This window comes from Mycobacterium sp. IS-1556, assembly GCF_001499985.1.
GTDB lineage: Bacteria > Actinomycetota > Actinomycetes > Mycobacteriales > Mycobacteriaceae > Mycobacterium.
Genome location: NZ_LQIM01000014.1, coordinates 1 through 54,551, shown reverse-complemented (window position 1 = coordinate 54,551; position 54,551 = coordinate 1). Strand labels below are relative to the sequence as shown.

46 protein-coding genes and 3 pseudogenes are annotated in these 54,551 nt (G+C 63.3%); 6 read left to right on the top strand and 43 right to left on the bottom strand.

Going from position 1 to position 54,551, the window contains the following annotated elements:
• Window positions 1–430 precede the first annotated feature (430 nt).
• Window positions 431–1,639: a hypothetical protein gene (locus AU187_RS25790; protein WP_059166803.1), complete on the top strand. Its 1,209-nt coding sequence runs from the start codon at window positions 431–433 to the stop codon at window positions 1,637–1,639.
• 255 nt (window positions 1,640–1,894) lie between these two features.
• On the opposite strand, the gene AU187_RS12725 is transcribed toward AU187_RS25790, so the two are convergent.
• From AU187_RS12725 to AU187_RS12655, 15 genes are all read right to left on the bottom strand, one after another.
• The gene (locus tag AU187_RS12725; RefSeq protein ID WP_156442351.1) at window positions 1,895–2,602 is read right to left on the bottom strand and encodes a hypothetical protein; all 708 of its coding nucleotides are present in this window, start codon (window positions 2,600–2,602) and stop codon (window positions 1,895–1,897) included.
• Between the two features lie 37 nt (window positions 2,603–2,639).
• Window positions 2,640–3,299 carry a hypothetical protein gene (locus tag AU187_RS12720; RefSeq protein WP_059166801.1) on the bottom strand — a complete coding sequence of 220 codons (660 nt, stop codon included), beginning with the start codon at window positions 3,297–3,299 and terminating at the stop codon, window positions 2,640–2,642.
• Between the two features lie 82 nt (window positions 3,300–3,381).
• Entirely contained in the window at window positions 3,382–3,873 is a 492-nt protein-coding gene (locus AU187_RS12715; RefSeq protein WP_059166800.1) for a hypothetical protein, read from the bottom strand.
• 1,532 nt (window positions 3,874–5,405) lie between these two features.
• On the bottom strand, window positions 5,406–6,530 hold the full coding sequence (locus AU187_RS12710) for an LLM class flavin-dependent oxidoreductase (protein WP_059101087.1): 1,125 nt from the start codon (window positions 6,528–6,530) through the stop codon (window positions 5,406–5,408).
• A 135-nt stretch (window positions 6,531–6,665) separates the two neighbouring features.
• Window positions 6,666–7,496, bottom strand: a complete 831-nt coding sequence (locus AU187_RS12705) for a hypothetical protein (RefSeq protein ID WP_059101088.1) — start codon at window positions 7,494–7,496, stop codon at window positions 6,666–6,668.
• 643 nt (window positions 7,497–8,139) lie between these two features.
• Window positions 8,140–8,826: an Rv1363c family protein gene (locus AU187_RS12700; protein WP_059101089.1), complete on the bottom strand. Its 687-nt coding sequence runs from the start codon at window positions 8,824–8,826 to the stop codon at window positions 8,140–8,142.
• A gap of 63 nt (window positions 8,827–8,889) precedes the next feature.
• Window positions 8,890–9,630 (bottom strand): Rv1363c family protein, encoded by a 741-nt coding sequence (locus tag AU187_RS12695; RefSeq protein WP_059101090.1) that lies wholly within the window; start codon window positions 9,628–9,630, stop codon window positions 8,890–8,892.
• Window positions 9,594–11,084 (bottom strand): MCE family protein, encoded by a 1,491-nt coding sequence (locus AU187_RS12690; RefSeq protein WP_059101091.1) that lies wholly within the window; start codon window positions 11,082–11,084, stop codon window positions 9,594–9,596. The genes AU187_RS12695 and AU187_RS12690 overlap by 37 nt, the downstream gene beginning before the upstream one ends.
• 1 nt (window position 11,085) lies before the next feature.
• A complete protein-coding gene (locus AU187_RS12685) occupies window positions 11,086–12,240 on the bottom strand; it encodes an MCE family protein (protein ID WP_059101092.1) in 1,155 nt (384 codons plus the stop codon).
• Window positions 12,237–13,604: an MCE family protein gene (locus AU187_RS12680; RefSeq protein ID WP_082683948.1), complete on the bottom strand. Its 1,368-nt coding sequence runs from the start codon at window positions 13,602–13,604 to the stop codon at window positions 12,237–12,239. The genes AU187_RS12685 and AU187_RS12680 overlap by 4 nt, the downstream gene beginning before the upstream one ends.
• Before the next feature lie 29 nt (window positions 13,605–13,633).
• Window positions 13,634–14,923 (bottom strand): MCE family protein, encoded by a 1,290-nt coding sequence (locus AU187_RS12675; RefSeq protein WP_059101158.1) that lies wholly within the window; start codon window positions 14,921–14,923, stop codon window positions 13,634–13,636.
• Window positions 14,920–15,951 (bottom strand): virulence factor Mce family protein, encoded by a 1,032-nt coding sequence (locus AU187_RS12670; protein ID WP_059101093.1) that lies wholly within the window; start codon window positions 15,949–15,951, stop codon window positions 14,920–14,922. The genes AU187_RS12675 and AU187_RS12670 overlap by 4 nt, the downstream gene beginning before the upstream one ends.
• A 28-nt stretch (window positions 15,952–15,979) precedes the next feature.
• Complete coding sequence (locus AU187_RS12665; protein WP_059101094.1) at window positions 15,980–17,467, bottom strand: MCE family protein; 1,488 nt, start codon at window positions 17,465–17,467, stop codon at window positions 15,980–15,982.
• A 5-nt stretch (window positions 17,468–17,472) separates the two neighbouring features.
• Window positions 17,473–18,312, bottom strand: a complete 840-nt coding sequence (locus AU187_RS12660; protein ID WP_059101095.1) for an ABC transporter permease — start codon at window positions 18,310–18,312, stop codon at window positions 17,473–17,475.
• Entirely contained in the window at window positions 18,309–19,079 is a 771-nt protein-coding gene (locus AU187_RS12655; protein ID WP_059101096.1) for an MlaE family ABC transporter permease, read from the bottom strand. Before AU187_RS12655 ends, AU187_RS12660 begins: the two co-directional genes overlap by 4 nt.
• Before the next feature lie 309 nt (window positions 19,080–19,388).
• Here AU187_RS12655 and AU187_RS12650 point away from each other — a divergent pair, with 309 nt between their 5' ends.
• The gene (locus AU187_RS12650; protein WP_059101097.1) at window positions 19,389–20,213 is read left to right on the top strand and encodes a crotonase/enoyl-CoA hydratase family protein; all 825 of its coding nucleotides are present in this window, start codon (window positions 19,389–19,391) and stop codon (window positions 20,211–20,213) included.
• Window positions 20,214–20,709: 496 nt separating this feature from the next.
• On the opposite strand, the gene AU187_RS25005 is transcribed toward AU187_RS12650, so the two are convergent.
• A complete protein-coding gene (locus tag AU187_RS25005; protein ID WP_172800245.1) occupies window positions 20,710–21,552 on the bottom strand; it encodes an acyl-CoA thioesterase in 843 nt (280 codons plus the stop codon).
• A 183-nt stretch (window positions 21,553–21,735) separates the two neighbouring features.
• Here AU187_RS25005 and AU187_RS12640 point away from each other — a divergent pair, with 183 nt between their 5' ends.
• Entirely contained in the window at window positions 21,736–22,644 is a 909-nt protein-coding gene (locus AU187_RS12640) for a MaoC family dehydratase (RefSeq protein ID WP_059101099.1), read from the top strand.
• 829 nt (window positions 22,645–23,473) lie between these two features.
• On the opposite strand, the gene AU187_RS12635 is transcribed toward AU187_RS12640, so the two are convergent.
• The 16 genes and pseudogenes from AU187_RS12635 to AU187_RS25000 form a co-directional block, all read right to left on the bottom strand.
• Window positions 23,474–23,833, bottom strand: a complete 360-nt coding sequence (locus tag AU187_RS12635; protein ID WP_059156988.1) for a hypothetical protein — start codon at window positions 23,831–23,833, stop codon at window positions 23,474–23,476.
• Complete coding sequence (locus AU187_RS12630) at window positions 23,788–24,612, bottom strand: enoyl-CoA hydratase/isomerase family protein (protein ID WP_059156987.1); 825 nt, start codon at window positions 24,610–24,612, stop codon at window positions 23,788–23,790. Before AU187_RS12630 ends, AU187_RS12635 begins: the two co-directional genes overlap by 46 nt.
• 3 nt (window positions 24,613–24,615) lie before the next feature.
• Complete coding sequence (locus tag AU187_RS12625; protein WP_082683928.1) at window positions 24,616–25,731, bottom strand: CaiB/BaiF CoA transferase family protein; 1,116 nt, start codon at window positions 25,729–25,731, stop codon at window positions 24,616–24,618.
• Window positions 25,728–26,933, bottom strand: a complete 1,206-nt coding sequence (locus tag AU187_RS12620; RefSeq protein ID WP_059101103.1) for an acyl-CoA dehydrogenase family protein — start codon at window positions 26,931–26,933, stop codon at window positions 25,728–25,730. The genes AU187_RS12625 and AU187_RS12620 overlap by 4 nt, the downstream gene beginning before the upstream one ends.
• A 48-nt stretch (window positions 26,934–26,981) precedes the next feature.
• A complete protein-coding gene (locus AU187_RS12615) occupies window positions 26,982–27,737 on the bottom strand; it encodes a crotonase/enoyl-CoA hydratase family protein (RefSeq protein WP_059101104.1) in 756 nt (251 codons plus the stop codon).
• 22 nt (window positions 27,738–27,759) lie between these two features.
• A complete protein-coding gene (locus AU187_RS12610) occupies window positions 27,760–28,527 on the bottom strand; it encodes an SDR family NAD(P)-dependent oxidoreductase (protein WP_059101105.1) in 768 nt (255 codons plus the stop codon).
• 2 nt (window positions 28,528–28,529) lie between these two features.
• Window positions 28,530–29,726 (bottom strand): annotated as a pseudogene (locus AU187_RS12605) (thiolase family protein).
• Complete coding sequence (locus tag AU187_RS12600) at window positions 29,723–31,429, bottom strand: AMP-binding protein (protein WP_082683927.1); 1,707 nt, start codon at window positions 31,427–31,429, stop codon at window positions 29,723–29,725. Before AU187_RS12600 ends, AU187_RS12605 begins: the two are co-directional and overlap by 4 nt.
• A 215-nt stretch (window positions 31,430–31,644) precedes the next feature.
• On the bottom strand, window positions 31,645–32,628 hold the full coding sequence (locus tag AU187_RS12595) for a Rieske 2Fe-2S domain-containing protein (protein WP_172800244.1): 984 nt from the start codon (window positions 32,626–32,628) through the stop codon (window positions 31,645–31,647).
• 687 nt (window positions 32,629–33,315) lie between these two features.
• Window positions 33,316–34,071, bottom strand: coding sequence for an enoyl-CoA hydratase-related protein (locus AU187_RS12590; RefSeq protein WP_231740394.1), 756 nt, complete (start codon window positions 34,069–34,071; stop codon window positions 33,316–33,318).
• Window positions 34,072–34,106: 35 nt separating this feature from the next.
• The gene (locus AU187_RS12585; RefSeq protein ID WP_059101108.1) at window positions 34,107–35,114 is read right to left on the bottom strand and encodes an acyl-CoA dehydrogenase family protein; all 1,008 of its coding nucleotides are present in this window, start codon (window positions 35,112–35,114) and stop codon (window positions 34,107–34,109) included.
• Window positions 35,107–36,336 carry an acyl-CoA dehydrogenase family protein gene (locus AU187_RS12580; RefSeq protein WP_231740395.1) on the bottom strand — a complete coding sequence of 410 codons (1,230 nt, stop codon included), beginning with the start codon at window positions 36,334–36,336 and terminating at the stop codon, window positions 35,107–35,109. The genes AU187_RS12585 and AU187_RS12580 overlap by 8 nt, the downstream gene beginning before the upstream one ends.
• Window positions 36,337–37,206: 870 nt before the next feature.
• Window positions 37,207–37,965: a TetR/AcrR family transcriptional regulator gene (locus AU187_RS12575; RefSeq protein ID WP_082683924.1), complete on the bottom strand. Its 759-nt coding sequence runs from the start codon at window positions 37,963–37,965 to the stop codon at window positions 37,207–37,209.
• Window positions 37,966–38,193: 228 nt separating this feature from the next.
• Window positions 38,194–39,033: an enoyl-CoA hydratase/isomerase family protein gene (locus AU187_RS12570; RefSeq protein WP_059101110.1), complete on the bottom strand. Its 840-nt coding sequence runs from the start codon at window positions 39,031–39,033 to the stop codon at window positions 38,194–38,196.
• 29 nt (window positions 39,034–39,062) lie between these two features.
• Window positions 39,063–40,217: a thiolase family protein gene (locus tag AU187_RS12565; protein ID WP_059101111.1), complete on the bottom strand. Its 1,155-nt coding sequence runs from the start codon at window positions 40,215–40,217 to the stop codon at window positions 39,063–39,065.
• 167 nt (window positions 40,218–40,384) lie between these two features.
• The gene (locus AU187_RS25000) at window positions 40,385–40,837 is read right to left on the bottom strand and encodes a pyridoxamine 5'-phosphate oxidase family protein (RefSeq protein ID WP_172800243.1); all 453 of its coding nucleotides are present in this window, start codon (window positions 40,835–40,837) and stop codon (window positions 40,385–40,387) included.
• 196 nt (window positions 40,838–41,033) lie between these two features.
• On the opposite strand from AU187_RS25000, the gene AU187_RS12555 reads away from it, so the two are divergent.
• A complete protein-coding gene (locus AU187_RS12555; protein WP_172800242.1) occupies window positions 41,034–42,065 on the top strand; it encodes an NAD(P)H-dependent flavin oxidoreductase in 1,032 nt (343 codons plus the stop codon).
• 78 nt (window positions 42,066–42,143) lie between these two features.
• Here AU187_RS12555 and AU187_RS12550 read toward each other — a convergent pair whose 3' ends face one another.
• The 7 genes and pseudogenes from AU187_RS12550 to AU187_RS26140 all read right to left on the bottom strand — a co-directional run.
• Entirely contained in the window at window positions 42,144–42,347 is a 204-nt protein-coding gene (locus AU187_RS12550; RefSeq protein ID WP_353612195.1) for a ferredoxin, read from the bottom strand.
• A 562-nt stretch (window positions 42,348–42,909) separates the two neighbouring features.
• Entirely contained in the window at window positions 42,910–43,695 is a 786-nt protein-coding gene (locus tag AU187_RS12545; RefSeq protein WP_059101113.1) for a coniferyl-alcohol dehydrogenase, read from the bottom strand.
• Window positions 43,696–43,707: 12 nt separating this feature from the next.
• A complete protein-coding gene (locus AU187_RS12540; protein WP_059101114.1) occupies window positions 43,708–44,967 on the bottom strand; it encodes a cytochrome P450 in 1,260 nt (419 codons plus the stop codon).
• Window positions 44,964–46,505, bottom strand: coding sequence for an acyl-CoA synthetase (locus AU187_RS12535; protein WP_059101115.1), 1,542 nt, complete (start codon window positions 46,503–46,505; stop codon window positions 44,964–44,966). The genes AU187_RS12540 and AU187_RS12535 overlap by 4 nt, the downstream gene beginning before the upstream one ends.
• 5 nt (window positions 46,506–46,510) lie before the next feature.
• Window positions 46,511–46,915 (bottom strand): SCP2 sterol-binding domain-containing protein, encoded by a 405-nt coding sequence (locus tag AU187_RS12530; protein WP_059101116.1) that lies wholly within the window; start codon window positions 46,913–46,915, stop codon window positions 46,511–46,513.
• A 277-nt stretch (window positions 46,916–47,192) separates the two neighbouring features.
• Window positions 47,193–48,127, bottom strand: a pseudogene (locus AU187_RS26145) (IS3 family transposase).
• Window positions 48,128–48,190: 63 nt separating this feature from the next.
• A pseudogene (locus AU187_RS26140) lies at window positions 48,191–48,412 on the bottom strand (transposase); the annotation flags it as partial.
• An 862-nt stretch (window positions 48,413–49,274) separates the two neighbouring features.
• Here AU187_RS26140 and AU187_RS12515 point away from each other — a divergent pair.
• Together AU187_RS12515 and cei are read left to right on the top strand one after the other, a co-directional pair.
• Window positions 49,275–50,432, top strand: a complete 1,158-nt coding sequence (locus tag AU187_RS12515; RefSeq protein ID WP_059101117.1) for an acyl-CoA dehydrogenase family protein — start codon at window positions 49,275–49,277, stop codon at window positions 50,430–50,432.
• Between the two features lie 233 nt (window positions 50,433–50,665).
• Window positions 50,666–51,358 (top strand): envelope integrity protein Cei, encoded by a 693-nt coding sequence (gene cei, locus AU187_RS12510; protein ID WP_059101118.1) that lies wholly within the window; start codon window positions 50,666–50,668, stop codon window positions 51,356–51,358.
• Window positions 51,359–51,434: 76 nt separating this feature from the next.
• On the opposite strand, the gene AU187_RS12505 is transcribed toward cei, so the two are convergent.
• The 4 genes from AU187_RS12505 to AU187_RS26135 form a co-directional block, all read right to left on the bottom strand.
• On the bottom strand, window positions 51,435–52,424 hold the full coding sequence (locus AU187_RS12505) for an acyl-CoA dehydrogenase family protein (protein ID WP_059166799.1): 990 nt from the start codon (window positions 52,422–52,424) through the stop codon (window positions 51,435–51,437).
• A 17-nt stretch (window positions 52,425–52,441) separates the two neighbouring features.
• Window positions 52,442–53,005: an acyl-CoA dehydrogenase family protein gene (locus tag AU187_RS12500; RefSeq protein ID WP_172800241.1), complete on the bottom strand. Its 564-nt coding sequence runs from the start codon at window positions 53,003–53,005 to the stop codon at window positions 52,442–52,444.
• Between the two features lie 244 nt (window positions 53,006–53,249).
• Window positions 53,250–53,609 (bottom strand): acyl-CoA dehydrogenase family protein, encoded by a 360-nt coding sequence (locus AU187_RS12495; protein WP_059100805.1) that lies wholly within the window; start codon window positions 53,607–53,609, stop codon window positions 53,250–53,252.
• Window positions 53,610–53,961: 352 nt separating this feature from the next.
• Window positions 53,962–54,342, bottom strand: coding sequence for an acyl-CoA thioesterase (locus AU187_RS26135; protein WP_353612194.1), 381 nt, complete (start codon window positions 54,340–54,342; stop codon window positions 53,962–53,964).
• Between the last annotated feature and the right edge of the window lie 209 nt (window positions 54,343–54,551).

Below are 54,551 nucleotides of genomic sequence, written 5' to 3'. Positions count from 1 at the left end.
CCCGCCCTTCTCGGCGGAGCCACACGGGTGGGGAATTTCGATGAGCGTCAGTGGGGAATTTCAGCGAGCGCGGTCAAGGTCACCGGTTTCAGCGAAACCTTTCACCACCAGCCCAGTCACGCCGACGGTTTCGCGGATCGCAGGCTCACCGGCGGCGCCCCGGCGTCTCACTTCCTCTCAGGCGGCGAACGTTTGCAAGCGCTTTCGGCAGGCGTCCGCTTCCGGGCAGGACCAGTCGGCGATCAACCAGCTGTATTCCGAATGTGCACACCAATACGGGGTTTCGCAAGAAACGCTGCGCGCTGTCGTAGCGGAAGACTTGAACCGCCACCGCAGCGCGTACGTGGCCAAGCGAAAATCCTCCAAGCGCGCGGCCGAGGTCAGTCGCCCTCGCCCGCGAACCGGCAGCCTTCATCCGGAGGTAGACGCTGTGAACACCGAGGGCGTCGTCGACCTCATCGTGAACATCGATGCAAGCCAAGACGATCCGGACGAAGTCAGAGCCTCGGTGCAGGACTTCATCCCAAACGATGCCGGACGCTACGGCTATCTCGCATGGCGCTACTCCGCGGCGCACCGCCGCATGTACCCGGGCTTGTCGTCAAGAACAGCTCATCACAGCCTCGCGGTCATGGCGCACGTAGTCGACACTGAAAAACAGCTCGTCGACCACATCATCCTCGCCCATGGTCCCGTTCTTGAACAGCCGGGCCTGGCAAAGCGTGTGCTCGAAGCTAAATTTAGCGACCTCACCGACGTCGACGACATCGGACGCTCAGCAGCCGATGAGCGGCGCCGCGTGCGGGCCCGGACTGACTTTCTGCAACTTGCTCTCGTTCTCGCCATCGCGAGCCCGGACTGCGACCAGCGCCTGTGGGACATCCTCGACAGGATTCGGCCGCCAGCACCAAACCAACTCGTGGAGACAAGCGCAGCGCTGGAGTTCGCCATTGCGCGGCTCAACGAGCTCATCGCGGACGTCGAAACGCTTTTGACCGCCGACGAAGCACCGCTCAGCCAATTCCTCCGCCAAGCGCATACAGAACTGGTCGCCCTGCACGCGGGACGGTATGACTTCCTTCGGCAATTCCGAGACATCGCCTCCACCGTGAAGACTCCACGCCGGACGGACTACGGACTGCCCTTCGCGGTGCTGCCCCGCGGTGAGCAGCTGCGAAGGTTTCTCGACGGCGTGCGGTCCTCTGGGCGCTATCGCGGCCGCCAGGTCGACGAACAGCGGGTCACGGTCTTGGAGGACATCGAGAAGCACTTCGGCGCCGACCGGTGCGAGTGGCATGAACGGGCCGCCTCGTCCAGCGGTTTCGACAACCACTATGTGGTCTTGAGTATCAAGTCCGCCAACGATTCTGGGGATCATGCTGTCGCGATCAGTCCGCTGGCCGGCGAACATGCCACCTATGTCGTGCGCAGCGACTGCGCGCAGGCGAGCTGGATGACTGTCTTAGCACAGTCGAAGCCCGATGCGCGTGAGCTAGGTGCACTCACATTTCACTTCACCGGTACCGATCCGTATAGCCTGATGTGCGCCAAGGTGGTCGAAGCCCTGGAGTGTCCGCCGCAGGAATTTCTGAAACGGACTGCCGCAGCGCGGAATTCCCGCCAGGAACGCCAGTCCTGAGGACTGCGTATCGATGGTCTACTGTCGCGCCGGAGTTATTCTCGGCTGCGTCAACCCGGATAGCGACAGGATGCGTCACGGATCGGGCATACACAGGAACCGGGCAAGGCTGTTGACATCCACGCTCACCGTACGTGTCTTCCGGGTCGTCACGGGGGACACCTACCGTCACTACATGGCGCTGGGTGAGCCGCTGACGTGTGCGCAGTTACGAGCCACTGTTCAGAAGCGTTCTGCTGGGCGGGGCGGGGCTGGTCAATCCAGGTCGACGGACACCCGGAAGGTCTCTTGCCGGATGACGCTCAGCGCCGCTCGGGCGTCTTCGAGGTAGCGGTAGGCGGTGGCTCGGCCGGCGAACCGGGGGCGTCCGGGTATACAAGTGCAGCCGACCTGGGGCCAGTGTGGATCGACACGATCCGCGGCGAATAGGCCACGGTGACGCTCTTTCGGGGAGATCGCGGGGAGGGTGTGCATGGCCACAACGCCTGTTGTCGTGGGAAGCATGGCGTAGGCGACCTCTGCGACCGCCCACGGTCTAAGCCGGTCGTGGTGCTGCAGAGCCGCATCGAGCTCGGCGTGCAAGATCAGCAGCACTGTTCCGATCGGCATACCGCCGGTGAACTCGTCATCCTCGTCAAGTCCATCGGCAAGCCAGGCGTCGTCGAAAAGCTCGGCGAAAGCGGCCGCGACGGGGCCGTATAGGTGAAGCACGTCCGCGACCGGTTGCTCACCGAGGCGCAGCACAAGGAAGTCGACGTATCCGGCGATGACGTTAGGTGCGTTCCCGCGTGCGTCGAGCGGTGAGAGGTGAATTTCTCCTCGCCAGTCCAGGCAGCTCGTCACTGTGGCGGACCAGGTGTCTTGACTCTCGTAATGCATTCTCGGGACGCCGAATTCGACGGCTCCGGTGTGCCCGTCGTGTCGTAGCTGGCGGACGTAACTACCGATATCCACTGCCGTCATTGCAAATCTCCGTCTCGCCCGTGGCGGGTTCGCGGGCTCACCAGTACTCGGGGAGTCGCTGCATATATGCCTGTGCGTTCTGCTGCAGAGTGATACGGGCCGATGCTGCACCGGCTTCGTTGTCCCACGTGCTGATCCGCTCCTCGAACCACGAGCGCCAGTCCACGTCTTCGCCGCCGGCTGCCAGGGCTGCCCGGTAGGAGGCCGTGAGCTTGTCTCGCTGCATGACAAAGGTGGAGAGGGACTGGCGCGCCAGGGCGTCGTTGCGAGCGTCGAGGCTGGAGATCTGGTCCAGGGCGTCGACCACAGACGGCGCCATGGAGGTTCGGGTGGACACCGGGAGAAGTTCAGTGAGCTTTGTCAACTCGGCGTGCTGCACGAGCGTGAGTCTGCGGTGCTCTGCCAGCGCACGACGTGCCTCATCGAACCAACTGTCCGCAGCTGCCCGCCAGCCAGGTGAGCATCCGGGTTCCCAGGCGGCACGGGGCCGCTCATTGATGGCGGCTACAACAAGTGGATGCACGCTCATGGGGTCCGGGCCAGACAGCGGACTCATCGTCACAACCAACTCGCGCCAGTGCGGAACAAGCAGTCCGTCGCGTGCATTCTGCAAGACTCGTTGCAGCACTTCAATGTAGAGCAGTTGGTAGAGCAGCTGGCCGGCCTGCTCGCCGTGGTTCGGGGATGCCTGGGTCATGGTGATCCGTACCTCCGGTGCTGGGCAATAGGTTGGCGGGCCAATGCGTTTCGTCATGTGACGGTTCGGCGGGTTTCGCGTCCTACGTAGGTGGAGCGCTGCGGTGGGGGCCGAGGTAGTAGTCGTCGTAGTGGCGATCGAGGTACTGAAACAGTTCCGCGATTTCACCGCTGTCGAGGGCTACGCGCAACGCCACCTCGATGCCGGGCCAGATCGCGCTGAGCCCGATTGTCTCGCCGACAACCTGCTGGAGCTCGTCGTGGAAGGCCGCGAACGCACGCAGGCACAGATCGGAGTCGCTGCGCCAAGTCCAGGCCAGCAGACGACCCACGGTGTCGCCGGCATGCCACAGCCGGGCCTCGCGCCATTCGTAGGCGCCGGCCGATGCAGCCTCGCTCGCGGCGAAGGAGGCAATGAGCGCATGGCGCAGACCCGGATCGTCAAGAATGGGCGCCGTGGCCGGCACCAGGTGCGCCACCACGGTTGACCCTTTGACGATGTGCGTGGTGAGCCCATTCTCCGCCTCACCGACGAGAGTGCTGAACGCGTTGCGTGCGTCGGTGATCGAACGCATCCGACTGGGCCTGATATTCACCATGTCGCCATCGTAGCAGTTCCGCTAATTACAGCGCCAGATTACACGCCAGAACCAGCGCCGATAACATCCGTTATGGTTAACTAAGGGCGCGGGTATCCGGGCGCTGCCGCCTGCGCCCGCCCGATGCGTCCGTCGTTGTAGCGACCGCGCGTTCGGGGCCGTCAGCAAATGATTGTCGATCGCGATGCGACACTGAGCGAGAGCGGCCGCGTGAAGGACCGAAAAGTCTTCAAATCCGAGCCTGACGGCATTCCTCCCGCGGGGCAATTACGTCACTGTGACGGTTCCCGAGTCTCTAAACCTGTTGTGCACCAACGCTTCCGCTCCACTCATGGATAATCTCTATTATCCATGAAAAATGTCGCCGTTTTCATCTGATGAATCAATCGGCCGATGCCGCCCGCCGGTGCGACCGTCGCTTCTGTTCACCGAATGTTGCTGTTGACCAAGGCTATTCGGGTTGATTGCGGGGCGCGAAGAGCGGGTGGGTCGTAGGACCAGGTCCGCGGGGGAAATTCGCACGTTCATCGCCGAGGCACACCGTAGCGGCGGCTCCCCAGTGACAGTGCCCCGCTGCCGGGTGAACGGTTGCCGATTCGTCACCGTGACGGTTCTAGCGGTCCCAATAATGTTGTGCGCCAACTCATTCCGCTTGCTTTATGGATAGTGTGCATTATCCATGAAGACTGACTCGCCACTTCCATCAGAAGAATCAGCCAGTGTCCCCCACCTCTCAGGCTCACAGAATGGCTCGCGCCACCGAATCGATTGCGTGGGCGATGGCGACGACGGACGGACGCCGCCATCGCGGCCGTCGCTGGCGGCCACACGAGCACGGGCGGCAGTAGCATCCTTGCCAACGGCCCACCCACCCAACAAAAGTATGCGTGGTTTCGCCTCGATCGGCTAAGTCCGCTAGTACGTAGTCGATACGTCACCGTGACGGTTTACCGGTCCTAATTTTGCTGCACCACAGGCTATTCCACCCCGTACACGGATAATCACTATGATCCATGAACAACTATCCGTGTTTCACAGGCGGATCAGCGCCCTTCTTCCGGTCGTGTCGCGGCGAGCGCAATCGCTTCCCGAAAGGGCAGGACGAACAGGCGGTCGCCAGCCATAGTGTCGTGATCTGGACTGCGCTGGCTGCCTCGTCGTCGAACGTGAGAAGAGCCCGGTTCGGCGTAGCGGCGGCTCGCGCCGGTCGATGTGCGTCATGTGGTGCGACGCCAGCGAGTGCTCCTCGCGCGACATGATGCCCGTGAGGCGGTGGTCGCTGAGGACGACGGGCGCTTGCCCTGTCGGCCGTTGCATGGTTGAACTCATCGATCGCGTCATCGTTCACGTAGATCGCTGGACCGGTGGCGAATTCGTGCGGGAATGATCGAGTGCAGCTGCGAGGAACGCGGGATGTCGTGCCCGCTGGCGCTTCCTCGTCCCGGCAGGTCACAGGACCGCACCACGGCGAGCCCGTGTTTGCCGACTCGGTTCGCTCGCCTAAGAAACTAGCTAACGGTCGTCGGCGCCGCCTGGGCGAGCAGGGCGCGGACATGGCCGTAGTGTGGGAGGTTCTCTGCCGCCTGGTCGGGCGCCATCGCGAGACCGGTGGCGTCGGCGAGGATGAAGTGCTCGCAGCCAGCATCTGCGTATGGGCGCAGACGCGCAGAGACCTCTTCGGCGTTGCCGGCGAAGACGAGTTTCTCCCAGAGCTCGAACGGGATGCGGGGCGCGAGATCACGGAGCATCGACGCGTCGAATTGGTGTGGGAGCGCGTCGGCAAAGCCCTGGGCGCTTGGCCCTGTCGGATGCGCCAGACCGTGACGCTGCCACGCTGCCGCCGGAAGGAACAGCGCGGCCAGCTTCGCCGCCGGGAATTCGTCCAATGCCGCTGCGATCGATTCTCGGGAGTGTCCCAGGAAGACGAGCGGACCGAATGCGCAGGTTGGGCGTGGTCGGCCGGCTTCTGCTGCCACGGTGAGCACGTGCTCGCGGTCCAGCGCGTACTGCTCCGGAGTCACGCCTGATGTGATCCAGCCGTCGGCAAGCCGGCCGGTGATCCTACGCATTCGCGGGCCGTGCGCGGCCGCCCAAACCTGCGGCCGCCCTATCCCAGATTCAAGCGGAAGACCGATCCGTCCGACGCCGTTCGGCATGCGGCCGGTGTCGAGAAGGCACCGGATCTCGGTCAATCGCTGCTCGAAGATGCTCACGCGACGCTTGAACTCGTAGCCGAACGGCTCGAGGTTAAGCCGGATGCCGGCGCCGACGCCGAGGATGAAGCCAGGCGGGTGCGCGTGATGCACGGTTAGCAGCGCTCGCGCGAGATCGGCCGACCCTCTGCGAGTGATGTCGATGACCGCGCTGCCCATCGGAAGCGACGTCCTGCCCGCAATCGCCGTTGCCGTGCAGAAGGGGTCGAGAAATGCGTCGGGATCGGCAAGTACTGCCGAGGCCGGAAGGTCGTTCCACACGTCCGGATGTGACAGGCCGAGCAAATGGTCGATCACCCAAACGCTGTCCATGCCGATCTGCTCGTAGACGGCGGCCGCTTGGGCGTTGATCTCGAGGTTCACCATCGACCAAGCGGTGAGGCCGGTCTTCACTTGCCGCGTCGTTTCACCGACTACCATTGGTTCCTCCCTGCGGAGACTGGTTCGAGAAATTCGAAGATCGAGTATTCAAAGCTGAACCGCCCGCGGATATCCGCGCTGGGAACTCATTGAGGTGGTTCAGCTCAGCGGATCGTGTGGTTCGGCAGCATGGACTTACCGGGATGCTTCGTGAACCGCATCAGGACGTTTTTTCACGGCGATCGCCATGGCGTCATATTGCCGGACGAACTTGATCACTTCCCAGATGGCGCGAACGATCAGCAGTGCCAGTGGCAGTGTGAGGATCGCAATGATGTAACGCATCGGTTCGGCCATCGACGTGTTGAGCTGTAGGAAGGCAAGCGGCATCGCAATGCCCCAAGCGCACATGTGGCCAGCGGTCGGGGCCAGCAAGAGCACTGCGCGCCACTTGCCGTGTACGCGTGGCTCCAAGACGTAGAGGAAGAGTCCGATCGACAGGATCGCTGTCGCATTCAGCCAGGACCAGTAGAGAGGAAAGCCGAAGATCTCGAACGGTTGGTTGCCGTAATAGACGTGCACTCCGGTCGACGTGCCCGGAACTTCCATGATGAAGTCGGCGGCGGCGATGATCCCGAAGACTGCGAAGAGGCGCTTCATTGTTATTCCAGCGGCTATGAGCCGATACGCGAAGTAGCCTCCGCCCCCAACGAAAGATGAGTAGGCGAACGGGATCAGCAGCGGGACCTCGACGCCGTATGCGGTGTAAAGCGTGAGTGGCACGTTAGTTGGCCACCAGAGATGGCCGACCAAGTCGCCCATCGGCTCCACGAAGGAGCAGATGAACGCGCCTCCGGCCCACATGATCACGGGGACGCTGTCGCGGTACCTCGCAAAGCGGTAGCCTCCATAGGCGAGAAAAAGCAGTCCCAGAACGATGACCCAGGCGGTGAACAGCCATCCCGCTGTTTCTCCGACGCGGAGGTCGTCTGGCACCGGCTGAATGAAAGCGGCCGATAGCGTCATCTCGTGCTCTTCCTGTTTGTAACGATTGACGTTGTTTATGTTTGAGGTGCTGTCGCAGCCGGGGCAGTCTCGGCGACTGCGCGGGCTTTTGGCAAGCTTCGGCGATGCGATGTGCCGCTGTTGCCTGTGGCTCCGCACAGCGTGCGTGTCACGAGGATCTTCTGATATTGCTGATCGAACGTTCGATGCTCGACGTTAGCAGGCCCCACCATCTCTGGCAATAAGCTGGGTGTAGGTCCGCGCCAACTGCATGAAATTCCACAGTTGGTCGAAAGTGTTACTGGCCACGCACAACCGCGCAAGGGGCGCCAGCGGCAAGCCGGACTCGGTTCGCTGCCCGGCGTGGCACGGAACTGGCCTCAGCGTTACCCCCTTGCTGGACGCCGGGTGGAGTACCGGATTGGTCGTCCGGCCGAATCCGCGCATCGGCTTGCTGGGTATGCCAGCTCTTGGTGGGCGGCGTTCGGCCATGATCTTTGTGCGAATTGTGGAAGTCGCGCGGTCGGCAAAATTCAGAAGAGTGGACAAGTCGGTGAGACTACTCAGGGCCAGCCGGGCCGTCTGCTAGAAAATCTGCCCGGTGACCGTTACCTGGGTTCGGAAGAAGGTGCAGCCACAGTCAACCTCGCTTCGTAACGATCGCTTAGACCGGGCTGAATTTGGAGATGAGCCAGCGATCGTCGATTCTGTCCATGGTTACCCGGACGCTGGACTGAAGGTCGGTGGGTGCAGTCGTTCCCACCGTCGTGGTCTGATTCACGAACACCAGCACCACCGCGTGGCCCGGAGTTGCCGACACCGAGGCCGCCGCCGCAACGCTGGCTGTCGCTGAAATGTGTTGCTGTTTCGCACCGGGAATCACCACATCTTGAATCAGCTTCGTGTACTCGCCTCTGAAGTCGCCGGTCAATCGGTCTCGCACGCCCATGAGGTCCTGCTCGACGGTGTCAGGCCGGTAGGACAACAGCGCCACGGTAGCGTCCTTGGCGGCCTGGACGGATTCGATGCGCGCGCGGTCGGAGAGGCGCATCGACGCGTCCTGCCACTTGAAGAACGCGGCGGCCATCGCCAGTAGCAACGCCACCGCCGGCAGCATCCCGAAAACCAGCACACGAGACCAGTTGATCTGGCGCTTGCCCTTGACAGGCCCACCCGTGTCGGAGTCGTGGCCTATTTCGGCATCGTCTGCGGGGGTGCGTGGCGACCCCGTGCCGCCACCGGTGCTGTCGGACGCGGTTCCGCCCGGAACCTGCTCGGTCGTCTCCTCGGGGGTTTTCGCCTCCTGATGCTCGTTCCTAGTATCGGTTACGGTATTGGGCTTGACCGGCATAGCAGCTGGTTTCCTTTCTGCGTTGGCGGGTCGATTGTTGTGCGCTGCGCAGTTGCGGCTGGGTCATGGCACGAACGCGACGTTGGAGAGCTTCACCTCGTCGTCGCCGACCTTTTGCACCGAGATTCGCATCCGCCAGGAGCGCGGCTGCGGCTCGGGCGCATTGGGCATCGCGGTCTTGACCGACATGGCGACAAGCACCTGAGCCTCATCGTCGGACAACGATTCCAACCCGGCTTCGGTGACTGTGCCCACCGACTTGGACTGCACCTTTTTGACCACGTCGACGAAGGGCTGCGACCGCGCTGCGAAGTCGTCGTGGAAGGTACCCGTCGCCGAGTCCAGAATGCGCTGGACGTCGGCGTCGGCCTGTTGCCAGTCGATGGTCGTCAGGTTCAATGCACCCTGGCGCGCGACCTGAACAAACAGCTCACGCTGTTTCTCGGTCTGATAGGACTCGTTTGCCCGAAAGCCGAGCCATCCGGCCAGCCCTCCCAGCGCGACGACCATGACCACAGCGACGAGGGCGGCCCGCCGCAGCTGTGACATCGGCTGTCTGGCCAGCACCGCGGCTGGTGGCTCGTCTTCGTATCCCGTCGCGGCGTCGTCTTCCTCGCCGTCTACGGGGGCGGAGTCGCCGGCGTCGGGTGTGGCTGCTGAGACATCTTCGGCCTTCGGCTCGGCGATTCTCCCGTTCCGCGATTGTGGTGAACCGTTGTCGGTGTGGTCGGGCGATGTCGGCAACGTGTGTGTCTCCTCTGTGGTGTTCAGTTCCCCGGCGGAGGGGTCAGCATGTCTTGCCATGCCCGCTCCTCACCGGCGCCGGGCGCCAGGTTCTGGTGGGTGTGCACACGCCCGTCCGGCCCGACATATGTACCGGTCGCGGGGTCGTACTCCGCTGGGTAAAGCGGCAGCGGCGGCGCACCAGGTGGTGGCGGTGCAGGCAGTGGTGGCGACACCCCCGGCGGTGGTGGCGCTCCCTCCTCACCCGCGACCACGGGGATGTCTTGCCCGGACAACGTCGCATTCGGATCGCCCTTCCAGTTCCAGCCTTCGTTGAGTGGCTGGTAGACCTCGTCGCTCTCACACAGCTGCGCCGTTGGGGCGCGCTTGTCCGGCTTGGTGGCGCACGGGTAGTTCTTCGCGCCGCGCGCATTTAATGCGCTGTCTTGGGGTGTCCGGCAGAACAGGTTGCCCGTGGGACGATCCGGGTAGTCCTCGAACGCCGCCGCCCGCTGCTGCTGTACCGGCAGGTACCCGGTCGTGCAGGGCTTCGCGATATTGAGGGTCAGATTGAAGTCCAGGTAGGCGCCGTTGTAGTCCTGCTTGGTGTTGAGGTTGGCCACCTGCGGGGCTTGGATGATTTTCGCGGTTTGCGGAATCAGCACCAGGATGCCCTCGAGGTTGTCTCGGTAGGCGACCAACACCTCATTGGTGCTGACCAGATTGGCGAGCACGATCGGCAGCGTCGGTCGGAGCCGGTCGAATAGCGCGCGCGCCTCTTCAGCGGCCGGGGCAGCGTCCTGCAGCAGGCTTTGCACGGCGGCGTCGTTGTTTTGCAGCTGCGTCGTGATGGTCGCCAGGTTGGCCGCCCACGCCTGGATCGAATCCGACGACTCCGTCTGACTGTCCAGTACCGGCTTCGCTTCTTCGATCAGGGCGATCTGCGCGTCCAAAGTCCTGCGGGCGTCGGCCGCCAGTTTGGTTGTTCCGTCCACCAACCGGGACAGTTCGGGCCCCAGCCCCCCGACGGCGATATACGCCTCGTCGACGACCGTGTTGAGGTCCTCGCGCGGGATCGCGTTCAGGCCGCGATTGGTGGCCTCCAGCAGCGAGGCAATGCCCGGCGGCACATGCGTGCGGTCTTGGGGGATCAGGTCGCCGTTCTTCAGTGGCGGGCCTTGCCCGCTTTGCGGCAATAGCTGGACGAACTGCTCGCCGATCGCCGACACGCTGTGGACCTCGGCTCTCAGATCGGCGGGGATCTGGATGTCCGAGTCCAGCGCCAGCACCGCCTCCACGCCGGTGTCGGTCAGCCGAACGGCGTCCACCCGGCCGACTTCGTAGCCGCGGTAGGCGACGTTGCCGCCCTCATACAGCCCACCGTCTTCTGGCAGCTGGATGGTGACCCTGTAGCGATCAATGCCGAAGAAGTGGGTCGGAACCCTCATGTAGGCGAAGAACACGTAGGTGATCGCGGCCAAGGCGACGGTCACGAAAACCACGAACTGGATTCTGGTTTGCCTCGTCAGACGCATGTCAGGGCCCCTGGTTGAAGTGGTAGGGCGCAATCAGCGGGTTACGCGCGGTGTAGGGGCTGGGCATCTGGCCGATGGTGCGTCCCCACTGCAGCTCCAGCTCGGTCAGCTCTCCCTCCAGGAACGTGCCGGTGAGAAATGACGAGTCGAGCCGGCTCAGTGTCAGGTCGACGACAGCGGTCAGGTTCGCGTAGTCCCCTCGAAGCCATTTGGACAACGTGGGCTTGGGGAACGGGAGGGTCGCGTAGAAATCCAGCGAACGGGTCAACGCTGGTCCTGCGTCGGCCAAAGACTGCAGTACCGGGCCCAGGTCGTTGAGCTCCTTGACCAGGTTCTCCTTGGTCAGGTTGACCGAGTCGGTGGCCAGCGCGCCGAATTGACCCAGCTGATCGAGCGCCTCAGCCAGGTTTTGCCGCTGGTCCTTAAGCACCGTCAGCGCGTCGGGTAGGGTCTTCAGCGCCCTGTCGACGACGGGCTTTTGTTCGGCGAATTGGCCGACCAAGTTGTTAATGCTCTCCGTCGCGGCGATGATGTCGCCTTTCTGGTCGTTGAGGTAGGCGACGAATTGGTCCAGTTGTCCGATAAGGCTTCTGAGGTCTTGCTCGCGACCGCTCAACGCGGTGCTCAGCGCCTTGGTGATGTCCTGAATCTGACCCAGTCCGCCCCCGTTGAGCAGCAGCGAAAGCGCGGCCAGCGTCTGTTCGGTCGAGGGGAAGGTGGCCCCCGACGACAGCGGGATCAGCGCCCCGTCGTCCAGGGTGCCCTCGGGGGGGACGTCAGTGGGCGGCGCCAGTTCGACGTGCAGCGAACCCAGCAGGCTGGTCTGACCGACCGTCGCCGTCGCGTTGGCCGGCAGGTCGATGTCACCGTCGATCGTCATGGTGACCAACGCGTGCCAGCCCTGACGTTCGATCTTCTCCACGTTGCCCACGGTCACGTCGTTGACCCGGACCCGGGAGTTTCGATCCAGGTTTTGCACGTCGGGCAGCTGCGCTCGAACGGTGTAGGACCCGGGTCCGCCGCCCTCGGTGCCTGGTAGCGGAAGCGAGTTCGCGCCCCGCCAGTCGCGGAGGAATCCGCAGCCGGACAGCACGGTTACGGCCAACGCCGCCAGGAGTCCCGCGCCTACGCGGCGCCAATGCGCCGATCGGTTCACCGTCCACCTCCGGGGGGCGCCATCATCCCGGGCAGGCCGTCGGCAGGATTGGTCGGTATTGGGTTCGGCGGCTTGGCCGGTACGAACGGCGGCTGCCCGTGGTAGGGGTCGGCCGGCTCGCCGAACCGGGTGTAGATCTGGTTCGGTGGTGGGAGCGGCCCCTCGGGGGGCGGCGCCCCCGTCGCGGGCCCCCCGATCGGCGCGCCGCCGGGTGAGGCCGGCGGCGGAATGTAGTCGGGCCGTAGCCAGTCCTCGGCGTAGGTGATTTCGTTGGGACGCGCCTGGGCTCCGACGAAGGGGTTCAGCCCGAACGGTAGGAAGTTGTACTGCCGGTTCTTGACGATCGGCGCCAGATACTGCACGCACAGCTTCGCCGACTGCTCGGCGCCCAGCCGCGATGCCGCCTGTACCGCTCCGCAGAGGAACTGGATCGGGTTGGCGAAATTGTTGAGGGACAGGTTCCCGGTCAATGATAAGTGCGCGGGTTCGTAAATGTTGGTGAGGTTTTGGAGCGCTGTGGGGGCGATGTGCAGGGTTTGTTTGAGGTCTTCGCGGATTTCGGCCACGGCGGTCGACACCGACGCCAGCTTGTCCGACGTCGTGCCCAGCGTTTCTCGATTGTCGGCCACGAAGGCTGTGACATCGTCGGCCACGTCGTTGAGGGTGCGGACCGCGTTTTCGACCTCGTTGGGGTCGTTGGCCAGCAGGCCGGTGACCGCGGCCAGGTTCTGGTTCAGGTCTTTGAGCAGGCCGGTACTGTCCTGCAGCGCTGATACCAGAGTCGCCAGGTTTTGGAAGGTGCCGAACAGGTCGTCGCTGTGGTCGCCGAGCGCGTTGATCGCCTGCGACAGCTTGATGACGGTGTCACGGATGTCGGCGCCCTGGCCGCGCAGGTTGTTGGCGGCGGTGTTGACGAAGGCTCCTAAGGTGCTGACTCCGCCCGGTTGAGTGGGCTGCAGCGTGTCCGCCAGCTTCTCCAGCTGCTGTCGAAGGTCGTCGAACTCCACGGGAACCGCGGTGCGCTTCCGCGGGATCACCGCGCCCTCTCGCAGCACCGGCCCGCCGGTGTAGGCGGGTGTGAGCTCGATGGCCCTCACCGTCACCAGCGACGGCGACAGGATCACCGCCTTGGCGTCGACGGGCACCCTATATTTCTCGTCGATCCAGAACGAGATCTTGACGCGCTCGGGCTGCGGCTCGATCTTTTCGATCTTGCCGACTGCCACACCGAGGATGACCACGTTGTCGCCCTCGAAGATGCCGTTGCTGTTTTCGAAATAGGCGACGAGATTTGTTTGGTTTGCGCCGCTCGCGGCCCTCACCGCCGCGACGACGCCGCCGATCAGCACCAGCACCAGCGCCATGGCCAGAGCCACCTTCGCGTTGCGGATATTCACTGTCCGTCCCCCTCGGCTGACGTCGGGCCCGGGGGCTGGCGGGTGGGTTCCGGTGCTGGAGGTCCGGGCGGCGGTCCGCCCGCCGGCGGCGCCGGGGGTGGCTGCCGGTAGGGATAGCAACCTGGTGCTGGTCCCGGGCATGGTTGGTCACCGGGATTACCGGTGATGGCGTCCGGGAGGGTAAGGCGTGGTTCGCCGCCCTGCCCGGTCCGCGGGAAGGGCACCGGCAGCGGCGGCGTTGCCCGCTGGCCGGTCTGCGGGTCGGCGCGTTCTGTGGGCAACAGGGTGGCCGGATCGAGGCCGAGATCGGAGAAGGCAGCGTCGATGAACGGCTGCACGAACTGCCCGGGCAGCAGGTTGACGACGTAGGCGTTGAAAAACGGTCCTGACGACACCGCCTCACCCAGCGACAACACGTACGCGTTGAGCCCCTTGACGGACTCCTGTACGTCTGTCTTGCGCCTGTCGACGATCGCCAACACACCGTTGAGTTTCTCCAGCGCGGGTTTAAGCGATTCGCGGTTCTCCGCGATGAAACCCTCGATCTGCTGGGCCACTGCCGAAATGCTGTTCGAGATCTGGTCCAGGGCGCTGCTCTGGTTTTGCAGCTCGACCAACAGCGCGTTGGTGTGCACGACGAGATTGACCACGTCCTGGCTACGCTCGGCGAGCACCTTCGTCGACTTGTTCGCGTTGTCCAACAACCTTCGCAGCTCGGCATCGCGCTCGTTGAGTGTCTGCGAGAACCGCCCTACCCCCTCGACCGCCGCCCGCAAGTCGGGCGCGGTTTCGGAAAAGGTGTCGGCCAGCACGGCCAGCGAGTTCGATAGCTGGTCGGTGTTCAACCCACTGATTGTTGTGGTGAGATCGCCGAGCGCGTCAGGCAGCTGATAGGGCGATGCGGTCCGGTCGAGGGGTATTGGATTCGTCAGCTGCCCTTCTCCCCGCGTAGTGACCTCCAGGAGTTTGGCACCGAGAAGGGTCTCCACCTCTATCGCCGCTTCGGTGCGCTCGCCGAGCCGAACGGTTTCATCGACCGTGAAGGTCACCAGCACCCGCGATCCATCCAGCTCGATGCTGGACACCTTGCCGACTTCAAATCCCGAGACCCGGACCGCGTTACCCGGTTGCAGGCCGCCGGCCTGGCTGAAGTAGGCGGAGTACGTTTTGCCCGTGTCGAAGAACGGAAGTTTCTGATAGTTCAGCGACAGCACCGTGATGGCGAGAACCACGCCAAGCCCGATGACCCCGATGACAAACGGATTGCGTTCGGAGAAGCGTTTCATCGCGGCGTGCACCTCCCCGAGGTTTGGCCGACCAGCTTGACGTACACGGGTTGGCCGCCCTTGCCGTTCATCTTCAGGACGACGTCGCACAGGTAGAAGCTGAAGAAGTCCCCGTATAGCCCCTGCCGACCCAGGATTTGATAGGCGTCGGGCAGCGTGTCGAGCAGGTTGTCGACGTACTCGTGGTCGGCCACGATGATTCCCGCGGTCCGATCCAATTCGGGCACCACCTTCTGCAGCGGCGGGCGGGACTGTGCCAGCAGGTCGGCAATCGACTTCGCGGCCGCGTCGGTGTAGGCCAGCCCGTTGGCGATGTCCTGCTTGCGGTTTTCGAGGCCGTCCACGAGTTCAGACAGCGAGTCGACCGCCTCGGCGAACTGGTCACTTTGGTCTCCGAGTGAACCGAGCAAGGTGTTGAGGTTGGCGATGACCTCGCCGATCAGTTGGTCCCGGTCGGCCAGCGTGTTGGTTAGGGCCGCCGCCTGGCTCAGAAACGAGCCGATGGTCGGCCCTTGCCCCTGAAAGGCCGCGATCAGCTGACCGGTCAGCTTGTTCACCTGGTCCGGGTGCAGCGCACGAAACAGCGGCCGAAAACCGCCAATCAACGCATTCAGGTCCAGTGCGGGCTCGGTGTGGGTCAGCGGGATCGTGTCCCCGGGATCGAACCTGTCGACTCCCCCCGCACCCTCCTCGAGCGCCAGGTATCTGCCGCCGATCAGATCTTGGTAGCGGATGACCGCCCGGCTGCCCTCGGTGAGCACCACCGAGGCGTCCGCGGAGAACTCGACGCGCACCGTGCCGTCGTCGTTGATCGCGATGTTTTGCACCTTGCCGACCTCGACACCCGCGACGGTGACGAGGTTTCCGCTCTCCAGCCCGGACACTTTCGCGAACTCGGCGCTGTATGTCGTTGTCTGCTGGAAGAAGCGCAGCTGACCGAAGACGGCGAAGAGCAGAACGAGCATGACCGCGCAGGCGACGGCGTAGGCGCTAAAGCGCAAGGACGCACCTACCAGATTCTCTCGCATCTGTGCCTTTCTCTATCGCGTTCCGCGGTCAGGGTGTTGGGGCGTGCATCGGTGGTGGCGGCGAAGGTGGCAACGACGATGGCGGTATCGGGGTCGGCTGCACCTGTGCCGGATTGGGCGGCGCAGGGGGTACCGGGTCCGAGCCCGCCGGCGGCGGACCGGGTTCGGCCGGCCTGCCCGGCGGCGGCGCCGGCGGCAAACCCGGATAGAGCGGCGTTCCGTCCGGTGCGTACCGCGGCGCCCCGTAGGGCGGTGCGCCCGGGTATGGGATGGGTCCGGGCGCCGGGCCCTCGCGATTGTTGAAGGTCGGCGGTTCGGGTTCCGCCCGGGTGACGGGAAAGTAGTTCGCGTACCCGGGGAAGCCGATACCGGGGTTGGGCCGGATGTCGACGCCGGTGCCCCAACCGGAGTTGGTCACCAGGTACCGCACCGGGAGGTTCTTGGTGACATCGGGCAACTCGCCGCAGCTCGGCGCTCCCCCCGGGCCGCCCTTGATGCCGTTGATGGGCAGGTGGTCGGGGTACCGGTACGGGTCGTCGCCGAGCAGAAGGGCGGTGTCTAGTATCGCCGAGTATCCGTTGCGACCGCCGGCTACGTCAGCGAAGCCCATGTCCAGCACGGTCTTTCCGCCGACGAGGGTGCAGGTGAGTATGGGGTTGTATTTCATCAGCAGCCGCGTTGTCGACTCGAGCATGTTGACCCCGCTAACCAGGTTGTCCTTGTTCGGGCCGATCAACTCGATGCCGCTGCGCGACAGACCGATCACGTCGACCAGCAGTGCGTCCAAGGCCTGCGCATTGCCGGTGATGGTGGCGCTGGTCGTGCTGGCGGCGTCCAGCACCGTCAGGACGTCCTGCGCAGCCGCGGCGAAGGTGTTGCTGAAATCGCGGAGCCCGCGAAAATCCTGGCGGATGGTTTCGCTGCGCGGATTGAGCTCACTGAGCACCTGATTGAGATCGGTCACGGTCTGACCGAGCTCGTCACCCTTGCCGCGAACACCGTCGGCCACCGCGGACAGCACCGCGTTCAGTTTGGTCACGTCCACCTGGTTCAACACTCCGACCAGGTTGTCGAACACCGTGTTGACCTCGACAGTCACATCGCTCGACCGCAGCACCGCCCCCGCCGCCAGCCGCTTCGGACTCGGATCGCTGGGGGTGCGCAGCTCGACGAACTTTCCACCAAACGCCGTGGGGGCCGTGATCTGAGCTCCGACGTTGGCAGGGATGTACTTGAGCTGGTCGGGGTAGAGCTCCAATTCAAGTTTGACGGGATCCTTCCCACCGCCCGTGTGAATCGACGCCACCCGGCCGACCGGAACGCCGCGAAGTTGCACCTCCGCGTAGGGCTCGGTCAACAGACCCGCCCGGCCCGACAGGAGGGTCACCCTGGCGTATGACTGGAAGTCGCGGTTAAACGCAATAGGGGTAATCACGATTACCACCAGGGCCATCACGGCGACTATGAGTGTCCACCATGCGGGATGCAGGCCAAGCTCGCGGCGTTTCGGTGTCATCGTCGCTATCCCGTGAGGTTGAAGCCACCGGATCGGCCATAGAGGATCATGCCCACGATCATCGTGACGGTCGTCGCCGCGACCAGTGCGGCGCGTACCGCGCGACCGGTCGCCTCACCGACGCCAGCGGGTCCCCCCGTTGCGTTAAACCCGTAATAGGTGCACACCAGCATGATGACGGTCCCCTGCACCGTCACCTGTACCAATGCCCAGATCACATCGGTGGGCCGCAGGAATGTGTTGAAGTAGTGCTCGTAAACACCGACTGACTGACCGAAGGACACTAGGACGACCATCTGGGTCGTCACTATTCCGGCTATTAACGAGACACAGAACAGTGGGATGACCACGATCACACCGGCGATCACCCGGGTTGATGCCAAGTAGGCGATCGCGCGGATGCCCATCACCTCAAGGGCATCCATCTCCTCGTTGATCCGCATGGCCCCGAGCTGAGCGGTGGCGCCGGCCCCAATGGTGATGGCCAAACCGATAGCGGCGATCAACGGACTGACGAGGCGCGGGTTGACGTAGGCGGAGAAGAACCCTATTAGCGCCTCTAAGCTCAGGTTGCTGAATTGGCTGTACCCCACAATGGCGACGACCGAGCTGGCGCCCATCACGACGAAGGACACGACAACCACGGCCCCGCCGACCAACGCAAGCGCGCCGACGCCCAGGCCCATCTGGGCGATGAGCCGCGTCAATTCGACCCTGTATTTGCGCACGGCTTCCGTGGATTCGCCCAGAGTCTTGGCGTAGAACGCGGTCTGTTCGCCTATGCGATTCCATTCCCCGGCCGAGGCCCGCACAAAGCGCTCCAACCGCTGTCTTGTCGCGCTCATCGCAGAACCACCGACACGGTCGCAGCGGTCACAACCGTATTGACGACAAACAAGATCATGATCGTGTACACAACCGTCTCATTGACGGCGTTGCCCACCCCCTGCGGACCGCCGCCGACAGTGAGACCCTTGTAGCAAGCGACCAGGCCCGCGACCAGGCCGAAAATGAGGGCCTTGCAGGTGGAGATGACCAGGTCGGGAAGCCCGATGAGAAACGTCAGGCTGGCCGCGAAGGAGCCTGGAGTGACGTTCAGGACGTAGACACTAAAGAAGAAACACCCCGCCAGGGCGCCGACGACCGACAGTCCGAACAGCAACACCGTGTTCAGGATGATTGCGGCGATCCTCGGCACCACCAGCCGTTGGATCGGGTCGACGCCCGTCACTTCCATAGCGTCGATCTCTTCGCGGATGGTGCGCGCCCCGAGGTCAGCACACATCGCCGTGGCGGCGGCGCCACCGACGATCAGGATCACCATAAACGGCCCGCTCTGCGAGACCGCGGCCAGAGCTGCGCCGCCGCCCCCGAGGTCCTGAGCGCCAATCTCGGCGAACAGCACGCTCAGGACGAACGTGACCAGCACATGGAAGGGAATCGTCAACATGATGGCGGGCAGCGCCGACACTCGAGCCGTGAACCAAGCCTGCTCGATGAATTCACGCCATGAGAACCGCGTGGTAAACGCTGTCACCAGGGCGTCCAGCGACATCGCGAAGAAGGCGCCGACCTCGCGTACCGGCGTGCGTAGCGTTGTAGACGCGACCACGTGCTCCCTTTGGCGTTCAACAGCTCACTCGTGGTGGCCGAATCGGCCGACCAAGTTGTTGAGTCATTGAGTTAAAGATTTCCCGAAGCTGCAGACATCCTGGCACTGGCACCTCGTTACCTGAGCGAACGTTCGATTGATCGAATCAGATTCCGCCGCGGAACGCAAGTAACCCGCTGCCATCGGTAGTGCACGGCCTAAACGCGTTGCAGGACACCGAGTGTGACTGCTGCGCTGGCCAGTTCGTCGGTGGCGGCGAATCGGAGCCGGGCCGCGGGTGGGATCACATGTCCTTGGTACGGTCTGCCCATGGGTCAGCCGTACGAATCCGTCACCGTCGAAACAAGGGGTCACGTGGCGCAGGTGACGCTGATAGGACCGGGCAAGGGCAACACGATGGGCCCGGCGTTCTGGTCGGAGATGCCGGAGGTGTTCACCGCACTGGGAGCCGACCGCGATGTGCGCGCAATCGTGCTCACCGGCTCGGGCGACAACTTCAGCTACGGGCTGGATGTGTCGGTGATGGGTGGGTTACTTGGTCCGATCCTGGCCGAGGGTGCGCAGGCTCGACCGCGCGCCGATTTTCACGCCGAGGTGCTGCGCATGCAGCAGGCGATCAGTGCCGTCGCCGACTGCCGCACCCCGACGATCGCCTCGGTGCACGGCTGGTGCATCGGCGGCGGTGTTGATCTGATCTCGGCGGTGGATATCCGCTATGCCAGCGCCGACTCCAAATTTTCAGTCCGCGAGGTGAAGCTGGCGGCGGTCGCCGACGTCGGCAGCCTAGCCCGACTTCCGCTCATTCTGGGTGACGGACACCTGCGCGAGCTGGCGCTGACCGGTAAGGACATCGACGCCGCGCGTGCGGAGAAGATCGGCTTGGTCAACGACGTGTTCGACGACGCCGAGGCCTCGCTGACCGTTGCGCACGCCACCGCCGCCGAGATCGCAGCCAATCCGCCGATGACCATTCACGGCATCAAGGATGTCCTTGACCAGCAACGCATTTCGGCAGTAGCGGCGAACCTGCGCTATGTTGCGGCATGGAACGCGGCGTTCCTGCCGTCCAAGGACCTGTCCGAGGCTATCTCGGCGACGTTCGCGAAGCGTTCGCCGCAGTTCACGGGCAAGTAGGCGATTGGACATGCCCTCAGGAATCCCTAGGTATCTGTGCCTACCGCGTGCTCGACCCGCAGGGCGACGTTGTCCCGGCACCCCGTCGAGAGTGTAGGCGCCCGCCGCGATCGGCGTCCCGCTGGCGTTGGTGCCTTCTGCCCCATCGTTGGAGTGCTCTTCGGTACCTCATCGCTGATCCTTGCGGGTGTTCGCGACGCTCGGCTCACGAACCCCCGGAACTGGCGACCTCGCCTTCCACATCTCCGAATCCCCCGACCCGTGTCCATCCGAGAGTGAACCAACTGATCGGTTCGCTTCGCCATTGCCGCGCAGCGCCGCGTGAAGCGCCAACGGGCCCGCGATTACGCCCTCCCGGGGTCGTGTGACGACGATCGCCGTTGCTGCCGCGGGACGAGTGCTCGGCCCTGAAGGCGCAGGAGACGGCGAATCCGCCGTCTCCTGCAACGATTCTCGGCGGACTATAGGAGCCACTGGCGGGCCTACCGCCATTCGACTACCGCGATGGCGCGGGCGCCATCCGCACGGCGACCTCTTGTACCACAGTGGCCACGGCGCGGCCGTCCAGCGTGCGAATCTCACCGGTGACCAATCCTCGACCGCCTCCTGCGACGGGCGAGCTTGATTCAAGGACTAACCACTCGTCGGTGCGGGGTATGTGATGAAACCACATCGCGTGGTCGGTAGTCGCGAATCGGATCCTGCGGTCATTGCCCCGAAAGCCGTGCTGAGCGACTATGGGTTCGAAGAAGTAGAGATCGCTGATGAACGACAGCACGCATTCGTGAACGATGGGGTCGTCAGGCAGCGCATAAAGCGAGCGGAACCACAATCGTCTGGTGAAGACGCCGTCGACACGCTCGTCGTAAAAGCGTATGTCGAAAGCGTCCGGTGGCACGGCTCGCGCCGTGTGCGGCATGGCGTTTGGCAAGCTGTCGGGCAACACTGGGGGCCGCTGTTTATGTCCATGCGTCCAGCTGTCACTCGGAGTATTAAACGCTACGGTTCCGATCGCCACCGGCAAACCTTGCTGGCTCACCGAGATCGAGCGCAAGGCTGACGACTTTCCGTCGAATGTGCGTTGGACGCGGAATTCACACGGGACGTCACCCGCAGCGGCCCGCAGGAATTGAACATGAAGATTGTCTGCGTAGGTAAGGCCTGGCATCGCAGCTCGTCCGGCGGCTAAGACCTGCGCAATCATCGTCCCGCCGAACAGCCGTCCGCCGACCGGGTCGGCGGCGCGCGAAAGCCAAACATCAGTCGCCGCTTGGTCGAGCTGGAACACATCGAGGATCTGCGGGCGCGGCGATCGAGCGCAATTGTTCTCCCGTGTCATCCTTCGTTGCCCTTCCGGCAGCCGAGCACTTCGTCCAGCGCCACGAAACTTGTGCAGATCGAACGTACGATCATCTGCTATCGTGCTGGTCGAGTGCTCCGCTGTCAACCGTGGTCCAGTGGCCTGCCGACGATCAACGTGCGCACCTGCAGAACATGTTTTGTTACCGCCGTGAGGAGCCAGATGCTGACATCCGACCATACGTCGAAAGATGGACTTGACCTGAGCGTGATCGGACGCGTTGGGTCCCCGCGTCGGGTGTCATGGTCGGCCGAAGACGCGCAGCTGTATGCGGTTGGCATCGGCGCGGGCCAAGAGGACCCGCTGGCTGAATTATGCTTCACCACCGAAAATACCCGCGGCGTAAACCAGCGTATCGTGCCGACATTCGCAATTACTTTGGCGCAGAGGGACCTTCCCGCGGTGGGGCCAATCAAGATGTCGCAGGTCCTGCATGCTGACCAACGGCTCACACTGCACCGTCCGTTACCCGTCGACGGAGAGGCCTTCAGCACTTCGACTGTCACCGCGATCTACGACAAAGGACGCGACGCGCTTATCCGGGCTGTCTACCAACTCCATCTGATCGGTGATGACAGCCCTGTAGCCACGGCGGAATCCGGCCTGTTCGTCCGCAACGCAGGTGGTTTCGGCGGCGAACGCGGTCCGCACACGCTGTGGCAAGCCCCGGCTCGACAGCCTGACTCGACGGTGCAGTTGGGGGTCGGGCCGGGGCAGGCTCTGATCTATCGGCTGTGCGGCGACCGTAATCCTCTGCATTCAGATCCCGCGGCCGCAGCAGAATTGGGGTTTTCCCGCCCAATCCTGCATGGGCTTTGCACGTTTGGATACACCTGCCGCGCGTTGATCGGCGCGCTGTGCGACGGTCAACCTGAACTGTTTGGTTCGATGAGCGCGCGGCTTTCCGCGCCGGTGTTTCCCGGCGACCAATTGACAGTAGCGATTTGGCGGGTCGACGGCGGCGCGGTGTTCAGGACGACGACCGCAGTGGGGGTCGCGCTCGATCATGGCAACTTCATGTATCGACCTTCCGACGACGACACCAAAGTATCGCCCGCCCCGCAAATTTGAGAAGTCAATCCCTCGCGCATCGTACGCTAGCTTGCTCGTCCAGCCCAGTGCTGACGGCTTGCTCGCCCCACGTCACGGGTTGACGGTTCGCCGGACCGGTGCGCCGCACCCTCAGACGGGTCGAGTGCGTAGCTGGTGGCCCTCCAGTGTCACCGTGTGCGAAATCGCTTCGGTGTGTTTCTTGCGTCCAAGTGGTGAATTTGCGCGGCGGCGCGTGCAGCAGGTCGATGACGACGGCCGTTCGCACCTCGCGTATGTGCAGTGACGCGCGGGTGGGAGCCAAAGGTGTTCCGATGTGGACTATCTCGGCCAAAACCCGTCTCCGCTGCGCCCGCTTCGATTGGGCGCACGAAATGTACTGCTCTTGAACCGGGCACCGGTGTAGTCGCTGCCGGAGATGTTGAGGCCCGGGCGTGAGCTACGCACGGTGGCTGCGGCCGCGCTACTGAATTTCAGGACGGCGAAACGTGCCGTGGCGGTGGCGAGCAGGCGTCCTGTTGGGTCCATGAGGTCCGCCGACGGCGGACTCCTCCGTCGGTGACGGCATCGGCGATGGTGGGGCGAGCGATGACGGCCAGGTGCAGATTGCTCGTCGCGATGTGCTGGCAGGTGGCCAGTTCACCCAGAACTGGTGCGCGCCAGCACAATGTCGGCAAGCATGAACAACACGCCGGGGGCTAGTTCACCATGCCCGTCTACACAGCGCGGGTGCGGGTGAAGTTGCGCAGAGAGACTGCCCGCCAGCCAGGGTGTCGTGATGGATGCCGACCGACGCATCCGCCGGACTGATCACCGACATCGATGGGTGCGGTGAGCCGTCGGGGGCATCTCAGCGCGCCTTCACCGGGTAGCCCACCTCTACCGCGATGCACAAAACGGGCCGGCGCGACCATTCAAACCGCCGACGACGCCAGGTGAATTCGACAACATGGCGCCGTCTGAACACATTGACTTCGACGAGGTGACTGGCGTCCCAGACGGATGGCGCCACGCCGTACGGCCGAATCCGTCTGGGGCCGCAGCGGGCTGCTTCATCGCTCTTCTTGGCATTCGTCATGCCGGAGGACCACGGTGTCACGATCGTGGTTTGGTCGCACATCCCCAGCGGCGAACCCTCGCAGAATCGGCGGAGTTCCATGATCATCAGGAACTCGACGTAGCAGGGATGGTTGGCGCGGCGCTGGGCCACGACGGCGTTCGCCGCTCTTGAAAGGCCGCCATGCCTTCAACCACGTCAGGCTCTTTCATGCTCTGGGCTTCGAACGACGCCGAAAGCATAACGTTGGGGATTGCATCGCGGGCGTGTGCGGCGTTGATCGCCCGCTTGGTGTAGGCGATGGCTTGTCGAGGGCCGGCCGCCAGGCGTGCGGCGAACGCGTGCGCTTCGGCGACAACCCCGCCGGCGGGCACGACGCGGTTGACCAGACCGATCCGTTCGGCGGTGGGCGCGTCGACAACGTCGCCGGTGAGCAGGAACTCTTTGGCGCGCGCTGGCCCTACCAAAGCCGGCCACACCGCCGTGCCGCCGTCGCCGGCCACGATTCCCATCCGCACATGCGGGTCGGAGATCGTTGCGGTGTCGGCCATGATGACCAGATCGCTGAGCAACGCCAGCGTGGCGCCCAGACCCACGGCAGCCCCGTTTACCGCCGCGATCACCGGTTGAGGGACTTCGAGGAACTCACGCACGATCTTGCTGACATCGCCGATCGCGCGTGCGGTGGCCCAGGGATCGGCGTTGCGGGTCTGCTCAATGAGTTCCATGTCTCCCCCGGCGCAGAAGAACCGCCCCATCCCGGTGAGGACAACGGCGCCGACATCGCGCTGATCGGGCAGCCACCGCAGAAACGCCAGAATCTCGTCGTGCATCACGGAATTGACGGCGTTGGCGCGGTCGGGCCGGTTGAACTGCACTGTGAGTACACCCGCAGTGGTTTCGATTGCGAGGGTGCTGAACTCAGGCGACATCGGTTATGTCCTCACTTCTGACGGCACTCTTGACGGCGTTGATGCTGGATGCCACCTCCGCCCGGCCGGGGTGCGGCTGAATCGGGGTGCCGGCGCGGGCTGGAACGCACCCCGACTGTCGAGCTCATAGACCGCTCGCGCTGTATTCGGCGTGTAGTCAACAGCTTCCCGCAGTGACAGCACAGGGGAGACGCAGACGTCGGCGCCGTTCAGCAGCGCGGTCCACTCGTCGCGGGCCTTGCTCGCGAACACCTGCCCAAGTCGGGCCTTGGCCGCCGGCCAGGCCGAGCGATCCCACTGCCGCGCGAACAGCGGGTCACTGGCCAGGTCCAGATGCGACAGCAGGTTGGCGTAGAACTGCTTCTCGATGGCGCCGACGGCCACGTAGCCGCCGTCACTGCACCGGTAGACGGTGTAAAACGGAGCCGCCCCGTCGAGGGTGTTGCTGTCGCGGGTGTCGGTCCAGGTGCCGTTGGCCAGCATGTCGTGGATCATGCTTAGCTGCAACGCGGTTCCGTCGACGATCGCGGCATCGATTACCTGACCCTGACCCGAGTGACGCGTCTCGGCCAGCGCGCAGGCGATGCCGAACGCCAGTAGCATGCCTCCCCCGCCCATGTCGCCGATAAGCTTGAGCGGCGGTACCGGCGCGTCGGCGCCGATCGCCCCCAGCGCGCCGGCCACGGCGATGAAATTGATGTCGTGGCCGGCGGCTTGGGCCAGCGGCCCGTCTTGTCCGTAGCCGGTCATGCGCCCGTATACCAGTCGGGGGTTCACGGCGCAGCAATCAGTCGGACCCAGCCCAAGCCGTTCTGCTACTCCGGGACGGAACCCCTCGATGAGAACGTCGGCTTCGGCGATCAGGTGCAGCACCGCATCGCGGTCTGCCGGATCTTTTAGGTCGGCCTCAAGCATGCGGCGCCCCCTGTGCAGCACGGCATCCGGCTTGGCGGTATCGGCGGGCCGATCGACCCGGACGACGTCAGCGCCCATGTCGGACAACAACATCGCGGCGAACGGACCGGGACCGATACCGCCAACCTCGATGACCCGCACGCCGGCCAGCGGCCCGCCGGGACGCTCGTCGGAGAGTATGGCCCCCCAATCCCACTGGGTCACTGGGCCTCCGCGAGCAGACTGCGCGCGATAGTGCGCACCTGGATCTCGTCGGTGCCGCCGAAGATAGACAGGATCTTGGCGTCGCGGCACAATTGCTCAACGTGATTCTCTGCCATATAGCCGTTGCCACCGAAGATCTGGACCGCCTCCAATGCGACTTCCATGGCGGCCTGGGCGGTGTAGAGCTTGATCGCCGAGGCTTCGGCCAGGCTCGGACGCAGTCCGGCATCCGACATCGCGATGTACTGCAGCAGCAGGTTCTCGGTGTTGAGTCGCGCCACTTCCATCTTGGCCAGTTTGAGTTGGATGAGCTGGTAGTCGCCGATCGGCTTGCCGAATTGGACGCGGGTCTTCGAATAGTCAACGGACAGCTCCAAGCAACGCTCGATGATGCCCAAGGCGTTAGCCGCCATGCTCGCCCGCTCCATCGCGAACGTCGCCTTGGCGGCCGATCCGGACGGCTCGGCGGATTTGGCGGGACCCGTGTTCGGCCCGGGCCCGTCGAGTAGTCGGTCCGGGGTTACGAAAACGTTGTCCAGGCGCAGCTCACCGGTGGGTGAGGAATGCAGCCCCATCTTGCGCAGCGGTTCGCTCTGCCACAGCCCGGGCATCCCCTTTTCGAGAACGAAGGTCATGATCTTGCGCTGGGCGGCGGGCCTGCCGTCGTCGAGCTTGCAGATGAACACGATGGTGTCGGCGTAGGGCGCGTTGCTGATGAAGGTTTTGGATCCGTTGAGCAGCCAGCCCCCCTCGGTCGCTCGTGCGGTGCATCGCATAGCCCCAAAAGCATCCGAGCCCGACTCCGGTTCGGTGAGCGCCCACGCGCCGATCTTGGCCAGTGACAGCAGATCCGGAACCCAGCGCCGTTTCTGCTCATCGCTGCCGCTGCGCAGGATCGCCCCTGCGGTCAGGTCGATGCTGGCACCCAACGCGGTCACCAGACCTGGCGAGTGCCGGGAGAACTCCAGCAGCGGAATGAGTTTCTCCGACGCGTTTCGTGGCGGCTTCTGCCCGGCCATCGTTGCCGCGAAACGCTCCATCGCACTGTCAGCCACCCCGAATTCGGCGTAGAACTTGCGCAGAATGTCGAATGGAGGGACACCGTCGAATTCCAGTGCCTCGCGCTGTGGAGCTACCACAGTTTCCACGAAGCGACGCACCGCCTTGCGATACATCAGTTGCTCATCTGACCAACGAAGCATCCTCGGTCCTTTCCTGGGTGTGGCCAAAGTTTCGGTTGGGCGCAGCGCTCATGTGCCGCTCCACTGCGGTTGGCGTTTCTCGGCGAAGGCGCGTGGGCCCTCTTTGGCGTCCTGCGAACGGAATACCGCTTTGAGCAGAGGCTTCTGATAGGTATAGAAGTCGTCGTCGCCGATACCGCTGCGCCGGCGCACCAGCCGCCGCGACGCCCCAACGCTCAGCGGGGCGCAGCGGCCGATCAGCTCCGCGAGCGCCAACGCCTCATCGGCCGCGGCGCCCTGCTGGGTGAGCCGGGATATGAGCCCGAGTTCGTAGCCGCGTTCGGCGCTGAGCGGCTCACCGGTGATCGCCATCTCCAGGGCCACGTTTTCCGGGATGCGCTGAGGTAGCCGTAACAAGCCCCCACCTGCGGCGAACAGCCCCACCTTGGCTTCGGGAAGCCCCAGCTTGGCGCCGGTGGCCGCCACGATCAGATCACAAGCCAACGCCAGTTCAAGGCCGCCGCCGAGGGCGTAGCCTTCGATCGCGGCGATGAGCGGCTTCTCGGCGCTGCCGTCGCGCAGGAAATGGCCGATACCATCTGGCATTCCGGTCTTGGCGAACGCATTGAGGTCCATACCGGAGCAGAACGCTGTGCCGGTCCCGGTCAGCACCCCGACGCGTAGGGAGGCGTCGCGATTGAGGCGTTCCACGGCGGCCAACAACCCGTCGCTGACCGCGGTGTCGATCGCGTTGCGCGCCCGCGGACGGTTAAGGGCAATCAGCAGGGTCGAATCGCGTTGTTCGACCAGCACTTCATCACTCATAACTGAACTCCTGCGCTTTCAACTACCGCGGCGGCAAACGGATGGCGCCGTCGAGCCGGACGACCTCACCGTTCATATAGCTGTTGGTCACCAATTCCACTGCCAGAGAGGCAAATTCGTCGGCATATCCGAGACGTTGCGGGAATACCACGCTGGTGCCAAGTTTTGACTTGAAGGCGTCGGCCTTTTCACCGGCTCCATAGATCGGGGTGTCGATGAGGCCAGGCGCGATGGTGTTCACCCGGATCCCGTGCAGCGCGAGATCACGAGCCATCGGCAATGTCATTGCCACCACACCACCTTTGGCTGCCGAGTAGGGCGTCTGCCCGATCTGCCCGTCGAATGCGGCCACAGAAGCGGTGTGGAGGATGACGCCACGAGCACCGTCCTCCAACGGTTCTGACCGTGTCATCGCCGCAGCCGCCAGACGCGCGCAGTTGTAGCTGCCAATGAGGTTGACCCGGACGACGAAGTCGAACTTGTTCAGCGGGATCGGTGTTCCCTCGCGGTCGACAATCCTGCCCGGCGGACCCAAACCGGCGCAGTTGACCAACACCCGCAGCGGGCCGAGATCCACAGCTGCGTCCACGGCGCCCTGTACTTGCTCTTCGTCGGACACATCGGCGGGGGCGAAGATTCCGCCCAATTCGGCGGCGACCTTGCGGCCGCCGTCTTCTTGTCGGTCGAGTATCACGACCCGGGCGCCGCGTTGAGACAACGCCCGGGCGGTGGCGGCACCGAGACCGGACGCTCCACCGGTGACGATGGCCGATGCACCTTCAATGTTCATGGTCAGATCCTTTCTATGATCGTGGCATTGGCGAGGCCGCCGCCTTCGCACATGGTTTGCAGGCCGTAGCGGCCCCGCCGGTGCGCTCGAGTTCGTTGACCACGGTGGCCATGAGCTTTGCGCCCGAGGTGCCCAGCGGATGACCGAGTGCGATCGCGCCGCCGTTGACGTTGACGCGGTCCATATCGGGGTGAATCTCTCTCTCCCAGGCCAAAACCACGGAGGCGAAGGCTTCATTGACTTCGAAGACGTCGATGTCGGCTGCGGTCAACCCGGCCTTCTTCAAAGCTTTTTCGGTCGCGGAAATCGGCCCGGTGAGCATCGAAACGGGATCGACCCCGGCCAGGGCGAAGGTATGTACCCGCGCTCGCGGTGTGAGTTTGAGGCGCTCGGCAACGGCTTCACTGGTGATGAGAACGGCTGCGGCGCCGTCACAAACCTGAGAGGACGTTCCGGCGGTGATCTTGCCGCCCTGTTTGAACGATGGTTTGAGGATGCTCAGCGATTCGGCGGTGATTCCGGACCGGATCCCTTCGTCGGACTCAGCGATGCCCTGCTCGGTGACCTCGCCGGTGTCCTTGTCGCGGCGCTTGACAGCCACTGGCAGGATCTCGTTGTGGAAGCGGCCCTCGTCGAGCGCGCGAGCGGCGCGCTGCTGGCTCCGCGCGCCGTACTCGTCGAGCTGTTCGGGTGACAGGTCCCAGCGGTCAGCGATAATCTCAGCTGAGATTCCCTGCGGGACAAGACCCCCGACCGGCCTGTAGCGTTTGCGCACCGTTGGGCCGTAGACGTAGGACCCCGGCGTATTGGAGGCGCCCATAGGAGTAGTGCTCATGACCTCCACACCGGCGGCGATCGCGATGTCGTAGGCACCGGCCATCACGCCTTGTGCGGCGAAGTGCACCGACTGCTGTGACGAGCCGCACTGACGGTCGATGGTGGTGGCGGGCACACTCTCGGGCAGACCCGGGGCCAGCACGCTGCTGCGGCCGATGTTGAAGGCTTGATGGCCCACCTGCGTGACACAGCCCATGATTACGTCACCGATGAGTGCGGGGTCGAGCCGATTGCGCTCGACCAGGGATTTGAGGATGTCCGCGCCGAGATCAAAGGGGGTGCCACCCGGACAGGTTTCCATGCCGCCGGCCGCCCGGCGTGCGCATCGCGTCAACGATCACCGCCGACGATGTAGTGCTCATGAACAACTTCCTTCCTTCAGCGTGCCGGTGGCCGCCGACTCTGGTGGTGAGTCCTGAGGAGCTGGAGCGCCGAGCTCGCTCACGATTTGCACGGCCCACTCGTAGTCGGGTTTGCCGGTGTCACTGCGCACGATGCGCGGGACGACATGCAGGACCCTGGGGATCTTGTACCGGGCGAGCCGGCTGCGGCAGAAGTCCAGCACTGCTGGCTCGTCGATTCCCGACGGCGCGACCACCACGGCGGCGACCTCTGAACCCCAACGCTCACTGGGCCGCCCGCAGACCAGCGCGTCGGCGACGTCGGGATGGTCTTTGAGGACGGCTTCGACCTCTTCGACGAAGACTTTCTCGCCGCCGGTGTTAATCGTCAGTGCGTCGCGCCCCAGCAGTTGTACCTGGCCGTCGGCCAGCAACCGGGCACGGTCGCCCGAAATGGTCACCCGCATGCCCTCGACAACAGGAAAGGTGCGCGCGGTCTTGTCGGCATCACCGAGATAGCCCAAGGGGATTCGGCCGCCGCGCGCCAGCCATCCGACGCCGTCGTGGCCGGCCTCTAGGAAGTGGCTGAGGTCTTCGGCGACCACGAACATCGAGTCGTCCGGGGTGAACGTCACCTCAGCGGCCGAGACCGCATCAGCACTGACGTGGCTGCCCACAATCCCCGATTCAGATGAGCCGATGTTCTCGACCACCCGCACACCGGGAATGAGCTCGACTAACCGCTGCTTGCAACTGGCATGGAGCGCCGCGCCGCCGGAGACGATCACCCGCAACGACGACACGTCATAGTTGCCGCGTTGCAGCTCTTCCACCAGCGGCCACCCGAAAGCGTCGCCGACAAGCGTGATGACGGTGACACGGTGGGAGGCCACCGCTGCCAAACCATCGGCGGCAGTGAAACGTTGCGCATGTTCGGGGAAAACCACCGTGTTGCCTTCGCACACCGCCCCCAGCGCGGCCCACTGCGCGGCGCCGTGCATCATCGGCGCGCACGGCAAGACACGGGCCGGATCGGCGCGTATCGCGGTTAGGGCAGCGCGGATGTCGGTCCACTCCCGGTCGCCGCGTTTGTCGCGAAGACCCAGGGTCGCGACGGCGGCGTCTCCTTGGCGCCACAGCACCCCTTTGGGCATTCCGGTGGTGCCACCGGTGTAGATCACGTAGAGGTCGTCAGGCGAAAGATCTTGGTGCACTTCGGGTGTGGCTGATGCCAGCGCTTCCTCGTAGTCCACAGCACCGCGCAGCAGCGGGTTTCCGCTGCCGTCGGCCACTTGCAGCAGGATCTGTGCGCCGGGGAGGTCAGGTAAGACTTCCGCCAGGACCGGGGCGAATGCGGCGTGGTACTGGATTACCGTCGGAGCCGCGTCGCGCAACAGGTAGCGCAGCTCGTCGGCGGTGTAGCGGTAGTTGACGTTAAAAGGGGCCACGCGGCCGAGGTAGCAGCCCACCAGGCCTTCGATAAACTGGGGCGCGTTGTGCAGGTACTGCGCGAGCAGATGTTGACCTGATTCATGGCCTCTGAGTTGTGATCGGTCCGCGAAGTGTCCAATGCCACGGTCGTTGAGGTACCGGGCCAGGCGCGTCGACCGATCGACTAACTCGGCGTAGGTCAATACTCGCTCGCCTTGGCGCACAGCCACGCGTTGCGGAACGCGCTCGGCGACCGCGCGAACGAGCGTGCCGAGGTTGAGATCGCCTGTCATAGCTTAAATCTGTTGCTCGTGTGAACCGCTCCGTTCACCATCAGGTCTCCTGTAAGTGATTGATTCCGGTCGGCCAAGGCGTTTCACGACGCTGGCGCAGTGGTGAGATGCCTTCGACTGAAGTCATCCCGGCACGAGTGAGCCACTGTTGACCCGGTGGTGTGCATATCGTCGGGCATGCATTCGATGACGACATGGCAGGTGAGGATGGCGGGCTACTCCGGACCGCCGGCCATCGCGATCATCCTGTCGTGATCCTCGGCGGGATAGAATTGCGCCGCCCAACGCCGCATGGCCGAATACGCCTTGGCTTCTTCAGCGGCGAAGTGCGGGCGCTGCAGGTAGGTCATGTTCGCCCAGATCGGGAAGTCCTGTTCGATGACCTTCTGCTGGACCTGGACGAACCTGACGCCGGGCCCTTCGGGCTTGGTCGGATCCGCACCCTCCGGCTGTTGAGAACATTGGGCAAAGTAGTAGTCGATGTACTCATTGTCGACGGGGATGAAGCCGGTGACCTGAATCGTTGGAACAGGATCAACCCACCGGATCAGCGACAGCCCAATGCCGTAGGTGTTCATCTCCACCAGCGCCTCCACGGGACCGTTGGGGGTGAACGCGGTGCTCTTCTTGCCGGCGCCGTAGACGACTGAGACGTTGGATTGGAACCAGGGTCCCTCCGAGTGGAAGCTCACCTGCTTGGGGATCTCGCCCGCGCCATGGATGTAGGCAATGTGCGCCGGATCGACCGCATTCTCGATGGGCATCTGCACATGGGTCTTCGTGCGGTGCACCTTCGAACTGAAGGGATGCATGTCGAAGAAGTCTTTACGGCCGTACTCGGGCACCAAAGGTGGCTCCCACGACGGTTGTTTGTCGGAATCTTCCGAATACCAGATCACGATTGTGCCGCACCACTCGCGCACCGGATAGGTGCGGATCTTCAGTTTGGGCTTGCAGCCCTCCCCGGAGTAGGGGATCCGGGTGTTGTGTCCGTCGCCGTCCCATTCCCAACCATGCCAGGGACAGGCCAGGTCGTCGCCGACGACCCAACCGCCGACTCCACGGTGGGCGCCGAGGTGAAGGCAGAAGGCGTCCTGTACATAGGCCTCGCCGTTGGCGCCGCGCCACAGCACCAGCTCGCTGTCGAAGTAGTGGAGGCGTTTAACCTCGCCAGCCGCGAGCTCATGACTCCAGGACACCGGAAACCATCCCTCAGGAAAGCGAGAACTGGGGAACCCGTTACGGTTTCGTCCTCCGGTCATTGCATCACTCCCATTTTGTTCTGCACTGCTTCGGTCTGTTGGTTGACTCACCGGTGCAGCGGCAAGTCGGATTGCCGCGGTCGCCGGTGACACAGCATTACGCGCGTTCGCCCGAGGTCGACCCGGGGCCCGACGGAGATACTCCGTGCGGCGACCCAGTCAGCTACTGAGCGAACGTTCGATTTATCGACTATAGCAGATGGTCCATCGAAATGGAATCGGCAACAGTGTTCGTGCTTTGTACCGTGACGGCACGCAATTGGCCCGGGTTGCGCGGTGCGGTGCTCTCGGAATCCGGCCGCAAGACTTGGTGATGTCTAATAGTTGCAGCAGAACTTGATGACGCCGCGAGTGCGCTTGCCCTCAGCGATCGTCAGAGGGGGAGTTGATCGTTGGGACTGTATTTCCGAGTGATCAGCCCGTCGAAGCGCAGGTCGCCCACTGCGGTGCATTTCCCGGCTCGGATCGCTGTTGCACGCGGGTGACCACGCCAGATAGCGCACCTTGAAAACAGGTGAGCTGCCTGTGCAACGGTTCGGCGTGGGCGCCCTGGCCATACCGCCGTGAGTCGAGCATCGTGCCACAGCAACGCGAGGCAATCATTACGCCATCCGCGCGGCGCTTTCACGCGCCGCCGAACGACGGTCGCCGCTTGCTCTGAAACGCTGAGATGCCTTCGCGGAAGTCACTACTGCGCACCAGTCGGTCCTGTCCCATCGACTCGCGATCGATCGCTGCAGCGAGATGGTCGACCGTCGCAGCGTTAATGGCCCGCTTGGTCTCCGCGTAGGCAAGCGGCGGCCCTGCGGCCAACCGCGCGACCAGCGCGTCGACGTTCTCGCCGAACCTCTCGCCTTCGGCGATGTGGCTGATCAGGCCCCACTGGGCAGCGTCTGCAGCACTGACCCGTTCGGCCAGCAACGCCATGCGCAGCGCGCGGGAACGTCCGATGGCCGCGGGAATAAGAGCTGTCGCTCCCCCGTCGGGCATAAGTCCGATGTTGGAGAAGGCCAACAGAAAGTAGGCGTTCGGCGCGGCGATGGCCAGATCGCAGGCGGCGGCCAGAGACACGCCGACACCGGCAGCCAGACCGTTGACCGCAGCGAGGACCGGCTTCTCGAGCGCTCGGATGGCCAGGATCGTGCGATTAGCTGCGTTGAGTATGTCCTCGCCCCCTCCCGGGTCGGACCCTGCGCCGATGTCGGCGCCAGAACAGAACGCGCGCCCCGCGCCGGTCACCACGACGACGCGAACGTCACTGTCCCGGGCCGCGTCGACCAGCGCTGTGGTGATGGTGGTGAACATCGCGGCGTCCACGGAGTTCAACACGTCCGGGCGGTTCAGTGTGATCCGCAGTGCCGCGTCGCGGGGTTCGACCAAGATAGTTGGCTCGGCGGTCCTCGCCGCATCCGCGGTCACCGCGCTTCGGCGCCGACAGCACCACCCAGGTCAAATACCGATGGTGCATTGCGTATGGCGAATCCGACCTCGCGTTCCAGATGCGCTGTTGTTCCCAGAAGGGAGTCCAAGACGACGACCCGTCGGACATCAAAGTGCAGACCATGTTCCCACGTGAAGCCGATACCGCCAAAAACTTGCTGTGCTCTTGCTGTTGAACGGATCGCCGCTCGGCCAGCCAGCAGCTTGGCTAACGCAGCGGTCCTGACGCTCTGATCAGCGACCGCCTCGTCGACTGCTGCCCGAGCCGCTTCCAGTTCGACTTTGGCTTCAGCTAATTGGTGGGCAATCGATTGAAAGGAGCCGACCGCGCTGCCAAACTGCTGCCGTGTGCGTGCGTACTCGACGGCCCGGTCCAACACACGCTCACCAATCGCCGTCAACTCACTCGCAAGCCCAACCCGGGCAAGCGCGACGGCTTCCTCCCAGCGTCCCGATTCAGCGGCATCTTCGGCGGCCAACGGATGAAACTCGCCGCCGCCGACAACCTTATGCAATCCAAGGTCTGGATCCAGACCGTCGGCGAAGATGAGCGGATCAGCGTGCGGTATCCACTCGCCGACTTGATAGCAGCCGTTGATCTGGACCGCTACGAGGAACTGTTGTGCGTTGGAGTGCTGGATCATGCCATCGACATCAATCGACGTCGGCGATTCAGCGCGCCTAGTACCCGGGGGCGTAGCTTCGCCCAACGCCGGCAGGACCACGGCGGTCTCGCGACTGCCATCTAGTCGCCGCCACAGCGATTCCCCGAGCGCGAGAGCCATGACAAGCGCCAGTATCGGCATGCTGCGCTGTTGTATCCCGTGCCGTCGAAACAGCAATCGGACGGCGGCTCCGCGGTCTTCCTCGTACAGCGCGAACCAGCCGAACTCGTCCAGCCGGGTGCCAACATCCTCGGGAGCGCTGACGTCGAGGAGCCTGCCGAGCCCTTCGTCAAGCAGACTCCATTCAGAATTATCCACTTGACTTCCCCTTGCCTGGCCTGCCTGCGCGCGGCAAACCCAGCAGCCGCTCAGCGACGACGTTCTTCTGAATTTCCGAGGTGCCGCCGTAGATGGTCGCTGCCCTTGCATACATGCAGTCTGCTCGCCAACGCTGGGCACTGACGTCGCTGCCAAGCACTATCTGCGGCCGAAGTGCGCTCAGCGCTAGATCAAATAGCGCCTGTTCGGACGACGCCATCAGCAATTTGTCGATTGAGCTCTCCGAACCCGGTATCGCGCCGCTGGCGAGGCGTTGGAGAGTTTCTCGAGCGCGTAACCGGTTTGCGTACAAGGACGCATACACCCGTCCGGCGGCGTTGTCGTCCAGGACTTCCTCGGCCTCGCGAAGAAGGTCGGCGAACCGGTACAGCAGCCAGGTGGCGCGTTGCCAGCCCATAACGCCGCGCTCGCATCCGAGCACGAACATTGCAACCTGCCAACCGCCGTTGACGCGACCGATCACACGTTCCCCGGGAACATGAACACCGTCGAGGAACATTTCGCAGTAGTCTTCGTCACCGGTCGCGGATCGAATCGGCCGTACATCGATACCCGGTGTATCCATATCCAGAAAGAACGCCGTTATACCGCGGTGACCCGACTCTCTGTCCCCGGTACGTGCAAGGAGTACACAGCGATCGGCGAACTGAGCAAAGCTGGTCCAGATCTTCTGCCCCGTGATAGTAAACCCGTCGCCGGCGGGAATCGCCGCAGTGCGTAGTGAAGCCAGGTCGCTACCGGACTCTGGTTCGGAAAACCCTTGGCACCAGGTGTCTTCGCCGCTCAACACGCGCGGAAAGTAGCGACGGTTCAACGCAGGGTCCGCGAAGTGAAGCACCGCCGGTGCCAGCACTTCAATCATCGAGAAGGAGAAGGGCAACGGAAACCCTGCGGCGGTGAGGACTTCGGCGAACATTCCGCGCTGCAAAGCAGATCCCCCGAGGCCACCGAACTCGAGCTGCCAACCCCTGCGCATCCAGCCGGCGTCGTAGAGGGCTTTCTGGAATCGCCGTAGACGAGCCACCTGGTCGGCAACGCTGTCCAGGTGTTCCCGAAATTCGCTGAGCTGGCTGCTATTTGCCGTCAACCACTCGGCAAATGTCGAACGCATCTGATCGTCACTCAAGGCGTCGAAATCGCCACTGTCGTGTGCTCTTTCGTCGACACCTGGCGGGCCGTCGATGCTTACAGCGTCAACCATGTTGCACCACCGCGGCGCGGGCGTATCTCAGTTCAGCCCACATCGACATTCCAAACCCCTTCACCTAGCGGATTATTCGCAAGAAGCCCGACACGGACTGGTGATGCAGCAGGTGTGTGATCACCGATCCCGTAAGCATCATCGCCGTTACGCCAACCTATTCCGACCGCCTAGCTCCATTAGGTTGACAGACGTGCTCGGGTAGCTGCGCATGTCCACCTGCCATCTCCATCATCCGGTCAGGATCCTCTGCCGCCACGGTATCTCCGATCAGTCGCAGTTCGACTTGGCGCCACCACAGCACCGTGCGCGATGTGGCTGGCCCACTGACCAATTCGGCACCTACGACGTGGGCGCCTCGGCAGTCGTCGCACTGAGCGAACGTTCGATTAACTATCGAATCAGATTCCGAAGACAAATGCAAGCGGCATGCACCGATTTTTGCTTCCGATCATTGACGTCGTCTAGTCGTACGCTGCGCTCGCACATGGTGGACATTTCTGCACGGGACTCCAGGACCCTCTCCACGTGCCGTCCAAGCTCAGCGCCGTGGCCTAGCTAGACGTTGGCTCTATGAGGGCCAGGGAACGGCGCGGGCGCGGCCAGCGGTGTTTTGACTAGCTAGAGCGCTTGTCGAAAGCGTGTTGGGCGCGGATGATGTCGAATTGCAACACATCTGATTGCAGCTAGGCGAGCCGCAGTGCTGCAACACGTTGCTCATGACGGACCGGATCGGGGTCGAGCGACACAGGTTCTCTGCCTGATGCAGGCGCGTGCTGCAATGTCGACCAGGATTGGCGCCATCGGCATTGGTCCGGTCGCCGAATCGCGCGCGGCCGCACAAGCAGCACAGCGATCCATCCAGGTCGGCTATTTCGGCAGCGCATCCAGGTCGCCGTCGTATTCCACGATGCTCAGCGCAAGGCGGGAGTACCTGGCGGTGAGCGCGTCTATTTTTAACTTCCCCGACGGCCGGTACCAGTCGGGGATCACGTTCAGCATGGCGATGATGGCGCGACGAGCATCGTCGGGGTACGGGGTCTTGAACACGCCGGCATCAATACCCTCGCCGATGACCTGGTCGAAGAACTTCTGGCTTGCCGAACGCCGGGCGGCGATTCGCTGGGCGTACTCGGGGTCTAGGTTTCGCACCTCTCGAATGAACAACATGCTATCGATGGGTAGCTTCGCTCGATACTCAACCATGCTTGCCACCAGAATGAGGAACCGCTCGACCGGATCTGAGGAGGCATCCGGCCATGCATGCCGGGCCAGTACGCCATGGAAACTGTCTATCCCTTCGTTGAGGACATCGAAGAGCAGCTCTTGCTTGGTGGCGTAATAGTGATAAATCACCGATAGGCTAAGTCCGGCTTCTTTCGCCATATCACGAATGGATACGGCGTGGTAGCCTCGCGCAGCGAATTCACGACGGGCCACCTCGCGCAACGTGGCAAGCCCGGCTGGGCTGGCCTTTGCGCCATGCGCGCCTGTCCGCGAACCGCCGATGGGTTCTGGCTTCGCTGCCTGTTTGCGACGACCGGTGACCTCGCCATTGGTGCCGCGGCGTGGGCGCGTCGGCGCTTTGGACGCCGCCGCTTTCGATCGTGGCTGACCGTCTCGTGTCATGACGTCATTGTGCCTTTCGAAAGTCTTTCATTTGTCATTGTTCGTCGACGCGCTGGTCCGGCTTCCCGCAGGATTGAGCTCACGTGGACGGCGATGGTGATGCCTTTCGGAACCTTGTAACGAGCAAGCCGTTGACGGTGGACCACGGCAGCCAGTCTATCGAACGTACGACCATTCGTTTCGGTAGGCCACTTCGTTGTCACGGTGGACGACGCCGGCCTGGCAGCGCTAGCCGCTCTGCTGACGCCCAGCTCGATGGCGTTCTTGGAATGCGGTGAGGCGGCCGAGAAACTCATCCGTTGTGAACAGGAACCTCTGGCTGGTCCATTCGTTGACCATGTGCGTTTCGACCGAAGTTGTCCAGGCGGATCGTAGAGCCCGCTTTGTGAGCTGAGCGGCCAAGCTGGGCTGTGCCGCATATTTGCGCGCGAGTTCAACGGCTGCGTCCCAGGCTTGGCCCGGCCCCACTAGTCGGTCGGCGATCCGAAGACGGTGTGCCTCGGCGGCGCCAATGGTGGATCCCCCGATAAGAAGGTCCACTGCGGCGCCATGTCCGGCGATGCGTGGAAGCAGCCAGCTAAGGCCAAGCTCTGGCCCTAAACCCGCATCGATGTACCCCGCGCTGAACCGGGAGTCCTCTGCTGCGACGCGCACATCGGCTAGTAGCGCAAGGGAAAGCCCGCCACCGACGACGGCGCCGTGAAGCGCGGCGACGATTGGCTTGTCGAGGGTCAGGAACCGCACAGCAAGCCGACTTGGTCCAAGCGGGTCCAGACGCCGCTCGTTCGGTGAGGAGTCCCCAAGCCCATGATCGCCCCCAAGCACGCCGGCATGCACGAGTTCATTGATGTCGTGGGACCCGTGGGCATCCACGCCGGTGAGGTCGGCGCCGGCGCAGAAGTGATCACCCGTTGCGCCCAGCACCACAGCATGGATGTCGTCGTCATGCTGGGCGTCGTCGAGTGCCCGGTGAATCGCTATCGGGATCGTGCCACCAATCGCGTTGCGCAGCCTGGGCCGGTTGAGCCGTACCAGAAGGAGGTGGTCGTCGGTGCGCTCGACGATCACATCGCCGTGCGAACGCTCAGTCGATGCAGTCATGCCGTCAACAGTGTGCCGGTGCCGAGGCCTCCGCCGCAGCACATCGTGACGAGCGCGGTTTCGCTGCCCGTTCGCGACATCTCGTGGGCGGCCTTGGTGATTAGCACGCAGCCGGTGGAACCGAGCGCATGTCCGAGCGCAATCGCACCGCCATTTGGGTTTGTGCGCGCCGGGTCCGCGCCGGTCACTTTTTGCCAACCCAGTACCACCGCGGCGAAGGCTTCGTTTACCTCGAAGATGTCGATGTCATCGATCGTCATACCGCCCTTCTTGAGTAGGTCTGCAGTGACAGGGATCGGGCCTTCCAGCATGATCTGCGGATCGCATCCCACGAAGCTCGTCGAGTGCACTCGCGCCAGGGGCGTCAACCCTTCCGCGGTAGCACGTTCGGCGTTCATCAGGACAACCGCTGCTGCCGCATCGGCGATCTTCGAGCTTGTGCCCGCGGTGTGAATGCCACCGTTGACCACCGGGTTGAGGGCCGACAAGGTGGCGATGTCGGTATTCCGGGGTACCTCGTCAGTGTCGAACACCGCCGTGGTCGACGAACCGACCGTGATGGGAACAATCTGGTGGCCGAAGCGGCGCTCCTCAATTGCGATGAGCGCCCGTCTTTGGGATTCCAGACCGTACTCATCGGCTTGCTCGCGCCTCACGCCGTACTTGTCTGCCAACGCCTCAACGGCGGCGAACTGATCCAATTGGCCGTAACGCTCATCATATCCTCCCGACTGTGGAAGTCCATGTCCGGCAGCCTCTCCATCGAGTATCGCGGACCCGAGAGGGATGAGACTCATCAGCTCGACACCGCATGCCACGACAACGTCTTCAGTTCCGGCAGCGACGAGCGAGGCGGCAAGATTGAAGGCCTGCTGCGACGATCCGCACGCACTGTGCACCGTGCTCGCCGGCGTGTGAATGGGGCCGCCGACCGCCAACCACGCCATCCGGGTGACGTTGGCCGCTTGGGCCCCGACCTGATCGATACAACCGCCGATGACTTGGCCAACTGAGGCGGGATTGACGCAAGCTTCGTCGAGGGCCGCGAGCGTTACGGCGCCGAGCAAGGTGGTCGGATGCACCTTCGCCAACGATCCACCACGGCGTCCGACCGCGCTGCGGCGTGCACTGACAATGGCGACATCTGCCACGGGAACCAAATCTCCTTTACTAACCGAACGCTCGTTAAGTAGTGGGCCGCAGCCGAAGCTACACCATTTCCTAAAGAGTCGACAAGGCGTGGAGACTCACCACCGGCAAGCGGATCGGCCCGTCGGCCCCCAGGGCGGTCCGTAGCGCCAGGACAGTCCGGCGTTAACTACTTGCCCAGGAGTGCCGCGTTGTTCCAGCTCAACGGCGGCCCATCGGGGACGAGTTCGACGACGACCATGTCGGCGTAGTTGGCAGCGACCGGAGGTGGGAGAAGCTCGGCGGAAATGGTGTGATCGGCGTACTTCTCGGCGATGGCGGCCAGCCGTTCGGCGCTCTGCGCCACGTCGGTGAGGGTGCGGCATTGTACTGGCAGCACGACGGCCCGCAATTCCGCCCAAGCCGCCCCCTCCTCCACCAGAAATGAGCCGCGCGGGTCGTGCGCGATGCGGCGCAGCTTCTTAGACCGCGACGGGGTCTGCACGTATATCGCCTCATGGTCGGTGACGTGCCACACGGGCAGCGGTACGGGTCTACCGTCACGGCGCAGCGTGGTCAGCACTCCACTGCGTGCGGCGGCGATCATGTCCCACGCCTCATTGTCGGTCAATCGAAACCCCATGTGCGCAACCATCCTCGGCCGTTTCTCGGTTATTCGTCGGCAGTTGCCTCGCGGGCTATGCCGGTGGCCGCCCGGGTCGTAGACAGCGGCGCTGCGACACCATACTATCAAGCGTACGTTCGATAAGTGCGCGGAGGCTCTTCGATTCATCGACCGGCACCTCGGACGCGTGAGGAGCGATCCCATGAGGACGGGCTTGACCGACCTGCTCGGAATAGAGCACCCCATCCTTTCTGCGGCGATGGGTTTTGTGGCTGACCCGGGGTTGGTTGCCGCTGTCTCGGACGCTGGAGGTTTCGGTCTGCTGGCGACCGCTCCCCTCACGCCAGCAGAAGTCGAGCGCTCGGTGCTAGCGATCCGGAGGCGCACCGATCGGCCATTCGGAGCGAACGTGACGTTGCAATTCGCCACTGCGCCGGCGAATCTGGCGGTCCTGCTCAAGCACCAGATCTCGGCAGTGAATGTGTCAATGGGCTTTTCCGCCGAAGTCGCCCAACAGATTCGCGATGCTGGGGCGGTGGTGCTGGCGACGGTCACGTCGGTGAAACATGTGCTCAGCGCCGAACGCAAGGGCGCCGACGGTTTGATTGTGACCGGGCACGAAGGGGGTGGGCATGCCGGCGATGTGTCCTCGCTGGTGCTGTTGCCCGCCGTGGCAGCAAGTGTATCCATCCCTGTGGTAGGTGCAGGCGGATTCGGTGACGGCGCGGGCCTTGCCGCAGCTCTGGTACTCGGTGCGGAGGGCGTTTCTATGGGAAGCCGTTTTGCGGTGACCAGAGAAAGTCCACTGCACCCCAGGACGAAAGAAGCGGTTCGCTCGATGGGACACTCGGATACGCTTTATAGCGATCAAATAGACGGCTGGGGGGCGCGTGTCATACGCGCTGAAGGCGCGCGTCGTTTCACTGCACGCGGCGTCTTGGCCGGAGTGCGGGCTGCCCTGGCGGTTCATCGGGAACGTGGCCTGAAACCACGCGATATGGCCAAGATGGCCGCCGCTAGTCTGGCCGGCGGGCCGTCGTTCAGTTTGCTGCTCAAACGAGCACAGGTGCTCGGCGCATCACAACGAGGCTTGCTCGGCGGCGACCTCGAGTCTGGCATCGTGTCGATCGGCCAGGTGGGCGGTACTCTCACCGATTCACCGTCCGCACGCGAGGTCATCGTGCGGACGGTGGAGCAAGCCGAAACCATTCTGCGAGACCGCTACGAGAACGTCGTGGTAAACTAAGATTCGTTGCCTTCCCAGTGATTCGGTACCGAACCGACGCCGGCCTTGGGCGCCCGTACCACCGAGGTGTCCATTCCGTCAGTTGTCGTCCCGCTCCAGGGATAGGGCGCCGGTCGGGCACTGGGAAATGGCTTCGCCAGCGTCGGGCAACTCGCTGGCCAACGCCGCGTCCTTCAGCAAGTGTGCTTGACCGTCGTCACCCACCTCATAGAGGCTTGGAGCGAGTATTTCGCACAGTCCGATGCCTTGACACACAGTGGGGTCCACCCGCAGACGGATCATAAAAACCTCCGCAACATCCTTGTTGTTCGACCAGAGTAAGGCGAATAGATGACTCCCGGATCGGGCCATGGCGACTCCGACAACCTCCAGCGGCGGTAGGTGAAGGTCTCAAATCCCCAGCGGCGGTGATAGGCATGCATTCCGCTAGGCCCGGCCCCGCCGAATGACAATGATGGCGCGGGAAGTGCGAGGCAACGTGATTGATCACCGCAGCTCCGGGCATGCGATTGACCTGCTGTCGCGTCCGCTGGGCATCGCGAGAATGCAGATAGCGCCAAGGGTTTTGGCCGCACAGTTGTGAAATAAACTGCAGCAGTGATGGATTCGATGGAAGCGATTGGCGGAACCGGGCCGGGTGACTGGTCGACGATGATAGTCGCTTCGATTCGCAGGGATGTGACGTCCCAGCCGCCACCGGCGATGACCTGCGTTCGGTCGCGCTGATCGCCCACGCGGCTGCAAGTGTGCGCCCGCCTGCCGGATCTTCGCGAAGGTCGTCATGAGCTCGTCGGTGTGGGAAGCAGCCGTCCAGGTAGACGCGTCGGGTCATCGTTACGTCCGGCTAGATTTCTGGTGCCGGGACTACTCCACTGAGGACAGCGCCGGTGATCCCGCCGTCGACGTTGATCACCTGGCCGTTGATCCACCGAGCGGCATCCGAGGCCAGGAAGACGACAACGTCGGCTATCTCATCTGGTGTGGCATGTCGCCCGAGGAGGCCCTTGACTCCGTCCAGAACTTCCTTGCCCATAGAGTTCTCGAAGTCGGCGAGGATCGGCGTCTCCACTGGCCCCGGAGCTACCGCGTTGATGCGGAAGCCCATTTGCGCCAAGGCCAGGCCCATCGACAGTACGTAGGTAGTGCTGACTTCCTTGGAGAAGTTGTAGGCGTTGCCGCACTGAGGGTGGGCCTCAAACCAGGCGGCGCCGTCGTCGAAGGTGTCGGTGGAGAGGAGGTCGCGGATAGCCGCGAGACGCTGCGGCCAGCCGACGCCGGCTGTCGAAGAGACGATTGTCACTGTGCCGCCGGGTCGTAGCAGGCCGAAAAACGCTTCGGTGAGGTGGCGCACGGCAAGGCAGTTGACCGCGAGTACTTGTGCCGACGGTGCCGTGCCCGGAATGCCCGCGACGTTCATGAGACCGTCGAACTCACCTTGCAACTGTTCGAGGGCCGAGTCGATGCTTCGCGGATCTGCAAGGTCGACAGCGATGTGGCCGGTGACCGCTGCTGTCGGTTCGTTGCGATCCAGGGAGTAGACATCGGCACCGACTGCGAGCAGCTTTGAGACAGTTGCGTGGCCAATTCCGGATGCCGCGCCGGTGACGACGTAGCGCTTTCCCGCGAACATGTCTCGTCCTTCCTAGTCGAGGGTGTAGGGCAGCGACTTGACGGCGTAGACGAAATTGCCCGTCAAAAGGCTGGGCTGGCCCAGACGTAGATTGGGAGCACGCAAGATCAGCTGCCGAAAGAGCGCCTCGAGCTGCATCTTCGCCAGGAATGCTCCCAGGCAGTAGTGCGGGCCGCCACCCCCGAATGCGACGTGCGGGTTGGGGTTACGGCGGATGTCGAAGGTACCGGGATTGCTGAAAACCCGTTCGTCACGGTTACCCGACGGGTAGATCAGCACCACCCAATCGCCTTCTTTGATCTGCTGATCACGAAGGACGGTGTCGCGGGTGGCGGTGCGGCGGAACGTCATCACGGGTGACGCCCAGCGTATGAATTCCTCAACCGCCGTCTTGATATGACGGTCAAAGTCGTTCTCCAGCAGCGCCCGTTGGTCTGGGCAGTCCTGTAGGGCCATTGCGGCCAGCGTTGTTGTGTTACGCGTAGTGTCGTTGCCGGCGATTGACAGCAACACGAAGAAGGCGCCGAGGTCGTCGTCGGTGAGCTTGTGGCCGTCGATTTCTGCCGCCACCAACAGCGACATCAGGTCATCGGTCGGCTTGACGCGACGTTCCTCGGCGAGTTCGAGACCCATCGCGAGCAGTGCCACCAGGGCATCGTTGACGACCTGTACTGGTTCCCGGCCGGCCGCCACGTCTGGGTCGGCCCACGTCACGCTCCCATCGGCATGGTGGGCGGCTTCGTCGCGTTTTTCCAGCGGAAGGCCGATCATCTCGTAGATCGTCCACATCGGAAGGCGCTTGGACACCTGCTGGACGAAGTCTCCGCCGTTGGTCGCGAGCAAGTCGTCGACGATCTGGACGGCCTGATTGTTGATCTGGTCACCAATCTTTGCGATCTGGCGGGGAGTGAACACCGAACTGATCAGCCGCCGAACATGCCCATGCTGTGGTGGGTCGAGCGAAAGGAAAGACGTAGCCGCGTAGAGGAATTCGTCGGGTGTCGATTCCATCATGACACCCCTGCTCGAACAGAAGATCTCCGGGTGCTTGCTTACATAGCTGATGTCCTCATGTCGGGTTACCGCCCATAAGCCGTCAATCTCTGGTGGGATCATGGCGCCTTCGAGCGGTGGGTGCCAGCTGACCGGTCGCTCATCGCGCAGAAGCTTGAAGTAGGCTTCGCGCTCCTCGGCAGTGCGCGCCCAAAAGTCAAGCGGAGAAATACATATCGGATCGTAGGGACGAGCCGAGTGCGGGGCGGAAACGGTCATCGGTTTACCTCCAAATAGCGATCCACCAAAGCTCTCTTGGCGAGTTTTCCGGTCGCCAACCTCGGCAGGCACTCGACGAAGTCAACCGACCGGGGAGCCTTAAAGTGGGCAATACGTTCCCGCGCGTAGCCGATGATGTGATCGGCTAGCTCGTCGGACGGCGCAACGCCGTCGCGAAGTTGCACGACCGCCTTAACCTGCTGGCCCATCTCGGTGTCCGGTGCACCGATCACGGCGACGTCGAGGATGCTCGGGTGCATCGCCAAGACATTCTCCACCTCCTGTGGGTAGATGTTTACTCCCCCGGAAATGATCATGAATCCCTTGCGGTCGGTGAGGAACAAATACCCCTCGTCGTCGCAATAGCCAACGTCGCCGACGGTTGTCCAGTTCGGGTGCTCAGGATGACGGGACTCAGCGGTCTTCTCGGCATCGTTGTGGTATTCGAAGGGCGCTTCGTCGCGCTCGAAATAGATCGTGCCTACCGCGCCGGCAGGCAGCTCAGCCCCGGAGTCGTCACAGATGTGCACGTCACCTAGTACCGCCTTGCCGACCGACCCGCGCTTCTCGCGCCAGTCCTCGGTTGTGATGACGGTACTGCCGTGTCCTTCGGTGGCACCGTAGTACTCCACGAGTATCGGCCCCCACCAAGCGATCATCGCGTCTTTCACGTCTGGTGGGCACGGCGCCGCTCCATGCACGGCTATGCGAAGTGAAGACACGTCGTACTTCGCGCGCACACTGTCGGGCAGCTGCAACATCCGGATGTACATGGTCGGCACCATCTGCGTGCTCGTGACACCGAAGTTCTCGATGGCCGCCAGCGTTGCCTCGGCGTCGAATCTGTCCAGCATCACCACCGTTCCGCCAATCGCCTGGACAGCGGCAGACCATTTCAACGGGGCGGCATGATAAATCGGAGCCGGAGACAGATAGACATCTTCGGCGCCCATTCCAAACGCGTGTTGCAAGAGGAGTGAGATCGGATCGGCCTCTTCATCGACCTGCCCCTTCGGCAGCCGAGGTTTGACGCCCTTGGGTCGGCCGGTGGTACCCGATGAGTAGAGCATGTCCGTTCCGCGGGGTCGATCGGCCAGCCGTGATGCCCCGGCAGACTCGAGCAGTTCGCCGTAGTTACCGAAGCCGTCGATCTCACCGCCGAACGCGTACCAGTGCGCCACCGATGGAACCGATGCCGCGACCTGCTCAGCCAGTGGCCGCACACCCGCCGACGCAATGACGGCCGTTGCGCCACTGTCCACCAGGATGTAGGCGACTTCGTCGGCGGCTAGATGCCAGTTGAGGGCAGTGATGTACAGGCCGGACCGTACTGCAGCCCAGTAAACCTCAAACGCTTCAGGCGAGTTGTCCGAGAGCAGCGCCACCACATCGCCTTTGCGCAGTCCGAGGCGGTGAAGCGCCCAGGCTAGTTGTCCTGACCGGGTCTCGAGTTCGCAGTAAGTGGTCGTCCTCCCCGAGCCGGCCATGATGACGGCCGGCTTGTCGGGTCTTGACTGTACGTGGGTACCGGAAAACATCGCGATCAGACGATCAGGTCGTCGCGACCGTCGTTCTTCAGCCGTTCGATGTAATGAGCAGTGAGTTTCTTGCTCAGCGGTGCCAACTTCAGCAGGCTTGCGACGTTACCTTCAACCTGAATCTTCTTCTTGGCCATGGCCAAAGGCAGATTTACCTTTCCCTGCCAGTACGCGTTACCGGTGTCTGCCGTCATCGACAGGGTGGCAGCCGGCGTTTGCCCATCCGCCAGATGGTCTTGCACCGACTTGCTCGCCAGGTCTACAAGGACGAACGCATCGGGGTCGCTGAAGTCGAATGCGACAACCGACCCCACCTCAGCGAGCCTAGGACCGATCTCCGGATCCGCGAAGGCGTCATCGAAGATCCCTCCGATGTACTTAGTGACCTCTGCAGCATTGCTGAAGCCCACAGCTACCCCCTTAATCACGACTGGGTGGTTGTTGCGGCGATCCGTGTCCGCCAATTCTACCCATCGAACGTTCGACCAGTAGTGTAGCTCATTGGTAGGTCGCTTGGCCAGAGGACCGAGCAAAGGCGGTGGCGTCGACGGCACAGCCGTGGGACGTCCCAGGGGCGCGGTGAAGATCGGCAGGGCCGTGACCAACGACGGAGTGGTAGCCATCGCCGACTCCAGCCATCTGGTCCGGGTTCGCCTGTGTGGTTCCCCCGAGATCGTGGAGGGTTTCTTAAGCCGCTTCCGGCTTCTGTTGGTTTTCCCTGATCTCGTAGTTGACGGGTGACAGCCCGTCGGCGGCGCTGTGGTGTCGTTGATGGTTGTAGAACGTGTAGCACCAGTCGATGACCACAGCCCGCGCTTGTACTGTATCACTGAAAACGTTGCGGGACAGCACTTCCCACTCCAACGAGGAGAAGAACGCCTCTGCGGCGGCATTATCGAAGCACGACCCCACCCGCCCCATCGACTGACGTACACCGAGCCTGGTGCACAGCGCGCGGAAGTCCTTGGCGGTATAGGTGGCACCGCGCTCGGTGTGGAAAATGACACGCTGGGCCTCGTCGTCGCACCAGATCGCCTCCCAGCCACCACGGGCGGCCACAGCCATCTCCATAGCGGCACACGCCAGCTTGGCATCCGGATGCCGCGACGTCGCCGCACCGAGCAGTCGGCGGCTGTACAGATCGATCACCGTCGCCAAGTACAACTTGCCCGACGCGGTGGGAATCTCGGTCATATCCCCAACCCACTTGGTGTTCGGAGCCAACGCGGTGAAGTTACGTTTGAGTAGGTCAGGAACTTCGGTGCGGTCTTATCCTGCCGTGTGAGCCCGCCGCGACGACGGATCTTGCGCGCGATGAGGCCTTGGCGGCGCATCGAGTCGGCGACCGTCTTCTCCGACACTGTCCACCCCAGATCCCGCAGATCGGCCACCAACCGCGGCGACCCGTGCAATCCCTTGGCCTTCCCGAATGCCGTCCGCACCGCCTCGTCGAGCTGGCAGCGGCGCCGATCGGTGCCGGTGTGCACCCCGTCGGGATCACCGGAGGCAGGCGCCAGCCATTTGTAGAACCAGGACACGCTGATCCCCAGCAGTGCACAGGTAAATGTATGGGGCACCGGGTATTTGGTCCTCTGGTCGGCGATGAAGCGTGCCACGCTCACTTCGTCCTCATTCACCCACAGGACCACTGATCGCTTGAGGACATCGCGCTCCATACGCAGCTCGGCGACCTCGCTACGCAGGCGCTTCAACTCGTCCACGTCGTCGCGGGTCAGCTCACCGCGGCCCTCGCGGGCTTCCCGCGCACGTGCCACCCAGTTGCCCAGCGTGCCCTCATGCACCCCCAGGTCACGAGCGACCTGGGCGATCGGCTTGCCCGTCTCTTCGACGATCCGGACAGCACCCTCACGGAACTCCCGGTCGTACTTCTTGCGTTTCTCTGGCATCTCGACCCCTATTGCCGATGCCTCCACGCTCTCGGGGGAACCTCATCGGGCAGCTCACCCAGTAGGTGATATCTGCGGAACCCGAATGCGTCGCAGGCAGCGCTTCTAGGCGGTGGTTGATGGCTTCGGTGGGTCCGCACCCCGATCTCTTGAAATCGGCGTCCAGCAGTCATAAACTGATCGAGCGTTCGGTAACTGTGCGACAACGCGTCGTCTTGGCTCCTGTGATCGGACGGTGCTAACCGTCGACGGAAAGGACATTAATTAGTGGCAGTCTCTGAGGATCCGGTTCTACCTGCCGCCGCCGAACCGGACTGATCAGCTAATGCCATCACCGTGCGCGTTCGGCGCCGAAACGGCCCGAGCCCGATTTGTGGCGGCTCTCGCTGCAGGTCCCTCGCTAACCTACGCGCAGAGCAAACGACAAGCGATAGTGCCGCCGCTATCGACGGCTTGCCCACGGCCATCGACCGCGCGCGTTGCTCAAGAGAACCTCGCGCGGACAAAGACATCCTCCAGGGACAGGTGCATTGCGGCACAAGCGGCAAGCTCAATTCACGGGAATGTACTCGATTCAGTTGCATGCAGAGGCAGGCCCGTTACTCGAGTTCGAGCGCAAAGAACGCACGCAGTCGAGGTGCCGACGCTGCCGCTAAGGGCCAGTCAAAGTCGATGTTGTTCCGGGCCGAATTGTGGAAGGGCATTAATCGTTGCAGCCGAGCGGATGGGTGGACGCAACGTCTCAATCAACCACTGCGCGGCGACCCGCCCACTGCTACAAACTCACACTTGACATTCGTGATGGAGTTGTGGCCGCCGCGGTCCGGTATGGCCACCCATATGAGGATTTTGGAGCGGCCAAGTGCACACAACGCTCAACGAAGATGAGACGCTGCTCGTCAGCACCGTGCGCGCGTTCATCGACCGTGAGGTCAAACCGACCGTGCGCGACGTCGAACACGCCAACATCTATCCGGAAGAGTGGATCGACCAGATGAAACAGATCGGCATCTACGGGCTGGCCATCGGCGAGGATTACGGCGGCTCACCGGTGTCGATGGCGTGCTATGTCGCGATAACCCAGGAACTGGCGCGCGGCTGGATGAGCCTGGCCGGGGCAATGGGCGGTCACACGGTGGTCGCCAAGCTCCTCGAAGACTTTGGCACCGACCAACAGAAGCGCACCTACCTGCCGGCGATGGCGGCCGGCGAGCTCCGCGCGACGATGGCGCTCACCGAGCCCGGCGGCGGCTCGGATCTGCAGAATATGATTACCGTTGCCCGCCGAGCCGGCGACGAATTGGTGATCACAGGCACCAAGACGTGGATCAGCAACGCCCGCCGTTCGGGTCTGATCGCGCTGTTGTGCAAGACCGACCCGCAGGCCAGCCCCCGGCATTGGGGAATGTCGGTGGTGCTCGTCGAGTCGTGTGCAAGCGGGCTGAGCGTATCGCGGGATCTACCCAAACTGGGCTACAAGGGCGTCGAGGCGTGTGAGCTTTCCTTCGAGGACTGCCGTGTGCCGGCCTCGGCGATCCTCGGCGGCGAGCCCGGAGGCGGGTTCGCGCAAATGATGAAAGGTCTCGAGACCGGCCGTATCCAGGTAGCTGCGCGAGCGCTGGGCGTCGCTACGGCCGCCCTTGAGGACGCGTTAAGCTACGCCCAGCAGCGGGAGAGCTTCGGCCAGCCGATATGGAAGCACCAGGCGATCGGGAACTACTTGGCCGACATGGCCACCAAGCTGACCGCGGCACGCCAACTCACCCGCTATGCCGCCGACCGCTACGACACCGGCGAACGTTGCGACATGGAAGCCGGAATGGCAAAACTGTTCGCCTCCGAAGTCGCCATGGAGATCGCACTCAATGCGGTCCGCATTCACGGCGGCTACGGCTACTCCACCGAATTCGACGTTGAACGTTATTTCCGCGACGCTCCCCTGATGATCGTCGGCGAGGGCACTAACGAGATCCAACGCAACGTGATCGCGGGGCAACTGGTGGCCCGCGGCGGCATATGATTACACCAGCGGTTGCCCCGTACTTCGTGAGACCCATTGCTGAAGCGCGCCGACGTAGAAAAAAGGCCGGTTTGGCCGATCGCGCTCACCGAAATTCCACTGACGCTCACCGAGATTCCCCACCCCGTGGCTCCTCCACGACATGTGGCGATCACTGCGTAATTCGAAATCACGCATCATCCTTTTCACGACTTCACACTGACCCTCACCGGCGCCGGCGCTACAGTGCAGATGTGTCTCGAATCACCGCACGCGGCATCATCAATCGCCGATCCTTTCAGCGGCACGACGACCTTCTGCGCGGTATGCACCGCACCGCGGCTGTAACCGTCATCACAGCGGTCATCTGGGCGATTGCCCTCACCCGCCTGGGCAACAGCCACGCGGCTCCGGGGTGCAACCCGCCACCGGAGCCGGCGGTGGACCAGTCACTTTTGGGCACGCAAATCTCGCCAGCCATCATGGCCGACGTTGCCCCCGCGAAGGTATCCGACATAAGGGTCCGAGTACTTAACGCCCACGGTACGACATGGCCAACATGGGAGCAGCAGTCAGGCGGCCAAGCCGCCCAAGTGGCCAGCGAACTGCGCAACCTTGGATTCGGAGTCGGGGTTGGCCACCCCACCGCCGCTAACGATCGCATCTATGCGGGCAGCCAGCTCACGTGCCCGGGCCAGATTCGGTTCGGAAGCACTCCCGCCGGCCGGGCGGCGGCGGCCACGGTGTGGCTCCTCGCGCCGTGTCTTGAGCTCTTAGAGTCGGCAAACGCGGCCATCGGCGACGACGTCTATCTGGCGCTCGGCACCGACTTTCCCGGGCTGGCCCGTAGCGACGACATCGATGTCGCGTTGGGCGCGCTGCGCCCGGATGCGACCACACCACCCGACCCGTCTCTGCTGGCCCGCATCCACTCGAACACCTGCTGATTCCTTCAACCTGCTCGCCGCGGCTGCCAGCGGAGCACTCGCAGGGTCTCGTTGATTCGTGGCAACATCGTGGGGTTCACACTGCTGCGAGTCGGGGGACCCTTCGGGTACGAAGCAACTGGTCACCGATCTCCCGCTCGAGGTCATTCGAGCTGCCCAACAACGCATCGAGCGCAATGACTCGGCGCAGGTCGAAATGCAATCCGTGCTCCCAGGTGAAACCAATGCCGCCGAACACCTCTTGTGCGCGACCGACCGCCCGCGATGCTGCTCGACCGGCGAGCAGTTTCGCGAGCGTCGCAGAGACGTCATCACCAGCGGCCGCAGCCTCATTGACTGCAGATCGAGCTACCGCGAGTTCGACCTCAACCTCCGCCAGTTGATGCTGCACAGCTTGGAATGTGCCAAGTGCACGACCGAACTGATGTCGGGTGACCACGTGATCGACGGCTCGCCGCAACACGCGTCCGCCTATCGCCGTCAATTCGCTAGCCAGCCCCAATCGCCCCATCGAGACCGCCCGCAGCCACGCCGCCACTGGTTCGACGCCCTCTTCCAATGGTCGTGGAGTGAACCGTGCGAGACCGGCGACGCGGCGCAGCCCGAGCTCCGGATCTAGTCCGCCAACCGGGCTAATCAGGTCGTCGCACACTTCCAGATCTCCGAAGGCATGATGGTCACCGAAGTCGCAGAGGAGGAGCAGACGGTCTGGCGGCGCTCCGAGCACGATGCCGTCGACATCAACCACATCGGCATCGGCTGTGCTCCGTGCAGGCGCCGTCGAGGCGCAGAGTGCGGGCAGCACGAGAGCCGTGGCTGTCTCATCTCGCACGACCGTCGATATCGGAGCGCCGACGCTCAGAGACATGACGAGCCCAAGGGCCGACCAGTTGGCAGATTGGTTCCCCTGCTGACCAAATATCAGCCGGATGGCCGTACCCGGATATTCGCCGAAGAGCTCGAACCATCCGAAATCGACCAGGCGACCAGGAGTGTCATCGGTGCCGCCATCGATCAACACCCTACGCAAGCCGTCTTCGATGAGGACCAGATCAGAGTCGTACATAGGTCGCCTTTCTACCGTCAGCTACGAGGTAGCCCGAGGAGTCGTTCGGCGATGACATTCTTCTGAATCTCGGATGTCCCTCCATATATCGATGCAGCGCGTGAGTAGATGAAGTCGGAACGCCACCGGTCGGCCAACAGTCCCCGTGTCAAGACGATTTGCGTGCGAAGCTCAGTTAGGGCCAGGTCAAAAAGCGCTTGTTCCGACGATGACATCAACAACTTGTCGATCGAGTTGCCACTGCCGGGCACTTCACCATCGGCCATTCGGCGCAACATGTCGCGCGCTCGCAGCCGAAATCCGTAGAGTGAAGCTAATACTTGCCCAGCCGAGCTCTCGTCCAGAGAGTATCCACAGTCCGCGAGCAGGTCTTGGAACCGGCTCAATAGCCATGTCGCACGTTGCCACGCCATGACACCGCGTCCACATCCGAGCACGTACATGACGACCGGCCAACCACCGTCAACGTCACCGATTATCCGGTGTCGCGGGATATGCACGTGATCGAGGAAGATCTCGCAGTATTCATCCTCACTGGTGGCCGATCGAACGGGTCGCACCTCTATTCCGGGCGAGTCCATGTCCATAAAAAAGGCTGTGATGCCCCGATGCCCGGATTCTCGAGCGCCGGTACGCGCAAGCAGGACGCATCGGTCAGCGAATTGGGCGAAGCTCGTCCAATCTTTTGGCCGGTCACCTCGAAATCGTCGCCGGCCTGGACCGCGGCCGTACGTAGCGACGCCAGATCGCTGCCGGCCTCGGGTTCCGAGAAGCCCTGACACCAGGTGTCCTGGCCGCTAAGTACACGGGGCAGGAACCTCTCGCTTAACTGCGCATCGGCGAAGCGAAGCACAGCCGGGGCGAGACCTCGATCATGGAGAATGAGAAAGGCAAGGGAAATCCTGCGGCGGTCAGCGTTTCGGCGATGATTCCGCGATCGAGCGCCGAACCGCCGAGGCCGCCGAATTGTGCCGGCCAGCCCTTCCGCAGCCAGCCGGCGTTATATAGTAATTGCTGAAAACGGCGAAGCCCTTCAACGTCTTCCGCCAGGGTGTCCACTGGTTCGCGAAATTCCCGCAAGAGACCATCCTTGATTCGCAACCAGTCAATCAATTCCGCCTGCAGGCCGGGAGAAGTCCCGTCAGCACCTTGCCCGAGGGTCGGACCGGCCGCGCCGATGCTCATCGCCACACCGTGACCGTTGGGACTGAGATGGCGGACGCATTTTCATGTCATCACAGGGCTCGCTCCTATCGCGTCACTGCGCGCCAGGTGACCATTGTACAGCAATTGATCGAACGTACGATAATCCGGCGAAGTCATTCAGGTAATCGGCGGACGGAGATCAAGCTGTTCGTGCGATGGCCCGCCCCGATGCCACCCCAGCCGCGGCATGTCGGGTCGCCCCGTGAACGCTTGCGAGGATGCTGCACCGGAACTGATTCGACCGACGTAGACGTCCACGACACGGCTGCTCGGGCGCACCCGGCATCCGAGCGGTCGATGGCGTTGACCTATCGGTCGATGGCGGTTTCGATCATCGGTGATCTGCCTCCGCCGACCCGGCAGAAGGTCCGCGCACGGGGTCCATTCGCACAGCGACCTCTTGAACTACGGTGGCGACCACCTCTCCTGTGATGGTGCGGATCTCACCTGCCACCAGTCCTCTTCCCCCGCAGCTCACGGGTGAACTCGATTCGATGACGAGCCACTCGTTCGCACGCGGGGAGTGGTGAAACCACATGGCGTGCTGAGCAGTTGCGTACTTTAGATTGCGGTCGTTCGCCTTCGAACCGTGTTGGACGACGAGCGGCTCGAAGAAATAGAGGTCGCTGATGAAGGCCACCACGCATTCATGAACACCTATGTCCGGTGGAAGCGGTGCGATCGCACGAAACCACAGTCTCCGTACGAACACATCGTCGTCCCATGTGTCGTAGTACCTGACGTCGAAGGTGTCCGGCGGTACTGCGCGGGCCGGATGGGGCAAGCCTGTGCGCGGTAGATCATTGGGGTGTGTGGACGAGAATTCGGCTCTGTTTCCGTGTGCCTGGCGAGTCCCCGATACTGAGTCCACCCGGTTCTCGAGTCGGGGTTAGTTTGATCCGTTCTCAGTTAATGCTGCAG

Bases quoted from the DNA above. Each gene is read 5' to 3' on its own strand.
- AU187_RS12665 (WP_059101094.1), bottom strand. From the start codon at position 17,467: ATGACACCGAAACGCCGCGAGCTTGGCCTGCATCCCGCATGGTGGACA.
- AU187_RS25005 (WP_172800245.1), bottom strand. From the start codon at position 21,552: ATGACACGGGAGAACAATTGCGCTCGATCGCCGCGCCCGCAGATCCTC.
- AU187_RS12705 (WP_059101088.1), bottom strand. From the start codon at position 7,496: ATGACGCTATCGGCCGCTTTCATTCAGCCGGTGCCAGACGACCTCCGC.
- AU187_RS12690 (WP_059101091.1), bottom strand. From the start codon at position 11,084: ATGCGTCTGACGAGGCAAACCAGAATCCAGTTCGTGGTTTTCGTGACC.
- AU187_RS12715 (WP_059166800.1), bottom strand. From the start codon at position 3,873: ATGCGTTCGATCACCGACGCACGCAACGCGTTCAGCACTCTCGTCGGT.
- AU187_RS12600 (WP_082683927.1), bottom strand. From the start codon at position 31,429: ATGACAGGCGATCTCAACCTCGGCACGCTCGTTCGCGCGGTCGCCGAG.
- AU187_RS12700 (WP_059101089.1), bottom strand. From the start codon at position 8,826: ATGCCGGTCAAGCCCAATACCGTAACCGATACTAGGAACGAGCATCAG.
- AU187_RS12550 (WP_353612195.1), bottom strand. From the start codon at position 42,347: ATGATCCGTCTGCGGGTGGACCCCACTGTGTGTCAAGGCATCGGACTG.
- AU187_RS12620 (WP_059101103.1), bottom strand. From the start codon at position 26,933: ATGCTTCGTTGGTCAGATGAGCAACTGATGTATCGCAAGGCGGTGCGT.
- AU187_RS12725 (WP_156442351.1), bottom strand. From the start codon at position 2,602: ATGACGGCAGTGGATATCGGTAGTTACGTCCGCCAGCTACGACACGAC.
- AU187_RS12675 (WP_059101158.1), bottom strand. From the start codon at position 14,923: ATGAAACGCTTCTCCGAACGCAATCCGTTTGTCATCGGGGTCATCGGG.
- AU187_RS12610 (WP_059101105.1), bottom strand. From the start codon at position 28,527: ATGAACATTGAAGGTGCATCGGCCATCGTCACCGGTGGAGCGTCCGGT.
- AU187_RS12535 (WP_059101115.1), bottom strand. From the start codon at position 46,505: ATGTTTTCCGGTACCCACGTACAGTCAAGACCCGACAAGCCGGCCGTC.
- AU187_RS12670 (WP_059101093.1), bottom strand. From the start codon at position 15,951: ATGCGAGAGAATCTGGTAGGTGCGTCCTTGCGCTTTAGCGCCTACGCC.
- AU187_RS12640 (WP_059101099.1), top strand. From the start codon at position 21,736: ATGCTGACATCCGACCATACGTCGAAAGATGGACTTGACCTGAGCGTG.
- AU187_RS12495 (WP_059100805.1), bottom strand. From the start codon at position 53,609: ATGAGCATCGGCGCGGCCGGTCCGACCCTCGGGCAAGGTGCTGACGGG.
- AU187_RS12660 (WP_059101095.1), bottom strand. From the start codon at position 18,312: ATGAGCGCGACAAGACAGCGGTTGGAGCGCTTTGTGCGGGCCTCGGCC.
- AU187_RS12580 (WP_231740395.1), bottom strand. From the start codon at position 36,336: ATGGTTGACGCTGTAAGCATCGACGGCCCGCCAGGTGTCGACGAAAGA.
- AU187_RS12500 (WP_172800241.1), bottom strand. From the start codon at position 53,005: ATGGACTCGCCCGGAATAGAGGTGCGACCCGTTCGATCGGCCACCAGT.
- AU187_RS12615 (WP_059101104.1), bottom strand. From the start codon at position 27,737: ATGAGTGATGAAGTGCTGGTCGAACAACGCGATTCGACCCTGCTGATT.
- AU187_RS12630 (WP_059156987.1), bottom strand. From the start codon at position 24,612: ATGTCGCCTGAGTTCAGCACCCTCGCAATCGAAACCACTGCGGGTGTA.
- AU187_RS12680 (WP_082683948.1), bottom strand. From the start codon at position 13,604: ATGGCGCTGGTGCTGGTGCTGATCGGCGGCGTCGTCGCGGCGGTGAGG.
- AU187_RS12710 (WP_059101087.1), bottom strand. From the start codon at position 6,530: ATGGTAGTCGGTGAAACGACGCGGCAAGTGAAGACCGGCCTCACCGCT.
- AU187_RS12720 (WP_059166801.1), bottom strand. From the start codon at position 3,299: ATGACCCAGGCATCCCCGAACCACGGCGAGCAGGCCGGCCAGCTGCTC.
- AU187_RS12575 (WP_082683924.1), bottom strand. From the start codon at position 37,965: ATGACACGAGACGGTCAGCCACGATCGAAAGCGGCGGCGTCCAAAGCG.
- AU187_RS12505 (WP_059166799.1), bottom strand. From the start codon at position 52,424: ATGTACGACTCTGATCTGGTCCTCATCGAAGACGGCTTGCGTAGGGTG.
- AU187_RS12545 (WP_059101113.1), bottom strand. From the start codon at position 43,695: ATGTTCGCGGGAAAGCGCTACGTCGTCACCGGCGCGGCATCCGGAATT.
- AU187_RS12650 (WP_059101097.1), top strand. From the start codon at position 19,389: ATGGGTCAGCCGTACGAATCCGTCACCGTCGAAACAAGGGGTCACGTG.
- AU187_RS25000 (WP_172800243.1), bottom strand. From the start codon at position 40,837: ATGGGGTTTCGATTGACCGACAATGAGGCGTGGGACATGATCGCCGCC.
- AU187_RS12695 (WP_059101090.1), bottom strand. From the start codon at position 9,630: ATGGCAAGACATGCTGACCCCTCCGCCGGGGAACTGAACACCACAGAG.
- AU187_RS12540 (WP_059101114.1), bottom strand. From the start codon at position 44,967: ATGACCGTTTCCGCCCCGCACTCGGCTCGTCCCTACGATCCGATATGT.